The organism is Serratia sp. JSRIV002 (genome assembly GCF_019968725.1).
Classification (GTDB): domain Bacteria; phylum Pseudomonadota; class Gammaproteobacteria; order Enterobacterales; family Enterobacteriaceae; genus Chania; species Chania fonticola_B.
In genome coordinates this window covers 4,368,594-4,426,264 of record NZ_CP074143.1, presented here as the reverse complement: position 1 = coordinate 4,426,264, position 57,671 = coordinate 4,368,594, and the positions used below count along the sequence as shown (strand labels likewise).

General features: G+C 53.9%; 45 protein-coding genes (2 of these 45 cut by a window edge). 13 read left to right on the top strand and 32 right to left on the bottom strand.

Annotated elements, in window-relative coordinates:
- The 3 genes from yegS to KGP26_RS20830 form a co-directional block, all read right to left on the bottom strand.
- Nucleotides 1-413, bottom strand: the 5' end (the start) of a protein-coding gene (gene yegS / locus KGP26_RS20840; RefSeq protein WP_021807144.1) for a lipid kinase YegS. Its footprint begins 487 nt before the window's first position; the window shows 413 of its 900 coding nt (coding positions 1-413); it begins with the start codon at nt 411-413; the stop codon falls past the left edge of the window.
- A 536-nt stretch (nt 414-949) separates the two neighbouring features.
- Nucleotides 950-2,302, bottom strand: a complete 1,353-nt coding sequence (gene yegQ / locus KGP26_RS20835; protein ID WP_021178794.1) for a tRNA 5-hydroxyuridine modification protein YegQ — start codon at nt 2,300-2,302, stop codon at nt 950-952.
- A 180-nt stretch (nt 2,303-2,482) separates the two neighbouring features.
- Complete coding sequence (locus KGP26_RS20830) at nt 2,483-2,821, bottom strand: YegP family protein (RefSeq protein ID WP_021178793.1); 339 nt, start codon at nt 2,819-2,821, stop codon at nt 2,483-2,485.
- A gap of 347 nt (nt 2,822-3,168) precedes the next feature.
- Between KGP26_RS20830 and KGP26_RS20825 the strand changes: the two genes are divergently transcribed.
- Nucleotides 3,169-3,432, top strand: a complete 264-nt coding sequence (locus KGP26_RS20825; RefSeq protein WP_021178792.1) for an antitoxin — start codon at nt 3,169-3,171, stop codon at nt 3,430-3,432.
- A gap of 3 nt (nt 3,433-3,435) precedes the next feature.
- Nucleotides 3,436-3,825, top strand: a complete 390-nt coding sequence (locus tag KGP26_RS20820) for a type II toxin-antitoxin system VapC family toxin (RefSeq protein WP_021807143.1) — start codon at nt 3,436-3,438, stop codon at nt 3,823-3,825.
- Between the two features lie 3 nt (nt 3,826-3,828).
- On the opposite strand, the gene baeR is transcribed toward KGP26_RS20820, so the two are convergent.
- Genes baeR through KGP26_RS20790 form a run of 6 tightly spaced genes read right to left on the bottom strand, consistent with a single transcriptional unit; the run spans nt 3,829 to nt 14,862 of the window.
- Entirely contained in the window at nt 3,829-4,545 is a 717-nt protein-coding gene (gene baeR / locus KGP26_RS20815) for a two-component system response regulator BaeR (protein ID WP_021807142.1), read from the bottom strand.
- A 12-nt stretch (nt 4,546-4,557) separates the two neighbouring features.
- Nucleotides 4,558-5,928: a two-component system sensor histidine kinase BaeS gene (gene baeS / locus KGP26_RS20810; RefSeq protein WP_179247664.1), complete on the bottom strand. Its 1,371-nt coding sequence runs from the start codon at nt 5,926-5,928 to the stop codon at nt 4,558-4,560.
- Nucleotides 5,925-7,370: an MFS transporter gene (locus KGP26_RS20805; protein WP_021807140.1), complete on the bottom strand. Its 1,446-nt coding sequence runs from the start codon at nt 7,368-7,370 to the stop codon at nt 5,925-5,927. The genes baeS and KGP26_RS20805 overlap by 4 nt, the downstream gene beginning before the upstream one ends.
- A 33-nt stretch (nt 7,371-7,403) precedes the next feature.
- Complete coding sequence (gene mdtC, locus KGP26_RS20800) at nt 7,404-10,484, bottom strand: multidrug efflux RND transporter permease subunit MdtC (protein ID WP_223664564.1); 3,081 nt, start codon at nt 10,482-10,484, stop codon at nt 7,404-7,406.
- Nucleotides 10,481-13,600: an MdtB/MuxB family multidrug efflux RND transporter permease subunit gene (locus tag KGP26_RS20795; RefSeq protein ID WP_021807138.1), complete on the bottom strand. Its 3,120-nt coding sequence runs from the start codon at nt 13,598-13,600 to the stop codon at nt 10,481-10,483. Before KGP26_RS20795 ends, mdtC begins: the two co-directional genes overlap by 4 nt.
- A complete protein-coding gene (locus KGP26_RS20790) occupies nt 13,600-14,862 on the bottom strand; it encodes an MdtA/MuxA family multidrug efflux RND transporter periplasmic adaptor subunit (RefSeq protein ID WP_094982800.1) in 1,263 nt (420 codons plus the stop codon). Before KGP26_RS20790 ends, KGP26_RS20795 begins: the two co-directional genes overlap by 1 nt.
- A gap of 272 nt (nt 14,863-15,134) precedes the next feature.
- On the opposite strand from KGP26_RS20790, the gene KGP26_RS20785 reads away from it, so the two are divergent.
- Nucleotides 15,135-16,088 carry an aldo/keto reductase gene (locus KGP26_RS20785; protein ID WP_223664563.1) on the top strand — a complete coding sequence of 318 codons (954 nt, stop codon included), beginning with the start codon at nt 15,135-15,137 and terminating at the stop codon, nt 16,086-16,088.
- Between the two features lie 42 nt (nt 16,089-16,130).
- Here KGP26_RS20785 and KGP26_RS20780 read toward each other — a convergent pair whose 3' ends face one another.
- Both KGP26_RS20780 and yegD read right to left on the bottom strand, forming a co-directional pair.
- A complete protein-coding gene (locus KGP26_RS20780) occupies nt 16,131-16,676 on the bottom strand; it encodes a GNAT family N-acetyltransferase (protein WP_021807135.1) in 546 nt (181 codons plus the stop codon).
- A gap of 40 nt (nt 16,677-16,716) precedes the next feature.
- Nucleotides 16,717-18,069 carry a molecular chaperone gene (yegD, locus tag KGP26_RS20775; protein WP_094982764.1) on the bottom strand — a complete coding sequence of 451 codons (1,353 nt, stop codon included), beginning with the start codon at nt 18,067-18,069 and terminating at the stop codon, nt 16,717-16,719.
- Nucleotides 18,070-18,254: 185 nt separating this feature from the next.
- Between yegD and alkA the strand changes: the two genes are divergently transcribed.
- Nucleotides 18,255-19,763: a DNA-3-methyladenine glycosylase 2 gene (gene alkA, locus KGP26_RS20770; RefSeq protein ID WP_021807133.1), complete on the top strand. Its 1,509-nt coding sequence runs from the start codon at nt 18,255-18,257 to the stop codon at nt 19,761-19,763.
- Here alkA and KGP26_RS20765 read toward each other — a convergent pair.
- From KGP26_RS20765 to KGP26_RS20755, 3 genes are all read right to left on the bottom strand, one after another.
- A complete protein-coding gene (locus tag KGP26_RS20765) occupies nt 19,731-23,072 on the bottom strand; it encodes a diguanylate cyclase (RefSeq protein ID WP_223664562.1) in 3,342 nt (1,113 codons plus the stop codon). The two genes, alkA and KGP26_RS20765, sit on opposite strands and share 33 nt — an antisense overlap.
- A 179-nt stretch (nt 23,073-23,251) precedes the next feature.
- Nucleotides 23,252-24,685 carry a magnesium transporter gene (gene mgtE, locus KGP26_RS20760; RefSeq protein ID WP_021178779.1) on the bottom strand — a complete coding sequence of 478 codons (1,434 nt, stop codon included), beginning with the start codon at nt 24,683-24,685 and terminating at the stop codon, nt 23,252-23,254.
- Between the two features lie 165 nt (nt 24,686-24,850).
- Nucleotides 24,851-25,018 (bottom strand): YfgG family protein, encoded by a 168-nt coding sequence (locus tag KGP26_RS20755; protein WP_065686557.1) that lies wholly within the window; start codon nt 25,016-25,018, stop codon nt 24,851-24,853.
- Nucleotides 25,019-25,545: 527 nt separating this feature from the next.
- Between KGP26_RS20755 and KGP26_RS20750 the strand changes: the two genes are divergently transcribed.
- Nucleotides 25,546-27,792, top strand: a complete 2,247-nt coding sequence (locus KGP26_RS20750; protein ID WP_021807131.1) for an EAL domain-containing protein — start codon at nt 25,546-25,548, stop codon at nt 27,790-27,792.
- A 252-nt stretch (nt 27,793-28,044) separates the two neighbouring features.
- The gene (locus KGP26_RS20745; protein WP_059199085.1) at nt 28,045-29,004 is read left to right on the top strand and encodes an IS110 family transposase; all 960 of its coding nucleotides are present in this window, start codon (nt 28,045-28,047) and stop codon (nt 29,002-29,004) included.
- Between the two features lie 51 nt (nt 29,005-29,055).
- On the opposite strand, the gene KGP26_RS20740 is transcribed toward KGP26_RS20745, so the two are convergent.
- From KGP26_RS20740 to ppk1, 4 genes are all read right to left on the bottom strand, one after another.
- Nucleotides 29,056-30,231, bottom strand: coding sequence for an IS4 family transposase (locus KGP26_RS20740; protein ID WP_223664515.1), 1,176 nt, complete (start codon nt 30,229-30,231; stop codon nt 29,056-29,058).
- 559 nt (nt 30,232-30,790) lie between these two features.
- The gene (locus tag KGP26_RS20735; protein WP_223664561.1) at nt 30,791-31,882 is read right to left on the bottom strand and encodes an IS4 family transposase; all 1,092 of its coding nucleotides are present in this window, start codon (nt 31,880-31,882) and stop codon (nt 30,791-30,793) included.
- Nucleotides 31,883-32,076: 194 nt separating this feature from the next.
- Nucleotides 32,077-33,636, bottom strand: coding sequence for an exopolyphosphatase (gene ppx, locus KGP26_RS20730; RefSeq protein ID WP_223664560.1), 1,560 nt, complete (start codon nt 33,634-33,636; stop codon nt 32,077-32,079).
- A gap of 10 nt (nt 33,637-33,646) precedes the next feature.
- On the bottom strand, nt 33,647-35,710 hold the full coding sequence (ppk1, locus tag KGP26_RS20725; protein WP_021807129.1) for a polyphosphate kinase 1: 2,064 nt from the start codon (nt 35,708-35,710) through the stop codon (nt 33,647-33,649).
- A gap of 255 nt (nt 35,711-35,965) precedes the next feature.
- On the opposite strand from ppk1, the gene KGP26_RS20720 reads away from it, so the two are divergent.
- From KGP26_RS20720 to pstB, 3 genes are read left to right on the top strand one after another with little or no spacing between them, the layout of a single operon-like run.
- Nucleotides 35,966-38,125, top strand: coding sequence for an ABC transporter permease subunit (locus KGP26_RS20720; protein WP_223536168.1), 2,160 nt, complete (start codon nt 35,966-35,968; stop codon nt 38,123-38,125).
- Nucleotides 38,122-39,774: a phosphate ABC transporter permease PstA gene (gene pstA, locus KGP26_RS20715; protein ID WP_223664559.1), complete on the top strand. Its 1,653-nt coding sequence runs from the start codon at nt 38,122-38,124 to the stop codon at nt 39,772-39,774. The genes KGP26_RS20720 and pstA overlap by 4 nt, the downstream gene beginning before the upstream one ends.
- Nucleotides 39,775-39,802: 28 nt before the next feature.
- Nucleotides 39,803-40,615 carry a phosphate ABC transporter ATP-binding protein PstB gene (gene pstB / locus KGP26_RS20710; RefSeq protein ID WP_021178772.1) on the top strand — a complete coding sequence of 271 codons (813 nt, stop codon included), beginning with the start codon at nt 39,803-39,805 and terminating at the stop codon, nt 40,613-40,615.
- Nucleotides 40,616-40,627: 12 nt separating this feature from the next.
- On the opposite strand, the gene KGP26_RS20705 is transcribed toward pstB, so the two are convergent.
- Nucleotides 40,628-41,323, bottom strand: a complete 696-nt coding sequence (locus KGP26_RS20705; RefSeq protein WP_223664558.1) for a polymer-forming cytoskeletal protein — start codon at nt 41,321-41,323, stop codon at nt 40,628-40,630.
- Nucleotides 41,324-41,678: 355 nt separating this feature from the next.
- On the opposite strand from KGP26_RS20705, the gene KGP26_RS20700 reads away from it, so the two are divergent.
- A complete protein-coding gene (locus KGP26_RS20700) occupies nt 41,679-42,185 on the top strand; it encodes a DUF1993 family protein (RefSeq protein ID WP_209554887.1) in 507 nt (168 codons plus the stop codon).
- 42 nt (nt 42,186-42,227) lie between these two features.
- Here KGP26_RS20700 and speG read toward each other — a convergent pair whose 3' ends face one another.
- The 3 genes from speG to purM form a co-directional block, all read right to left on the bottom strand.
- Nucleotides 42,228-42,785 (bottom strand): spermidine N1-acetyltransferase, encoded by a 558-nt coding sequence (gene speG, locus KGP26_RS20695; RefSeq protein ID WP_037376386.1) that lies wholly within the window; start codon nt 42,783-42,785, stop codon nt 42,228-42,230.
- Between the two features lie 112 nt (nt 42,786-42,897).
- Nucleotides 42,898-43,536: a phosphoribosylglycinamide formyltransferase gene (gene purN, locus KGP26_RS20690; RefSeq protein WP_094982757.1), complete on the bottom strand. Its 639-nt coding sequence runs from the start codon at nt 43,534-43,536 to the stop codon at nt 42,898-42,900.
- Nucleotides 43,536-44,573 carry a phosphoribosylformylglycinamidine cyclo-ligase gene (gene purM / locus KGP26_RS20685; protein ID WP_021807122.1) on the bottom strand — a complete coding sequence of 346 codons (1,038 nt, stop codon included), beginning with the start codon at nt 44,571-44,573 and terminating at the stop codon, nt 43,536-43,538. Before purM ends, purN begins: the two co-directional genes overlap by 1 nt.
- 255 nt (nt 44,574-44,828) lie before the next feature.
- Between purM and upp the strand changes: the two genes are divergently transcribed.
- Nucleotides 44,829-45,455, top strand: coding sequence for a uracil phosphoribosyltransferase (gene upp / locus KGP26_RS20680; RefSeq protein WP_024484908.1), 627 nt, complete (start codon nt 44,829-44,831; stop codon nt 45,453-45,455).
- Nucleotides 45,456-45,575: 120 nt separating this feature from the next.
- Nucleotides 45,576-46,865 carry a uracil permease gene (gene uraA / locus KGP26_RS20675; RefSeq protein WP_021178765.1) on the top strand — a complete coding sequence of 430 codons (1,290 nt, stop codon included), beginning with the start codon at nt 45,576-45,578 and terminating at the stop codon, nt 46,863-46,865.
- A gap of 122 nt (nt 46,866-46,987) precedes the next feature.
- Here uraA and KGP26_RS20670 read toward each other — a convergent pair whose 3' ends face one another.
- From KGP26_RS20670 to KGP26_RS20625, 10 genes are all read right to left on the bottom strand, one after another.
- A complete protein-coding gene (locus tag KGP26_RS20670; protein ID WP_094982756.1) occupies nt 46,988-47,488 on the bottom strand; it encodes a hypothetical protein in 501 nt (166 codons plus the stop codon).
- The gene (locus KGP26_RS20665; RefSeq protein WP_094982755.1) at nt 47,478-48,272 is read right to left on the bottom strand and encodes a winged helix-turn-helix domain-containing protein; all 795 of its coding nucleotides are present in this window, start codon (nt 48,270-48,272) and stop codon (nt 47,478-47,480) included. The genes KGP26_RS20670 and KGP26_RS20665 overlap by 11 nt, the downstream gene beginning before the upstream one ends.
- A gap of 203 nt (nt 48,273-48,475) precedes the next feature.
- Nucleotides 48,476-49,186, bottom strand: a complete 711-nt coding sequence (locus KGP26_RS20660) for a winged helix-turn-helix domain-containing protein (protein WP_172413984.1) — start codon at nt 49,184-49,186, stop codon at nt 48,476-48,478.
- 243 nt (nt 49,187-49,429) lie between these two features.
- Entirely contained in the window at nt 49,430-50,581 is a 1,152-nt protein-coding gene (locus tag KGP26_RS20655; RefSeq protein ID WP_094982753.1) for a fimbrial protein, read from the bottom strand.
- 2 nt (nt 50,582-50,583) lie between these two features.
- A complete protein-coding gene (locus KGP26_RS20650) occupies nt 50,584-53,142 on the bottom strand; it encodes a fimbria/pilus outer membrane usher protein (protein ID WP_223500203.1) in 2,559 nt (852 codons plus the stop codon).
- A 47-nt stretch (nt 53,143-53,189) separates the two neighbouring features.
- Nucleotides 53,190-53,918: a molecular chaperone gene (locus KGP26_RS20645; protein ID WP_094982751.1), complete on the bottom strand. Its 729-nt coding sequence runs from the start codon at nt 53,916-53,918 to the stop codon at nt 53,190-53,192.
- Nucleotides 53,919-53,976: 58 nt separating this feature from the next.
- Nucleotides 53,977-54,537: a fimbrial protein gene (locus KGP26_RS20640; RefSeq protein ID WP_021178761.1), complete on the bottom strand. Its 561-nt coding sequence runs from the start codon at nt 54,535-54,537 to the stop codon at nt 53,977-53,979.
- Between the two features lie 212 nt (nt 54,538-54,749).
- Complete coding sequence (locus KGP26_RS20635; RefSeq protein ID WP_094982750.1) at nt 54,750-55,316, bottom strand: LuxR C-terminal-related transcriptional regulator; 567 nt, start codon at nt 55,314-55,316, stop codon at nt 54,750-54,752.
- Between the two features lie 131 nt (nt 55,317-55,447).
- Nucleotides 55,448-55,828 (bottom strand): helix-turn-helix domain-containing protein, encoded by a 381-nt coding sequence (locus KGP26_RS20630; protein WP_094982749.1) that lies wholly within the window; start codon nt 55,826-55,828, stop codon nt 55,448-55,450.
- 821 nt (nt 55,829-56,649) lie between these two features.
- A complete protein-coding gene (locus KGP26_RS20625) occupies nt 56,650-57,147 on the bottom strand; it encodes a hypothetical protein (protein ID WP_021807118.1) in 498 nt (165 codons plus the stop codon).
- Between the two features lie 172 nt (nt 57,148-57,319).
- On the opposite strand from KGP26_RS20625, the gene hda reads away from it, so the two are divergent.
- Nucleotides 57,320-57,671, top strand: partial view of a DnaA inactivator Hda gene (gene hda / locus KGP26_RS20620; protein ID WP_024484905.1) — the 5' portion only. It continues 350 nt past the right edge of the window; only the first 352 of its 702 coding nucleotides appear in the window; its start codon is at nt 57,320-57,322; its stop codon lies beyond the right edge, outside the window.

Here is a 57,671-nt window from a genome sequence, read left to right as displayed (position 1 = left end):
ATATTGATGAAATAGCGCTCGTCATTGACCTTGGCCAGATCGATCGGCACCGCTCGGCCCTTGATGGCTAACTGCAAAGCCAAATCTGGTTGTAAGGGAATAGAGCAGGCGGTAGCAAAGTCGTTGGCGGTGCCCAGCGGCAGTATGCCGAGTATTGGGCGAAACTCTGCGGGCAGTTGTGCCAATGCGGCAGCGACCTCGTTGATGGTACCGTCGCCACCCCCGGCGATCACGGTTTCAACCCTCAGTTGGCTAGCCTCTTTGACGTAACGAGCGGCATCCCCCAGTTCCCAGGTGACGCGGACATGCAGGGTCTGGCCCTCATGGCGCAGCAGGTTCACCGCTGCGCGAACTTCCTCGTTGCCGGAGCTTTTACCATTGATGATAAGCAGTGCTGGTGCATATTGGTGCATTCCTGATCCTTATGGCGAAAAACGAATCGGCTGTCAAACGGTGGCCAGGTGGGGCTTCCCAGTAGTTTGAACCCTAAACCAAGCCATTAACGATAAACCACAATCCGGTAGCGGGCCATAAGAATATTCAGGTAATGCCGCGTTTGGCTGCTACAGGGTATTTATATAATCAATGCCCAATGGGGGGAAATACCTTTCTTTCACGCAAGTTAAGCGTTGGTATTAACGACCTTATTAATCGCTATAGAATAATTTATATATTGCAGGGAAAATGATAAGCCGCTTGGCGCAATGCAAGAAATATCCTAAAAAAACCAATGAAATTTTCAGCTGATTGAAATTTAAGGGGATAAAAAAGAAAAGGCCAACCCAAGGGAGATTGGGCTGGCTAAGGAGGTGGTTCCTAGTATTGCTATGCAAATATTTTCGTTATTAGTTTTAAGCAGCCTGATAATAACCAAGCTGCGCGCTAATTGATGTGATCTGATTCTAATATTTGCCAAAAATTGCCACCCAGGTGGGTGGCGATAAACATCTTAACCGTTCTGGCTATCGTCCTGCGGCAAATTGCGGATCAACAACGCATAATTGAGGTCGATATCCTCGGGGATCGGCAAATAAACGATATGGCCGTTGCCCGGAGCGACATCGATCGTCTCGCCCTTCTTGTTCTGCAGGCTTTCCAGGGTAAACAACACGTTACCTCCTGGCGTCATCATCTCTACGCTGTCACCGACCAGGAATTTATTTTTTACATCCACTTCTGCCCAGCCGTTACGGCGCACCCCGGTAAATTCCCCGACAAACTGCTGCAGTTCGGAAATGGAGGAACCGTAATCATAGTTCTGGTGGGCATCATGCGTATGACGGCGCAGGAAACCTTCGGTATAGCCACGATGAGCCAGGCCTTCCAGCGTGGTTAGCAGGCTTGGGTCGAAGGGCTTACCGGCAACGGCGTCGTCAATGGCACGGCGATAAACCTGTGCGGTACGGGCGCAGTAATAAAACGACTTGGTACGGCCTTCAATCTTCAGCGAATGTACGCCCAACTGGGTGAGTCGCTCTACGTGCTGGATGGCACGCAGATCTTTTGAGTTCATGATGTAGGTGCCGTGCTCGTCCTCAAACGCGCTCATGTACTCGCCGGGTTTCTGCGCTTCGGAAAGCATAAAGACTTTATCGGTTGGTGCGCCAATGCCCAGCGTCGGCTCAACGTTTTGCACCGCGATAGGCTCATGCAGATGCACGATGCTGCCGGTATCGTCTTCCTTGCCTTCTTCTGCCTTGTACTGCCAGCGGCAGGCATTGGTGCAGGTGCCTTGGTTGGGATCGCGTTTGTTGATGTAACCGGAAAGCAGGCAGCGGCCGGAATAGGCCATGCACAGTGCGCCATGCACGAAGATCTCCAGCTCCATTTCTGGTACCTGGCTACGGATTTCCGCCACTTCATCCAGCGACAGCTCGCGGGAAAGGATCACCCGCGTCAAGCCCATCTGCTGCCAGAACTTCACCGTTGCCCAGTTGACCGCGTTAGCCTGCACCGAGAGGTGAATGTCCATCTGCGGGAAGGCTTCGCGCACCATCATGATCAAACCGGGGTCGGACATGATTAGCGCGTCCGGGCCCATGTCGATCACCGGTTTCAGGTCACGCAGGAAGGTTTTCAGTTTGGCGTTGTGTGGCGCGATGTTAACCACCACGTAGAACCTTTTGCCTAGCGCATGGGCTTCGTTAATCCCGAGCTGCAGGTTCTCGTGGTTAAATTCGTTATTACGTACCCGCAGGCTGTAACGCGGCTGGCCAGCGTAAACCGCATCGGCCCCATAGGCAAAGGCGTAACGCATGTTTTTCAGCGTTCCCGCCGGGGAGAGGAGTTCTGGTGTAAACATAGTGATTCTCGGTCTGATTTCAGGTCAGCACCGCGCCACCCAATGGCGCAGTGAAAGCGGGGGATTGTAGCGGCAGCCCGCCAAGAAATCAGCAATTAACCGGAAATTTTCAAGGGAGATTGATCTTCATCATCAGAAAAACCGCGCGGTAGTGGATACCGCGCGCAGGCCGGATGAGATTTATACGCTTAAATCACGCACGTCTGTGGTTGGGCCATTCTTGATCACCGACTGAATCCCGCCTTTCGCTGCGCTATCCGAGCTGTACATCTGGCTGGTGCCAATCACCTGATGGTTTTTGGCTTTCAGCACGAAATAGGGTTTGTTGTTGCTGCTGATTTTCACTTCAAACTGCGCCTCATGAGGCGAATTGGTTTGCACGGACGCAATCCCGTTTTCCGCCGAGGCTTTGCTGGCATACATCTCGCTGGAGAGAATGATCTCGCCATTGCTGGCCTTCAGGTTGAAGTGATACTGCCCGTTGCTCGATTTTGTCAGCTCATAATGTCCGCTTGCCATGGTCCTGCTCCTGATTAGTGCCAATAAGTGAGATAAGTGTAGCTAATGTCTCAGCAAGCGCTTTTTTTAACGGTGAAGTAATGCGTACCAGTGCACAGAAATGGGTGGCTTGTTGTATTCGTTGCCAGGTTGGGCTGGAGGGAGGTTGCCCCTGGTTACATTGGTGATTGCGTAGCGGTTCGCATCGTTGGCATAAAACGTTAGGAGGCAGATGATTTTGCTACGTTGAGAGGATAGGGTGGCTGATATCCGCATTCCTTATGCGAACAAAAAACAGGCAGCTTGGCCTTGGCATCCACTCAAAATAGGCATATGCTTTGGCCTATGCCAGCGTGAGGAGGTGCAATATGGAAAGAGTCGCCAAGCTTTTTAAAAACGGTAGAAATCAGGCGGTGAGATTGCCAGTGGAATTCGAATTCGATGTCGATCAGGTTTATATTCGCCGGGATGAACAGGGTAACGTTATCTTGTCGAAGCATCCAATGAAATTGGACTCCTGGCAACCGCTACTGACCATGCTGCAAAACGTGGCGGTTCCTGCTGACTTCCTGACTGCTGACGATCGCCAGCAAGGGGTTGCAGAACGGGATCCGTTCAAGGAGGAACAGTAAGTCATGTATATGTTCGACACTAACACGGTGAGCCAGCTTTTTCGTCAACATCCCCGGCTGCTTGCGGCTATGGGCCGGGTACCGCCATCGTCGGTGTGTATTTCCAGCATAACCCAGGCGGAACTGCTTTATGGTGTCGCCAAGCGGCAGAACAAGGCGCTAAAACAGACGGTGATGATGTTCCTGGACGCCGTCACCGTTTACTCCTGGGACTCTGCGGCGGCGCATTGCTATGGTGTCATGCGCGCAAGTATGGAAAAACAAGGCAGACCGATGGGGGCGTTGGATCAGCTTATTGCCGCACATGCGGTAAGCCGTGGCGCAACCATAGTGACCAGCGATCGGGCTTTCACTATGGTCGCGGAGCTTGAGGTGGAAGACTGGACGCTGTAAGCGTCACAGCCCATTGACCAGCCTACACTGTTCGGCTTCCCAGCGGTAGCCCACCCCGTAGACCGAACGGATAAACGCCTTGTCGCCGTCGATCAGCTCCAGCTTGCGGCGCAGGTTCTTGATATGGCTATCGATGGTACGGTCTGTCACCACCCGGTAATCGTCGTACAGATTGTTCAGCAGCTGTTCGCGTGAAAACACGTTGCCCGGCTGGCAGGCCAGGGTTTTCAGCAGGCGGAATTCCGCCGGAGTCAGATCCAGGATATGGCCCTGATAGCTGGCCTGAAAGCGTGGCTCATCAATCTGCAACAGTGAATCATCATCGCTATGTTCCTGGGGCCGATAGCAACGGCGCAGGATGGTTTTCACCCTGGCAACCACTTCGCGCGGGCTGTAAGGCTTGCAGATGTAGTCATCCGCCCCGATCTCCAGCCCCAGCAGGCGGTCGATCTCCTCGATTTTGGCGGTCACCATGATGACGGGGATATCGGTAAAACGGCGTAGCTCGCGGCAAACGGTTAAGCCATCGCAGCCTGGCAGCATCAAATCCAGCAAAATAAGCGCCGGTGGATGTTCATGCACCGCCGGGATCACCTCGCTGCCGTTGCTCAGCCAGCGGGTGGCGTAGCCAGCAGCCTGCAGATAATCTACCAACAGTTGGCCCAGCTTGGGTTCATCTTCCACAATCAAGATTTGTAGTGGCTGATTTTGGTTTTCCATCAAACAACCTTATTATTCACCAGAGATGGGGAAATCTACTGTAATGCGCACGCCGCCTAAAGGCGAGTGTTGTGCGCGGATCTCGCCGCCATGTGCCTCCACAATGTTCTGACAGATGGAGAGCCCCAGCCCCGAACCGCCGCTGGCGCGGTTACGCGATCCTTCAGTGCGATAAAAGCGTTCGAAGATGAGAGCCAACTGCTCGTCATTCACTCCTGGGGCGCTGTCCTGCCAGTAAATCCGCACCATTCCCGGCAGGCGTTCGATACCAATCTCCAGCCGACCACCGGCATCGGTATAGCGTTGGCTGTTTTCCAACAGGTTGTTGAATAACTGGAGCAGTCGGTCAGGATCGCCAAACAGTGGCATCTGTTCCGGTAGATAGGTGACGATTTCCAACTGTTTGGTATGAAAACGTTCACGGAAGGCCGCCACTGCGATCTGCACCAGATGCACACAATCTACTGGCAATTTACGGTAGGCGAGGGCGCCGAGATCGGAGAGTGACAGCTGGTGCAGATCGTCCACCAATTTGGTGAGGGTTGAGACTTCCGCCTGTAGCGAACTGAGCGAAGCCGGTGTGGGTTGGCGAACGCCGTCTTGCAGCGCCTCTAACTCACCACGCAGTACCGCCAGTGGGGTACGCAGCTCGTGGGAAACATCCGCCATTAGCGCCCGCCGCATCTGTTCGTTCTTTTCCAGCGAGGTGGCAAGCTGGTTGAAATCCTGTGCCAGCCGACCCAGCTCATCTTGGCTGCTGACCGCCACTCGAGCGCTGAAATCACCCGCCGCTAGCCGATGGGTACCAGCAACCAGGCGTTTAACCGGTGCCAGCAGGCCGCGCGACATCAGCCAGGTGACTGCCGCCGCCAACAAGGTAGATAGCCCAACGATCATCCAGCTGGTGCGCTTCTGTTGGCGATCGAAGTTGATGTCCGCATTGCGCGTCAGCTTTTCCGGTGGAGTAGCCACTACCCAACCGACGATCTGATTGTTGTAATGAATCGGGTGTCGGGTGCTTTCTTTCGGGATCGGGCCGGAATGGCCTACCAACCGGTTATATTGACTGTCCACCACCCAGAATTGGGTGCGCCAGCCCTTGGGGGGCAGATTGTGGCTACTGTCGCTGTTCTGCTCAAACGAACGCATAATCTGATACACCACCTGATCGTTGTTACGCAGAAATTCCCAGTTGCCGTGGCGGCGATACTGATCTTCCAACGCGTCACCGAGCATGCTGATGCGCTGCTCATTGCTGTGCTTGATGTAATCGATAAAACCCCGTTCAAAGCTGACGCGTACGCCCCAGTGCATGGTGATCAACACCAACATGCAGGTGGCGAAGATCGCCATGAACAGCTTGCCGGTTATGCCAATTCTCATTGTTTCCTCGTGGAGCCGGTGCCCGGCTCTTTGGTCAACGTGCGGTTGGGGGCGATGTCGGTCGGTACGCGGGCGAAAGCCAGCGCCGGCAGGGCAATAATCAGCGCCATGCAGCCATAGCTGTAGATAAAGGCGTTGTGGATAGCCGGGCTATCGGCCACCACCTGATGATGCGCGAAGCTGCCAATCAGGATCCCGGCAATGCTGACGCCCAGGCTCATGGATAGCTGCATCACCATCGACAGCAGGCTGTTGCCGCTGCTGGCGAGCCGATCGGGCAGATCTTTCAGCGTCAGGGTATTCATGGCGGAAAAACGCAGGGAGTTAACCATGCCTTGGAAGAAGAGTATCACCGGCAGCAGATAAACCCAGCCCAGTATCGCCACCAGCGGAAAACTCAGGGTAACCAGCGCCAGCATCAGGGTGGCGGCCACCAGTACATTGCGATAACCGAAGCGGTTAACCACCTGCACCACGATGCGCTTCATGCCCATGCTGCCGATGATCATCGGGATCATCATCAACCCAGCGTGGAACGGGGAAAACCCCATACCCACTTGCAAAAACAACGGGGTCATAAAGGGCAACATCCCGCTGCCGATCCGCCCCAACAGGCTGCCGGTTAGCCCGATGCGGTAGGTTGCCGTCTTGAATAGTCGTAGTGAGAACAGCGCCCGGCTGTTACCTCGGGCATGCAACCAGTAGCCAGCCAGCGCAGCGCAACCCATAACCACCAGCCCGGCGATGGTGGCAGAGGAAAGCCCCATGCCTTTATGCCCGTCGAGCGCCAGCGTCAGCGTCGCCATGCCAATTGCCAACATGATAAAGCCGCTGATATCGAAACGCCGGGTCTGCATGGTGTAATTGGGCATCAGCAGCGCGGTGGCAATCGCTCCGGCGATCCCCACGGGAATGTTGATCAGGAAGATCCAGTGCCAACTGGCGTATTGCACCAGAAAGCCCCCCAAGGCGGGTCCCATCAGCGGGCCGATCTGGCCGGGCAGGGTGACGAAGGTCATCGCCGCCATATACTGTTCACGCGGGACGATTTTCATCACCGTCAGCCTGCCGACCGGCACCATCATCGCGCCGCCGATGCCCTGTATCACGCGGGAGGCCACCAGCTCATTCAGGGTTTCCGAACGGGCGCACAGGATCGACCCAAGCGTGAACAGCACGATGGCGCTGAAGAACACCCGTTTGACACCTACCCGATCCGCCAGCCATCCGCTGGCAGGTAGCATCACTGCGACCGTCAGCACATAGGAAACAATCACCGACTGCATGCGCAGCGGATTTTCCCCCAGGCTGGCTGCCATGGAGGGCAGCGCGGTATTGACGATGGTGGTATCCAGCGTCTGCATAAAGAAGCCGAAAGCCACGATCCACAGCTGCCATCGCACCGAGGTGGACCCTGGTGGGGCGCTGGGTTTGATGTTCATCTCATAGGCCCTTATCTCCCGCGTTGCTGCCGATCAGTGAGGCAGCGGCGTCAGTTTTTTACCGCGACGGAACTTCATCTGCAAGCGGTCAAAGTACAGATAGATCACCGGCGTGGTATACAGCGTCAACAATTGGCTCATCAGCAGCCCCCCGGCGATGGTGATCCCCAGCGGCTGCCTCAGCTCCGCCCCGTCCCCGCTGGTCAGAACCAGCGGCAAGGCGCCAAACAGGGCCGCCAACGTCGTCATCATGATGGGGCGAAAACGCAGTAAGCAGGCCTGGAAGATGGCCTCACGGGCGCTGATCCCGCCGTTGCGTTGCGCATCCAGGGCAAAGTCGACCATCATGATGGCGTTCTTTTTAACGATACCAATCAACAGCATAATCCCGATTAGCGCAATCAGGCTAAACGGCGCGTCAAACAGTTCCAGTGCCAGCAATGCCCCGACTCCGGCAGAAGGTAGCGTGGACAGTATGGTCAGCGGATGGATATAGCTCTCATACAAAATACCTAGCACGATATATACCGTGGCTATGGCCGCCGCGATCAGGAACAGCTGTGATTTCAGCGTTTCCTGAAACACCTGTGCGGTACCGGCAAACGAGCCTCGCACGGTGGAGGGAACTCCCAGCTGCGTCATGGTCCGTTCGATGGCTGCCGTCGCCTCGGACAGGCTGCCACCGTCTGGCAGGTTGAACGAGATGGTAGAGGCTGCCGACAGCCCCTGATGGTTCACCGCCAGCGGTGCGTTGGCTGGCCGCCATTGGGCAAAGTAAGACAGCGGGATCGGCTGGCCGCTGCTGTTGATCACAAACATTTTGTCCAGCGAGCTCACGTCCTGGGTATAGGGCGGAGCTACCTCCATCACCACTTTGTATTGGTTCAGCGGCTGATAGATGGTGGAAATCTGGCGTTGTCCGAAAGCGTTGTTGAGCAGGTTGTTGGCGTCGTTGACCGAAATGCCCAGCCGCGACATGGTTTCGCGATCGTAGGTCAGATCCATTTCCGAGCCTTTGTCCTGCTGATCGGAGTTGACGTCCGCCAGCTCCGGCAACGCTGCCAGTGCGGTGCGGATCTTCGGTTCCCATTCGCGTAGTGCGCCAAGATCGTCGGCAAGCAGCGTGTATTGGTAACTGGCGTTGGCCTGCCGCCCACCAACGCGAATGTCTTGTACAGCCATCAGGAACAGGCTGGCCCCCGGCTCTTTCGCCAGTTTGGCACGCAGGCGGGCGATCACCTTCTGAGCATCATCGGTGCGTTCCGACAGCGGTTTGAGGGAGATAAACATCGAGCCGCTATTGGTGCGCGAACCGCCGGTGAAACCGGTGACGTTATCCACGTCCTTGTCTTCCCGCACGATCTTCATAAATTCTTGCAGCTTACCGCGCATTGCCTGAAACGAAATGCTCTGGTCGGCCTGGATAAAGCCCATCAGGCGGCCGGTATCCTGCTCGGGGAAGAAGGTTTTTGGAATACTGATGTACAGCCAGACGTTGAGGGCAATTGTGGCCAGGAACACTGCCATTACCCAGCGAGAATGGCCCAATACCCAGTTGAGTGAGCGGCCATAGCCCTGCTGCAAAGCCAGCAACATTCGGCCAAAACCCCGAATACGCCGCTGTTCGCGCGGTGGCTGGTAACGCAGCAGATAGGCGCACATCATCGGCGTCAGCGTCAGTGAAATCAGTAACGAAAGCCCGATTGACACCGAAAGCGTCACGGCAAATTCGCGGAACAGCCTGCCTGGCAAGCCGGCCATAAACAGCAAGGGAATAAACACCGCCACCAGCGATACGCTCATGGAAAGCACGGTGAAACCGACCTCTCGTACCCCTAGCAGTGCGGCCTTGATTGGTTTCATCCCGGCCTCGACGTGGCGCGAAATGTTTTCCAGTACCACGATGGCGTCATCCACCACAAAGCCGGTGGCGATGGTGAGCGCCATCAGCGACAAGTTGTTCAGGCTGAAGCCGCACAGGTACATGGCGGCGAAGGAACCGATCAGGGAAACCGGTACGGCCACTGCCGGGATCAGCGTTGCTCGGCCAGAGCGCAGGAAGATGAAGACCACCAGGATCACCAGCCCGATGGCGATCACCAGTGATTGCTCTACTTCGGCCAGTGAGGCACGGATCGTCGGTGAGCGATCCTGGGCAATACTCAGTTCGATCGAGGCGGGGATGTTCTCCCGCAACGCGGGCAACTCGGCGCGGATACGATCCACGGTTTGAATGATATTGGCGCCGGGAGCACGGCTGATGGTCAGAATGATGGCTGGTTTGGCGTTGGTCATCCCGGCGTTGCGTACGTCCTGGACCGAATCGATGACGTTGGCCACGTCGCTCAGCCGTACCGCCGCGCCGTTGTTATAGTGAATCACCAACGGCTGGTAGGCCGCCGCAGTTTTCAATTCGTCGTTGGCCTGGATCTGCCAGCGCTGCTGTGGGTCATCCACCGCGCCTTGCGGGCGGCGTACGTTGGCGTTGGCGATGGTTTGCCTTACCGCATCCAGTGAAATCCCCTGGTTGAATAAGGCACCGGGATTAAGCTCCACGCGTACCGCAGGTAAGGAACTGCCGCCGACCGAGACATCGCCTACGCCTTCCGTCTGGGCAATCTTTTGCGCCAGCTGCGTTGACGCGAAGTCATACAGCTGCCCTTGGTTGTAGGTATCCGAAGTCAGCGTCAGGATCATGATTGGCGCGTCGGACGGGTTGATCTTGCGATAGGTGGGTCGGCTTGGCATCCCGGTAGGCAATAAGCTTTGGGCGGCATTAATCGCAGCCTGTACGTCACGTGCAGCCCCGTTGATATCGCGATCGAGATCGAACTGCAGGATCACCCTGGTGCTGCCAAGTGAACTCGTCGAGGTCATTTCATTCACCCCGGCGATCCGGCCCAGGGCCCGTTCCAGCGGTGTAGCTACCGAGGAGGCCATGGTTTCCGGATCGGCGCCAGGTAACGAAGCGCTCACCAGAATGACGGGGAAATCCACCTGCGGCAGCGGCGATACCGGCAGCAGCCGAAAGCCAATCACCCCGGCGATGGTGATCGCCAGCGTCAACAGCGTTGTGGCAACCGGCCGGTAGATAAACAGGGCAAAGAATTTCACGGCAGCTCCTGCGGTTCTGGCTGGCGGTGGGTATTGCGAGCCAATTTATCAAACAGCAGGTAAATCACCGGCGTGGTGAACAGCGTCAGGATCTGGCTCATCACCAGACCACCGACCATACAGACGCCCAGCGGGCGGCGCAGTTCGGCCCCGACGCCGGTACTCAGCATCAGCGGCAATGCCCCCAGCAGCGCGGCCAGCGTGGTCATCAGGATCGGGCGAAAACGCAGCAGGCAGGCCTGATAGATGGCGTCGTACGGCGTCATCCCTTGCTCACGCTCGGCAGCCAATGCAAAGTCGATCATCATGATGGCGTTCTTTTTCACGATGCCGATCAGCAAGATGATGCCGATAATGGCGATCACATCCAGCTCATGGCCGGAGAGCATCAGCGCCAGCAGGGCCCCGACACCGGCGGTGGGCAGGGTCGAAAGAATGGTCACCGGGTGGATAAAGCTCTCATACAGCACGCCCAGCACGATATACATCGCGACCACCGCCGCCAGGATCAGCCACAGCGTGCTACCAAGGGCAGCCTGAAATGCTAGCGTGGCGCCCTGGAACTGGGTGGTGATGTCTTTGGGCATGTTGAGGTCTTTCTCAGCCTGAGTAATGGCCTCTACCGCTTCCCCGAGCGAGTAATTACCGGCCACGTTAAACGACACGGTGGCCGACGGGAACTGATCGAGATGGTTGATCGACAGCGGGCCAAAGCGCTCCTCTATTTTGGCGATGGTGCTTAATGGCACGATGGTGCCGTTGCTGCTGATCAGGCGGATATCGTTTAACGCTGAAAGCCCTGGTGTGCTGGAGACATCATGCTCCAGTACCACCCGATATTGGTTTGCCTGGGTGTAAATGGTTGAGATCAGGCGCTGGCCGAAGGCGTTATACAGCGCGCTGTCGACATCGCTCATGGTGATGCCAAGGCGCGAGGCCGAGTCTCGGTCGACATTCACATAGGCCACCAGCCCCTGATCCTGCCAGTTGCTGGTCACTTCGGCCAGTTGCGGGGCCTGCTGCAATTCGGCCATCAACTTCGGCACCCACAGGCTGAGGTCATCCAATGACATCGCCTGAAGGGTGAACTGGTACTGCGTGCGGCTCACCTGGGTGTCGATGGTCAGATCCTGCACCGGTTGCAGATACAGCTTCAAGCCGGGGAACTGCGCCGTCTGTTGCTGCAGGCGGGTAATGATCGCCGGGATGCGATCGCTACGTTCGCTCAGCGGTTTAAGGTTGATCTGCAAACGGCCGCTGTTGAGCGTGGCGTTGCTGCCGTCCACGCCAACAAAGGACGTCAGGCTTTCTACCGCCGGATCCTTGAGGATTTCGGCAGCAACCTGCTGCTGGCGCTCGGCCATGTTACTGAATGAAACGCTCTGTGGCGCTTCCAGCGTACCCTGAATAATGCCGTTATCCTGCACCGGGAAGAAGCCTTTCGGCATCAGCAGATACAGCAACACGGTCAGCGCCATGGTGCCGAAGACGACGCCTAACGTCAGCCACTGATGGTTCAGCACCACTTTCAGCCACACGCCGTATTGGGCGATCACCCGGTCAAAGAAACGCTCGCAAGCACGAGAGAAACGGTTTTGCTTACGCAGCGATTCGTGGCTAAGCATCCGGGCGCACATCATCGGCGTCAGCGTCAGCGACACCAGTGCGGAAATCAGGATCGCCACTGCCAGCGTCACCGCAAACTCGCGGAACAGACGGCCAACGATATCACCCATAAACAGCAGTGGGATCAGCACCGCTACCAGCGAGAAGGTCAGCGAGATAATGGTAAAGCCGATCTCTCCTGCCCCTTTCAGCGCCGCGTCGAGCGGTTTTTCACCTTTTTCGATATAGCGCGAGATATTCTCGATCACCACGATGGCGTCATCCACCACAAAGCCGGTGGCGATGGTCAGCGCCATCAGCGTCAGGTTGTTGATGGAGAAGTCGAGGAAATACATGACGGCAAAGGTGCCCACCAGGGAAAGCGGCACCGCCACGCTCGGGATAATGGTGGCGGGAACGTTACGCAGGAAGACGTAGATCACCATGATGACCAGGGCGATCGCCAGCAGCAGCTCAAACTGTACGTCACTGACCGAGGCCCGGATGGTGGTGGTGCGGTCGGTCAGCACCTTCACATCTACCGACTTTGGCAGGCTCTTGATCAGCTCTGGTAGCATCTCGCGAATACTGTCGGCGGTGGTGATCACGTTGGCACCCGGTTGGCGCTGAATATTCAGCACGATGGCCTGTTCTTTATTGGCCCATGCCGCCAGGCGGTTGTTCTCTGCGCCTTGCTCAATGGTGGCGATATCTTGCAGGCGGATGGCTGCTCCGTTCTGATAGGCGATAATCAGCTGACGGTAATCCTCAGCGGTTTTCATCTGATCGTTGGCAGAGAGTGTGACCGAACGCGTCGGGCCGTCCAGGCTACCTTTGGCCGAGTTGACGTTGGCGTTACTGATGGCGGTGCGAATGGTTTCGCTATCCAGCCCATAGGCGGCGACCGCCGTAGCATTGAGTTTCACCCGTACGGCCGGGCGCTGGCCGCCGGAGATGGTGACCAGACCGACCCCGGTAACCTGCGAAATCTTTTGCGCCACCCGGGTTTCCACCATGTCTTCTACCTGGGTCATCGGCATGGCGGTCGAGGTGACGGCCAGCGTCAGGATCGGTGGATCGGCCGGGTTAACCTTGCTGTAAATCGGCGGGTAGGGCAGATCGTTGGGCAGCAGGTTGGTGGCGGCATTGATGGCCGCCTGCACTTCCTGCTCGGCAACGTCCAGCGGCAGTTCAAGCTGGAATTGTAGGGTGATCACCGAGGCGCCACCGGAGCTCTGCGAGGCCATCTGCTTAAGGCCGGACATCTGGCCAAACTGGCGCTCCAACGGCGCGGTGATCGCCGAGGTGACCACATCCGGGCTGGCGCCAGGGTAGAGTGTGACGATCTGGATGGTTGGGTAATCCACTTCCGGCAGGGCAGAAACGGGCAGTGAGCGATAGCCAATGATCCCGGCCAGCATGATAGCCAGCATAAACAGCGTGGTGGCTACTGGGCGAAGAATAAACAGGCGGGAAGGCCCACCTCCGCTATGTGGGGACATCGACTGCATCAGGAGTTCCCCTGAGGTTTAGCGCGGTGCTTCGGTTGTTCTGCATTCGGGGTGGCCGTCGATGTATGAGGGGCCACCACTTCAACCTGCATGCCTTCGGTCAGGCGGTCGATCCCGTCGGTGACGACGCGGTCGCCCGCATTGACCCCGGCACTAATGACCACCTGCTGGCTATCCTGAATACCGGCGGTCACCAGATGTTTGCTGACCTTATTGTCTGCGCTCAGCAGCCAGACGAAGTTACCTTCGTTGCCCATTTGCAGCGCGGCGGTGGGGATCACCACCGCATTTTGCAGGGTGGCAACCTTCAGCCGGGCGTTAACGAACTGATTCGGGAACAGCGCATCGTCCTGATTGTCGAAGCGAGCCTTCAGTTTGATGGTACCCGTCGCGGTATCGATCTGGTTATCCAGGCTCAATAACTCACCGGTGGTTAACAACTGCTGGTTGGTGCGGTCCCATGCCTCGACGCTCACGGGGCCAGCTTTCTGTGCTTTGACCAGATCGGCGATATTGCTCTCCGGTAGGGTAAAGACTACATCGATCGGATGCGTTTGGGTGATCACCACGATGCCGGTAGTGCTGCCGCTGGCGATGTAATTGCCCACGTCAACCAGCTTAAGGCCCACGCGGCCATCAATCGGTGCGGTGATCTTACTGTAGGTTATTTGCAGTTTGGCGCTGTCCACCGCCCCTAGATCGGCCTTGATAGCCCCTTCGGTCTGGCGAACCAATGACTCCTGGGTATCCAGTTCCTGGCGCGATACCAGATTGGTTTTTGCCAACTGTTGGTAACGGGCGAGGTCGCGTTTGGCATTGGCCAGCGTCGCCTGATCTTTGGCTAACTGCCCCAGAGCCTGAGTTAATTGTACTTCGTAAGGGCGCGGGTCGATCTCAACCAGCAGGTCTCCCGCCTTGACCTGTTGGCCTTCGGTAAAGTGTATCGCCATCAATTGACCATCGACGCGGCTGGTGACGGTCACGGTGTTGGCCGCGGTGGCGGTGCCCAATCCCGAGAGGAAACGCGGCACGCTCTGCACTGTGGCGGTGGCGGCCTGCACTGGAGACATGGGAGCCCCTCGTCTACCACCGGCTCTGCCTGCGGCTCCTGCTGGGCCTGAACCTGCCTGCTGCGCACCCGGCGCTGCACCGGTAGCCTGTGGCGCGCTAAAGTGACGCCAGATCAGAATGGCGCCAAGCACCACGATAACTATGGCTAGCAGGCGCAAGAGCAGTGTGCGGCGTTTGGGTTTTGTATTCATGGCGTTGGGCATTCTCTCCAGAGACAGTCGTGCGGGCAATCAGTTGCCAAAAGTGATACTCCTTACAGGATACTAGTTTAGCGAGCCGTCACGGTGTAAAAATGAAGGAAATATGGAGGAAGCGTCAGGTTTGTCGGCAGAGAATGTCTATTTTACCCAAACCACGCTTAGCTAGACATTTTCTGACATATAACCGATTCGTTTTAGCGTTCCAGCCGTTTTCGCGCTAATAATTTAGGGCGAATATTTCCTTTTCCCTCAGGAGCCACATCATGAGCAAGAAACCGTTGGGCCGTTCCGGCATTCAGGTCCCGCAACTGACCTTTGGCGGCAACGTGTTTGGTTGGACTGCAGACGAGGCCACGTCTTTCAGCCTGTTGGATGCGCTGGTAGCCAATCAGTTGAATTTTATTGATACCGCCGACGTTTATTCGAGCTGGGCGCCGGGCAACCAAGGTGGCGAGTCAGAAACGGTGATTGGTAACTGGCTGAAGAAAAGCGGCAAGCGCGACCAGGTGATCATCGCTACCAAGGTGGGAAAACCGATGGGCGAGGGCAAACAAGGCTTGTCGCCACGCTATATTCGTCAGGCCGTAGAGGCTTCGTTGCGCCGCCTGCAAACCGATTATATCGATCTTTATCAGTCCCATGATGATGACCAGGACACTCCGCTGGCAGAAACTCTGTCTGCACTTGATGAATTGATCAAAGCCGGGAAAGTGCGTGCTATTGGCGCTTCCAACTATCAGGCAGACCGGCTGGTGGAAGCACTGAAAGTCAGCGAGCAAAACGGACTGGCGCGCTATGAAACCCTGCAGCCGGAATATAATCTGTATGCCCGTGAAGGTTATGAGCAGGCGCTGGAAGCGGTGGCGCAGCAACAGGGGCTGGGGGTGATCAACTTCTTCTCACTGGCCAGTGGTTTCCTCACCGGCAAATATCGTAGCGCACAGGACGTGGGTAAGAGCCAGCGCGGAGATACCATTGTGTCGCGTTATCTGAACCCGCGCGGTTTCCGCATTCTGGCAGCCCTCGATCTGCTGGCAGAGAAGCACCAGACTACACCCGCACAGATCTCGTTGGCCTGGCTGATTGCTCGCCCAAGCATCACCGCGCCCATCGTCAGCGCCACCTCGTTAACCCAGTTGGATGAGTTGGTGAGTGCCACTCGGCTCCAATTGGCCGCCGAGGATATCAAGGCGCTGGATGAGGCAAGTGCCTGGTAAGGCCCATAACATCAATTATTATTCAATGAGTTATTATCACCATTACTTGTTTGGCGACAGCTTACGATACAACACATGCTTGCGTAGTGGATGGCCCAGCGGTAAACGGGGATGCTCGAAGGTTTCACCGCTGAAGGTCATCCCGATGCGCTCCATCACCCGGCGGGAAGGGAGATTAATTTCAGCGGTAAAGGACACCACCTCTGGCAGTTGCAGCCTATTGAAAGCGATATCCAGTGCGCAACGTGCCGCTTCGCTGGCATAGCCTTGGCCCCAATGCTCCTTCGCCAACCGCCAGCCAATTTCCACGCAGGGCGAGCAGGGCAGATCGTCGCCAGGAATGGCTAGCCCGACAAAGCCGATAAAGGCAGCCTGATGCTTCACCTCGACGGCCCATAGCCCCCAGCCGTGTTGTTGCATAAATTGGCGGATACGATTGGCCTGGGCGTCGCTTTCAGCTCTGCTTAGCGTTGCCGGGAAGTATTTCATCACCTCAGGAGCGCTATTGAGCGCGGCAAAGGCGGGCAGATCGCTATCTTGCCAACCGCGCAGCAGCAATCTAGGTGTTTCACCAGTGATGATAGCCATAATGCTCCATTGTCAGGGGCGTTAGCCGCCCCTGCGTTAATCAACGAAACAGCGTCTGCGCCCAGCGTGCCAACCCGGCGGTGACCGAGCCAAAATCGTTGCCACCGACGATCGGGATCCCCGGCAACTGCTGTTGCAGTGCAGTTCTCAGCAGTGGTGAGCGCGCGCTACCACCGGTCAGGTAAATGACCTGCGGCTTACTTTGGCTGGTAGCCAGAGCGGCGCTAACCTGTTCCTGGATACGTAGCAGAGGTTGGGCAATGGCATCGGCCAACTGCTCCTGGCTGATCGTTTCTGCCAGCTCCGGCTGCACAAAATCCAGTTGAGCGCTGATGCTTGCCTGACCCGATAGCGCGATTTTACTCTCTTCCGCCGCACGTACCAGCCGATAGCTCAGGCGCTGCTGATGGACTTTCAACAGACGTTTCACCTTCTCGGGTTCGGCAGCGTCGCGGATCAGATCGCGCAGCATACGGCCATTGGCCGTGCTGTAGAAATCGATTTGGGCTGGGACGTCGTTGGTCGCTACCGCGTTCCAGTAAGGCAATGCAGGCATGGCAATGCCTTTCTCGGTTTCACCGCCCATACCGAACAGCGGCATCAGCTGTTTGAACGCCAGCATGATATCCAGATCGTTACCGCCTACGCGGCAACCGCTGTGCCCCAACAGGCTCTGTTGGCGATCGGCACGATCGCGCCATTGTGGCCCCATCAACAGCACCGAGCAGTCGGTGGTGCCGCCGCCGATATCGACCACCAGCACGGTTTTCTCTTCGCTTAGCGTCGCTTCAAAGTCCAGCCCGGCGGCAACCGGTTCGAACTGGAACTCGATCTCTTTGAAACCGGCCCGCTGTGCGGCGCGGTGCAAAATCCCCTGCGCCTGCTGGTTAGCCTCTTCACCGCCGGTGCCCTGGAAGTTGATCGGGCGGCCAATGACGGCCTGAGCGATGCTGGTTTGTAATACGCTTTCCGCCTGGCGCTTGATGTGGAACATCATGGCGCACACCAGATCTTCAAATAGCGCAATCTGCTGTGGCTTAAGGCCGTTAGCCCCGAGGAAGGATTTCGGCGAGCGGACAAAATACACTTCTTCCGGATCTTCGATGTAGTGGGCCAGCGCCTGCAGGCCGAACAGCACGCTGTCGCCGTTGACCGGAATATCTTCTTCGCGGTTGAAAGTGATGGCGCGGCGCAGCAGCTGCTGGTTTTCCTCGCTGCCGGTTGGCACCTGCCAGTGGCGATGCAGGCACTCACTCACCGCCTCACGCGTCGGTGCGCACAGCATCGAAGGGAGATACGGTTCGTTGTTTTCCAACGTCAGTAATTCAGGGCCCTGGTCGCGCATAACGGCGACAGAACAGTTGGCAGTGCCATAATCGAAGCCAATAAACATTTTTCGTTCCCCATGCCGATGAAGGGGGGCGACTTTACCCGAGACTGGTCTGCCGAGCAACGAGTGGGCCGCTAACTGGCGAAAAATTTAGCGGCAATCGCGGCGGCATGGTTAACTTGATGGCAGCGATATCAAACAGGTTAATGTCCGATTCCCGCACGTCAGCCACAGGTCCGAGCGCCATAATGAACAAAAAACTGACTCCGAGCGATGCCATGAAGAATCAACAACAGGCGCTGTATAGCGCGCTGAGTGCGCGTGACCGTAAGTTTGACGGACGATTTTTTGTCGGTGTCTCCTCCACCGGTATCTATTGCAGGCCGGTATGTAGTGCCCGCACGCCGAAAATCGAAAATTGTACCTTTTATCCCAGCGCCGCCGCCGCCGAACTGGCCGGTTTTCGCCCCTGCCTGAAATGCCGCCCCGAATTGGCTCCAGGGCTGGCGCTGATCGATCTGGGCAATCGCTATGCTCAGGTTGCGGTTCAGCTGATTGAGCAGGGCTATCTTTCAGAGCATAGCTGTGAACAGCTGGCTACCCGTCTGGGGATTTCCGATCGCCATCTGCGGCGCATTTTTGCCGAGCAGTTCGGCGCTTCCCCCATTGATTACGCCCAGTCGCACCGTCTGTTGCAGGCCAAACGGCTGCTGGCGGATACCGATTTGCCCCTGAGCGAGGTGGCGTTTGCCGCCGGGTTTGGCAGCCTGCGGCGTTTTAATGAGCTGTTTAAGGCCCGTTATCGCCTGATCCCTTCGGTATTGCGCAGCACTGCTGGCCGAAGTGAGCGGGCCGCCACCAGTGGACTGGTATTTCATCTGGGGTATCGGCCACCTTACGATTGGCCGCGTATGCTGGGATTCTTACAGACCCGTGCGGTCAGCGGCGTGGAAAGCGTTGTCGGTCAACAATACTGCCGTTCGATCGCGGTGGATCAGGGCGGTGTCGAATATTGCGGTTGGGTGAGCGTCCAGCCGCAAGAGGCGCGTAACCGGGTACGGGTGGAAATAGCCCCATCGCTCAGCCGAGTGACGACCGAAGTCCTGCGGCGCATTCGCCAACTGTTCGATCTGGATGCCGCGCCGGACCGCATTTGCGAGGCGTTAGGTACGTTAGCGGCGGATGCGCCCGGCTTACGTTTGCCAGGCTGCGTCAACAGCTTTGAGCAGGCTACGCGTGCGGTGTTGGGGCAGTTGGTCAGCGTCAAGATGGCGGCTACCTTTGCCGGACGGATGGCCGAACGCTGGGGAACGGCGCTGGAGCAGCCGTATGGCGATATCACTCATGTTTTTCCGCAGGCGGTGCGGATCGCCCAGTTGCAACCGGAAGATCTGCGTCCATTGGGCGTACAGCTGAAGCGCGCCGCGGCGCTGATTGAAATTGCACGCAGGGTAACAGAAGGGCGTTTGCAGCTGGATAACGTGCTGGATATCGAACAGGGTATCAAGGAGTTAACTTCATTACCGGGGATAGGCAGTTGGACCGCCAGCTATATCGCGATGCGGGCCTGGTCATGGCCGGACGTTTTTCTGGCGGGGGACTATCTGATCAAACAGCGTTTCCCCGGCATGACGCCGCGCCAGATTGAGCGCTATGCCGAACGCTGGCGGCCTTGGCGTTCCTACGCCACCTTGCATCTGTGGCATAACGATCGTTGGGCTCCTTCAGTGAATACCGAAGTAGCCGCCGCTGAGTAACTCGCTCAGCGGTAACTCCAGCGCAACGGTGTCACCGTCTACCAGATCGACCCCGATGGCTGTCAGCGCACTTAGCGTAACCTGTTGATGTGCAGGCCCGGCTAGAGTTTGAGTATTAATACGTTGCGCGGCACCATGGATCATCGTCACCATCAGCTCATCCATTTGGTTACAGTGGACGTCGGTGATAAAACGCTCGTCGATGCGGATGTAATCGATAGTCTGGCCGTTTAATTGATTGAAGGCGTTCAGGTTGCGGCCAAAACCATTGACGATCAGCTTGCAGCCCATCTGCTGCAAACGGCGCATAAAGTCACCGCCGTCCTCTGGGTGATCGAGCACGATGGTCTCGTCCACCATCAGATACAGCGCGCTGGCTGGCAGCACTGAAGCCGCCAGTAACTCCAGCAAATAACTTTGAAAATCAATATCCAGCACGCTATCCGTGGCTAATGGCAGCGCAATGGCCAGCCCCTTGCGGTGTAGAGCCTCTGCGTGTCTTTCCAGTACCTGACTTACCAACCAGCGATCGACATCCGGCAGCAGGCCGTAGAGCTGGGCGGCGGCGAGGAAGGATTCAGCGGCTAGCAGGCGTTCGTCGGGTGGGGTAACGTACAGCTTTAGCTGATAGAAACAGACCGCCTGCGGCGTTTTAGGCGGCGAGGCTGCCCTGACGCGTAACAGCAATTGCTGATTATCGATAATATCTAGTACTTCCTGGCGCGTTAGCAGCTCATGCTGGCGCTCCATCTGCTGTTTTTGCCGAGCTTCATAAATATAAACCTGGCCACGGCCGTGGTGCTTGGCGGTATAACAGGCGATATCGGCCTGTGCCAATAGCTCGCTGCTCTTGCCGCTGGTGGCACCGATTGGTGTAATACCGGCGCTGGCGCCAACATGATAAATCTTGCCTGCCCAGCAGAATGAGTACTCGCCGATCTGCTCGATCATCTGTTGCATCAGCAACTTGGCCTGCTCCAACGAACAGTCGAACAGGATCAGACCAAATTCGTCGCCACCGAGCCGTGCCAGGCAGTCGCTGTTACGCAGCTGGCGCTGCATCAGTTGGCCAATCTCCCTGAGTAAGGCGTCGCCTGCCGCGTGTCCGGCACTATCGTTAACCGCCTTGAACCTGTCGAGATCGAGGAACACCAGCGAGTGCTGTTGCTGGTTTTCGGCCACGCTGGCAATAGCGCCCTTCAGCCGCTTTTCGAAGCTGGTACGGTTTTTCAGGTCGGTCAGCGCATCGTGTGAGGCGTTATAGCTGAGCTTTTTCATCAGTTCCCGCGAGGCGCTGACGTCCTGCAACACCATCACCGCCCCCATCACCTCGCCCTCGATGGTTTTTAGCGGCGACACCGATTCCTGTACGTCGAAGTGGCGTCCGTCACGGCTATGCAGTACCAGAGCGTATTCTGCTGGCAGGGGGGGCCCCTCATGCAGACAGTTTTGCACCGGATTTTCTATCTCTGGGCCATCCTGGCCGTTGGTCATCCGCACCACGCCGTTGATCGGCATACCGAGCGCCATCTCCAGCGGCCATCCGCACATTTGTTCAGCTACCGGGTTCATAAAGGTGATACGCATGTCGCGGTCGGTGGAAATCACCCCTTCGCCAATGGCGTCGAGCGTAATGTGCAAACGTTCCTTCTCTTCATGCAGCGCTTCGGCCAGCGTTTTGATTTCCGTCATGTCGATATTGGTACCGATCATCCGCTTCGGTACGCCGTGCTCATCGAGGATGGTGTTACCCTGGCCGCGAATATGGCGAACGCCCGCTAACCGGGTCTTGATGCGGAACTCCATCACAAACGGTTGGTTCCGGTCTGTGAGTGTCGCCATTTGCCGCTCGATGCGTTCGCGATCTTCTTCCAACAGCAAAGAGCTCCACAGTGCCAGTGTGGGGATTTGATCCGGCGTCAGTTCGTACAGCTCAAACATCCGCTTGTCCCAGGTGAGCTTATCTCCGTTCAACATCCATTCCCACACGCCGATCCCGCCGGCCTGATTGGCTAGCGTTATCCGTTCCACCAGGCTGCGGTTCTCCGCTTCGGTACGTTTTAGTTCGTTGATATCTTCTACTTGAGAAATAAAGTACAGCGGTTGGCCCTGCGGATCGCGCACCAAGGATACCGCCAGCAGTGTCCAGACGCTCTCACCGTCGCTACGAATATAGCGTTTTTCCATGGTGTAGCTGCTGATATGGCCATCAAGCAGGTCCTGTAACTGTGTCAGATCGGCATTTAAATCATCGGGATGGGTGATTTCTTGAAACGTCAGGCGGCGCAGGGTTTCTGGGGGATAGCGCAGCAGCTTGCACAGCGCCTGATTGACCTGTAACCATTTCCCTTCTGGTGAGACCAGCGCCATGCCGATGGCCGAATACTCCAACGCATTACGAAAACGCGTTTCGCTTTCCACGATATGCTCTTTTTCCACCCTGAAAGCATGCATCACCATCGCCATGGCGTGGGCCGGGATCAGGATCAACATCAGTGGCAGGTAGACTGTCACATCGCTTAAAAACGTCCCCCTATCCTGAAAATGCAACAGCCCGAGTGAGATCATCACCGTAATCATCAGGGTGGTGGTAAAACAGATGATAAAGGCTTCGAGCCGCGGCAGGCTGATCGCTGCCCACAGCAACGGCAGGATGATAAAGGTAAACGGGAAGGGCATGTTGAGCAGTGCCAGATAGCTGAAGGTCAGTGTTCCCAGCAATACCAACAGCAGTTCGAACAGGTTCAGCGTTCTCAACATTGAGCGGCGATAAACCAGCCCGATCGGCGCCAGAGCCAGTACGCCAATCGCCTCGGAAATAAACCAGGTGCTGAAGGGTTGCCAAAAGGTTTCCCCAGGTGCAGGTGCCACGGCGGCTGCCAACAGTGCGCTGAACATAGGCGTGAAGATCACGGCACAGAACACAAATTTCAGCCAGCTTGCCAAGCTGTTTAACGGATCGTTTGGCTGCAGTATTCGCCGTAACAGCAGGGTACAAACGGTGGCTTCCAGCAGGTTGATCAGCGTGAGTTTGACCGGGAACCAACTGAGGCCGAACAGCAGGAAACTGGCAATACACATGCCGATCCCGCAGAGGATCAAGTGCAATGGCCAAGTACGCGGTGGCTGGTGGAACATCAGCATAATAACGGCGGCAGTCGGGAACCACAGCGGGGTAAAGTGGCTGGATTCTGCTGACAGCGTCAGGCACAGGTAGGCCAGCAGAAAAACAATCAGTGCGCTCAGCAACGAGTGGGTGAACAAGACACCTTTAGCTTTGAGTGGGTGCTGCGTTGCGCTGAGATCCATCGGTAACCTTCACTTATGCTATCGACCACGAAAACCTGCCGCCATAGGGAAGTACAGCGGACGAGGAATACCTATCCAAGTATATACCCAACCTCTATCAAGACACACCGTTGCGATTCGGCACTTTCTCCGCAAGGGAAACCAGCGATTTGCTCTGGTCGAGCTAGCGGTGACACTGACTAAAGCAGGAACACGGTCGCCAGCCCCAGGAAGATAAAGAAGCCGCCGGTATCGGTCAGGGCGGTGATCAGTACGCTGGAGCCCACGGCAGGATCGCGGCCCAGTTTGAGCATGGTCATCGGTATGATCACCCCCATCAGCGCGGCGACCAGCAGGTTCAGCATCATGGCCAGCGTCATCACGCCCCCCATCGCCAGGTCGCCATACAGCAGATAGGTGACCAGCCCCATGATGCCACCCCAGACGATCCCGTTGATGATGGCTACGCCCAGCTCTCTGAACAACAGGCGTGAAATATTGCCCTCTTCGATCTGATGCAGCGCCAGCGCGCGCACGATCATGGTAATGGTCTGGTTGCCGGTATTGCCGCCGATACCTGCGACGATAGGCATCAAGGCGGCCAGCGCCACCAATTGTGAAATGGTGTGTTCAAACAGGCCAATGACCCTGGAGGCGATAAAGGCGGTACAGAGGTTGATGGCCAGCCAGGCCCAACGGGTTTTCACTGCCTTGCTGACCGGGGCAAACACGTCTTCTTCCGGGCTTAACCCGCCCATGCGACGCAGAGTGGTGTCGCTTTCTTCGTTAACCACGTCAACGATCTCTTCGATGGTTAACCGCCCCATCAGTTTGCCTTTGGCATCGATCACCGGGGCGCTGATCAGGTCATAACGTTCGAACGCGCTGGCCGCCGCTTCGGCTTTGTCTTCCGGCTGGAAGGTGGTGGGATCGCTATCCATCACCTTAAACACCGGGGTTTGCGGATCGTTAAGCAGGATCGCGGTCAGCGGCAGCTCGCCTAACAGGGTATTTTTGCGGTCGGTGACGAACAGCTTATCGGTGGCGTCCGGGATGGTTTTGCGTTGACGCAGGAAGCGGTGTACGGCCCCCAAAGAGACATCAGGGCGTACCGAGACCAGTTCAAAGTCCATCATCCAGCCGACGGTATCCTTACCGTAATGGACCATCTCGCGCACCTGCTCACGCTGCTCTGGCTCCAGTGAGGTCAGCAGGCGGCCCATCAGGTTACGTGGCAGGTATTGCGCCAGATAGGCCTGTTCATCGACATCCAGGGTTTTGATCGCCTTGAGCAGGTCTTTATCGCTCATCTCTTCGATCAGGCTATCCCAGACGGGTTCGGCAACTTCTACCAGGGTTTGGCCGCGCTTGTTGTTATCCACCAGCCGCCACAGCGCCAGGCGTTCATCTTGTGGCAGCGCTTCTAGCAGGTCCGCCAGGTCAGCGGCGTGCATATCTTGCAGCAAGTGGGTGATTTCGGCGGTATGATTAAGCAGTTCGCCTTCGCTGAGTTGCTTTTCATCCCCTGAGCGGCCAAGAATGCCGTCAACCAAAGGGGTATTATTTAACAGTAGGCTTAGGATGCGCTGACGATACTCAGCGACTTTTTTGACGTTATGTGTTGCGGCGGACATGGAATTCCTTAACGCTGACTTGGCACACCGGGTTCCTTTTAGACTATCTTTAAAAGATAGAGCATAGCGGCAGTTGGCGTGATTTTTATCAATCTGATGGTGCAGGGTCAGCAGCTTTGGCGTGCCAGTGACTCAGGGTGATGGTCGCTTGGTAGGGCAAGATAATCACCGATTATCCACGCGGGCTTCCTGGGTCTGCGGTTCAGGCAGCGATCTTTTTTCCTGATGATGGGGAATAGCGGCAATGGCGGCATACAGCAGGCGACCGACTAGAATGATGAAACTGATCAGCAGCACGACTTTGGTCATGCGCCCGGTTGTGGTCTTTCTCATGGTTCATTGAGCCCGTCGGTTTTTCCCATTGGCATTGTTCAAGCACCCTGTTGGGGCTGCCGCTGGAAAATGATGGTGGCGATTACTGTTGTTTGACACATGCCTGCCATGACTAACATTGATTTAAATTGTAAATGGAATTCTAGGCTCTGATGACAAAAGATGTCCATTTATTTCCGTGCGTTTGATCGAGCAATTTAGCTGGGGTTTATGTCCACCACTTTTTAAGTGGTTACTCGAAATGCACGGGATATAGATTTTGTCTGATTTTTTGTTGTGTATTAATAGGTTATTATCGGCCTATGACGTGTCATATGGATTTTTATTAGCCTTTTCTCTATTAATTGATCGTGGTCAAATCTTAAGCTATCGCAGAGAATAGAATTCACAGCCATTCTTGATGCTGGAACCGTATGTCTCAGCTTGCTCCCCGAATGGTTCTGTGGTGGGATCGGATCCTGCTTTCTCTGCGATTTAAAACGCTTAAGCGACGAAGTGAATCACGCCTTAGCGGATACTGTGTCTTGATGGGTATTTTAAAGTTCTGGAATAATTTACGTGACCGTTGGTGGGGGCAGCCTATCGTGCTGAGCCTACTGCTGGTGCCGCTTGCAGGCTGGCTATCGCCGCGCCTGATGCTGCCTGATGGCAAAGTGTATCTGGTTTATCTACCGCTAGTGGTCTGCTTTTCTTTGCTGATGGTTTATGACTGGCGTGCCATGCCTGGCATCGCTTTGGCTATTCTTATCCGCTATTCCAACCGCGCCGGCGGCAGCGAAGTCGACGTGATCATGACGTTGCTGTATGTGGGATGTCTGAGCATTTGCTGGTGGGGCTATCGCTGCCAGTCGCAGCGCCACTGGTGTGTGGGACTCACCGAGTTGAAGCTGGGTAAACACCGGCTGATCTGGCTGGTGCTGATGCCGCCAGTGCTGTTTATTTTTGGTTTACAGCTGGTTATCGGCCTCGATTTGTTGCCGGACGAACTCGGCATGCTTTCCGGAAGCGGTAATCACCTGCATGCACTGATAAACTTTCAGGCCATTCTGATTGGCTGCCTGTCCTCCATGCAACTGTTCTATTTCGTCTTACGGATCATTAAGAACCCCAAGTTTGCTCGCGTACTGCTGGGAAGGATCCGTCGTGAGATGGCGCCATCGGTTAAAAAAAGTGAGCTGCAGCTGTGGGTCGTGGTGCTGCTTGCCTTGGTCGTGGTACTTGCCTACCACACGGCTGATACCAATGCCATGCAGGTGCCCGACTACAGCCTGACGCTGTTATTGCCAGTAATGCTGTATAGCGCCATGCGCTTTGGCTACCTGTTCAACTGTATTATCTGGGCGGCAACCCTTCTGGTGCTGTTCTTTAACTATCCGGGTTATGTGCAATGGGACAGCCTGCTGCATAACCTGACCATGATCTCGTCAATGATGCTGGCGTTCACCCTCAGTATTTTGCTGACATCTGCGGTGCATACTCGCCAGCGGATGGACCATGCGAAGGCGCAAAGCGCCTCGTTAAAAGATCCGGTCATCGGCTTACCCAACCTGCGTGCATTGAAGCGCGATCTGGCCAAGGTGCCGCGTTCGACGCTGTGTTTCCTGCGGATTTCCGAGCTGGATTTGCTCAGCCGTAACTATGGCATGCAGTTGCGCATCCGGTTCAAACAGAAGCTGGCGAGCAGCCTGCGCACGGTGCTGGAGGAAGGGGAGGACGTCTATCACCTGCCGGGGTACGATCTGGTGCTGCGGCTCAACGGTTCCGACGGTGAGGCCCGGGTGGCCAAAATCCACAGCACGCTGGAGAAGTTTCGTCTGGTGTGGAACGGTCTGCCAATCCATCCACCGCTGGGAATTAGCTACTGTGGAGTCTATTCGGAAGTGGAACACCTGCATCTGTTACTGGGGGAATTGAGCTCGTTGGCGGAAATGTCTCTGACCAGTGGCCGGCCTGAAAACGTGCAGAACGATCATCATGTGGTTCAGGATGAAATCAAGCGCAAGGTCGCCTTGTTACACTGGGTACAACGCTCGCTGGATAATGACGGTTTCATGTTGATGGCTCAACCGATTGTCGGGGTTCGCGGCGATTCTTACCATGAGATCCTGCTGCGTATGCTGGATGATGAAGGGAACGTTATTCCTCCCAACGAATTCCTGCCGGTGGTGCATGAATTCGGGTTGGCTTACCAGTTGGATATGTGGGTACTGCGCCAAACCTTGCAGTTTATGGAGCTCTATCGCGAAGGTATGCCTAGCGCGCGCTTTGCCGTGAATCTGTCACCGTCCTCGCTGTGTCGCCCAAGCCTGTGCCAAGACGTGCGCGATGCCTTGCGGCAATACCAGATTGAGCCTTATCAACTGGTGTTGGAAGTGACGGAGTCTCATCTGGTGCAGGATGTGAAATATGCCAAAAATTCGCTGAAAGAGCTGCGTCAGTTAGGTTGCCGTATTGCCCTGGATGATTTTGGCACCGGCTATGCCACCTACGATCGACTGAAGGAGCTGCATGTCGATATCTTGAAGATCGACGGCAGTTTTGTGCAGGATATGCTGACCAGCAAAGTGGATTACCAGATCATTGCGTCAATCTGCAAGGTGGCGCTGATGAGAAGGTTGTCGATTGTGGCGGAATATGTTGAGTCGCCCGAGCAGCGCGATGCGCTTAAAAGCCTCGGCGTGGATTATATGCAGGGCTACTTTATCGGCAAACCTCAATTGTTGGCGTCTCTAGTGCCGATGGAGGCACAACCGGAAGACGAAGAGTCTGACTGAGAACGTGGCCCCTCACCCTAACCCTTATGTCTTGATCTTCTCCGCCTTAGCGGAGAAGATCCCCGACTGATCATCGGGAGATAGCCGGTGAGCTCCCCCTAACCCTAGTGCCTATGAGCCCGTGGGAGAGATTGTGCCCCGGCTGTCTATTTCCCTGTCGCCTTGTAGACCGAACGGTATCCTGTGCCTATGAGCACCTACATATAAGGATGGTCCGGCGATAAATTTCAGACATGGTTATGGAGTGCCATAATGCGTAGAACCCCTGTCGGCGTTGATATCGCTAAACACAAATTTGATGTCGCCGTACTGCTGGACAATCAGAAGTATAAAACCAAAAAGTTTGCCAATACCCCTTCTGGATGCCGCGAGTTCGCAGCCTGGTTGAGCCGCTTTGGCGACTGTCATGTCTGTATGGAAGCCACCGGGAGCTACAGCACGGAACTGGCCACTTATCTGGCAGACAACAACTACCACGTCAGTCTGATGAACCCGGCGTGTATCCATTCCTTCGGCAATACAGAACTGGCCCGGAACAAAACGGACAAAAGCGATGCAGCGATGATAGCCCGCTACTGCGCACTGCATCAGCCTGCCCCGTGGTTCCCAGCCCCGTTGAGCGAGCGCCAGTTGACCGCGTTGGTCAGGCATCTTAAGAACCTGGAAGAGATGCGTCAGATGGAAGAAAATCGCCTGGAGGTGGCCGAAGCAGTCATCGTCCCTTCACTCAATGAGCACATCGCCACGTTGGATGAACTGATACGAGAAACGAAAAAGAAAATCAGTCAGCACATCGATGATAACCCTGACCTGAAACGGGACAGCGAGTTGCTAAAAAGTATCCCTGGAGTGGGAGAGATGCTGAGCTCCAGCCTGCTGGCCTTCGCAGGAAACCTGCGTCGGTTCACCAGCAGCAAGGCCCTGGTAGCGTACGCAGGACTGAATCCACAGCGATGTGAGTCGGGGATGTTTAAAGGGAAAAGCCGGTTATCGAAAGTGGGGCACGGTGAGCTGCGAAGTGCGTTATACATGCCCGCGGTAGTGGCAGGCCAATACAATGTTGTGGTTAAAGACTTAACAGAAAGGCTAAAGTTGCGTGGGAAGTCGGGCAAAGAAAGAGTGTGTGCGGCGATGCGAAAGTTGCTGCAACTGGCCTATGGTGTGGTGAAATCAGGAAAGACATTTAATGCGGAAATACCGCTTGCCGGATAGCCGACAAGACGGTATCTCTCCCACAGGGCTGAGTGATCCCCAGTAATATGGTCAGCATCCCATGACCATATTACTGTACTCATTCCCTAACTTTTTCAGCATATTAACTATATTCATCCGTCTCACTATTCCCGCTCTGTCTCTCAGGACCTCACCAGCAAGCCTCAGATACGACAGGATCCGTCTCCCTTTCTCACTATTTGCCTGATAATGCCGATGAAGTTGTTTCTTTTCCGCCATATACCCCGTCAGCCACATCACCAGGCTGGCCATCGCTGCCACTACACTCAGAACCGCCAGGCGACCCCAGCCCTGGCTGCGGCTTAGTCTCAGCCCATATCCGAAGCGCGGACTTTTTTCGTCGCGGAAGTTCTGCTCTATCTGCATCCGACGACTGTAGAGGGTCATTATCTGATGAGGCTCCAGGCCTTCAACATTACTGAACAGCAACCACGGTTCCTGAGCGCTACTTCGATGCTCTTTCTCCGTTTTTGACCGTCTGCCTTTTCCGTGACGTCCCGCCGATGGGCGCTTTTGCAGATAAAAGCTACCGTAACAAGGCTCCCTCGGCTTACGAGCAAGTACACCGTAACCGACTTTTATGGGAGTGCTCTCCGCCTGCAAGTCACTGATTTTCATCCAGCGGGTGCTTCCTTCCAACTGGAAGCAGACGAGCCCTCTGACCCTGCCCGTAAAACACCAGCCCAGTTGGCTTATGTGCCTGAACCAGTCAGTTCTGAAGCCCGCATCCGTGATTATTGTGACGGGTTTTCCGTCGGGAATGGCCCCGTGGAGACGGTCAAGGAAGGCGCACTGAACCTGGCTGTTTTGTGCCAGCCAGGCGGGCACCACTTCGCTCATCAGAGGGAGGGAACGGCCATTACAGACTAGGCTTGCTCGCAACAGATGCCAGTTTTTGTCATGCCATCCGCTCCAGTCGACAGCAATAACGCAGAACGGCATCAGTGAGGTGATAGACCGCGTAATCATCTGTTGAATAAGGGGAAGCTCGTGATGAATAGCGGTATTACCGAGGGCCCGATCGACACGTTTAATTTTATTTTTGACGTGAGCTCTGCCTGGAAGCGAACGGCCGAGACTGGTTAGCGTCAAGTCAGCGCCGTTGCAAAGTGCAATGGCCATAGAGATAAGTACATTGATCCGAAAGGAATGAATACCACGTAAAGACGCGGAGAAAAATTTCTGGCAAACTGTTTGTAAAGGCACGATGAGGTCTCTTCTGTTTTGTTAGCGCAACCAGTAGATCACACTTCATCGTGCCTTTCATTTTTTTGTGGGGATTCCTCAGCCCACAGGGAGAGGGAACCGATCGAGCGTGGTTGAAATTGTAGTGATTCATCTTGGATGAGAGACGATCGAGTACGCTGATTTTTCTGCGCCGTACACCATCCTCGTTCTTCTTACTCCGTATTTACCGAAGCAGCACAGGCCAACCAAGCACTCCGGTCAGCTCCCTCTAGTACAGGGAGAGGGAACCGATCGAGCGTGGTTGAAATTGTAGTGATTCATCTTGGATGAGAGACGATCGAGTACGCTGATTTTTCTGCGCCATGCTCCATCTTTGTTCTTCTTACTCCGTATTTACAGCACTCCGGTCAGCTCCCTCTAGTACAGGGAGAGGGGGGACCGGGCGAGTACGCTGATTTTTCTGCGCCATGCTCCATCTTCGTTCTTCTTACTCCGTATTTACCGAAGCAGCACAGGCCAACCAAGCACTCCGGTCAGCTCCCTCTCCCTGTGGGCTGAGTGATCCCCAGTAATATGGTCAACATCCCATGACCATATTACTGTACTCCTTTCCTAATATTTTCAGCGCATTAACTATTTTTATCCTTCTCACTATTATGGGGCGGTCTCGTAATATCTCCCAGGCAAGCCTCAGATATGACAGGACTCTCCTGTCTTTCACCGTATTGGCCTGATAATGGCGATGGAGTTGTTTCTTTTCTGCCATATACCCCGTCAGCCACATCACCAGGCTCGCCATGGCCGCCACTACACTCAGCACCTCCAGGCGTCCTTTACCCTGACTCCGCCCATACCTCATCCCATACCCGAAGCGGTGACTCTTTTCATCGCGGAAGTTTTGCTCTATCTGCATCCGACGGCTATAGAGTGTCATTATCTGAGCGGGCTCCAGACCTTCCACGTTGCTGAACAGTAGCCACGGTTCCTGCGCGCTTTTTCTATGTTCTTTTTCTGTTTTTGACTCAGTCCCTTTTCCATGCCGCCCTGCCGATGGACGCTTTTGCAGATAAAGGCTGCCACCGCAAGGGAGTTTGGGTTTACGCGCAAGCACACCATTGCCGACTTTCCGGGGGCTGGCTTCTGCCTGAAGTTCACTGACTTTCATCCAGTGTTTGCTTCCTTCAGGACGGAAGCAGATAACACCTTTGACCCTGCCCGTAAAAAACCAACCCAGTTGGCTTATATGCCTGAACCAGTCAGTTCTGAAGCCTGCATCCGTGATTATCGTGACGGACTTTCCAGCGGGAATGGCCGCGTGCAGGCGGTCAAGGAAGGCGCACTGTACCTGACTGTTTTGTGCCAGTTTGGCAGGCACGACTTCGCTCATCAGCGGCAGTGAACGGCCATTACAGATCAAGCTGGCTCGCAACAAGTGCCAGTTTTTGTCGTGCCATCCAGTCCAGTCGACAGCAATAACGCAGAACGGCATCAATGATGTGATAGCACCGGTAAGCAGTTGCTGGATGCGAGGCAGGTCGCGATGAAGAGCGGTATTACCGAGGGTTCGATCGGCTCGCTTGATTTTATTTTTGACGTGGGCCTTACCTGGAAGCATGCGGCCGATGCTGGTTAGCGTCAGGTCAGCGCCGTTGCAGAGTGCAGCGGCCATATCTGTAAGTCCCTTAATACGAAAGGAATGGATACCACGTAAAGACGCGGAGAAAAATTTCTGGCAAACTGTTTGTAAAGGCACGATGAGGTCTCTTCTGTTTTGTTAGCGCAACCAGTAGATCACACTTCATCGTGCCTTTCATTTTTTTCTGGGGATACCTCAGCCCTGTGGGAGAGGGTTGGGGTGAGGGGTTACGCGGCAGGTTTTGCGTCTGCGTCCTGCTCGCCTTCTTCTTCTATCACCAGTTTCCAGCCAACCACGTCATTCCAGTATTCCTGCTCACGCTCAAAATCGAGCTGTACCAGGTTGTTCTGCGACAGATAGCCCGCCGGGAAGCGCAGCGTCCAGTGATTGTCATCCGTGACCAGGCGCAGGGTTTCCGGCGTGGTGGTGGCCTGACGCTGATTGTTAAGCAGGGTGCTCAGGCGTAACAGCTGGATCAGCGGCAGATAGTACTTCTTCTTGAACAGGTTCAAGCGGGGTAACTCTTCGAGCTTGATCGCTTTACGCTGGAAACGCACCAGCGCCGACAGCAGCAACTGCTGCTCCTGGTTGAAGCCTGGCAGGTTGGTATTTTGCAGAATATAGGCGGAGTGGCGGTGCATACCGCTGTGGTTGATGCTCAGCCCCACCTCATGCAGCATGGCGGCCCATTTCAGCAGCGCTTCCAACTGTGGCTGCACCAGCTTGGTGTTTTGCGCCATCCACTGAGCGTACAACAGCTCGGTGGTTTCGAGCACGCGCTTGGCCTGCTCGCGGTCAATATTATAGTGATCGGCCAGACTTTTGGCCGTGCGGCTGCGAATATCCTGGTGGCGGAAGCGGCCCTCCATTTCATACAACACGCCTTCGCGCAGGGCACCGTCGGACAGACGCAGATCGCGGATTGCCAGCGCATCAAATACCCCACACAGGATCGCCAGCCCCGGCACAAATACCGATTGGCGATCTTCCGACAGGCCCGGCAGGCTCAGGGCGCTGAAGTTTTTAAACTGCACCACTTGCTCAACCAGCAACTCCAGCCGTTCAAGGGTAATCAAACCGTCTTTTTCACCCATGGCCACCAAAACTTCGTGAGCGGCCTTGATGGTGCCAGATGCCCCCAAGGCATATTGCCAGCCCTGGATGCGGTATTGCCAGGCCAGGGTTTCCAATTTTTGTGCGGCGGCCAGGCGTGCTCGTTTAAAGTTGGTTTTGCTGATCTCCCCTTCAGGGAAGAACAGGTGGGCAAAGCTCACGCAGCCCATGCGGCGGCTCTCTGCCAGCAGAGGCTCGAAATCCTCCCCGATCACCAGTTCGGTAGAGCCACCGCCGATGTCGATCACCAGCTTGCGGCCTTTTTCCGGCTGAGTATGCTCGACCCCCATAAAAATCAGACGGGCCTCTTCCTGCCCGGCGATGATTTCGATCGGATAAGGGATCACTTTTTCCGCCCGCTTGAGGAACACTTCGGCATTCACCGCCTGACGCAGGGTGTGGGTACCCACGATGGTGACGTTATCCGCTGGGAACCCCTGTAATCGCTCGGCGAACAGCGCCAGGCAGGCCAAGCCCCGCTCCATGGCTTCTTCACTGAGCACGTTGTTGCTATCCAATCCATCGGCAAGGTGTACCCGCTGTTTTAAACGGCCTAACACCTGTAAGGCGCCGTTAACGACGCGGGCGATCACCATATGGAAACTGTTCGAGCCAAGATCGATGGCAGCGATTTCCTGTGGCTTATTATTGGTTACAGTGCTTTTTAGCGGCATAGTGGCTGGCCTAGTTGTCCGGTTGTTCCAGAGCTTTTAAATACTCATAAATGGCCACCTGTGCACGGACCTTACGGCGATTGCCACGCGGTACATACTGGTTGCTCAGTTCTTTATCGATATAGCGGGCCTTGACCGTATCGCTAAACAGCAGCTCCAGAATGTCCAGAACGCGCTGTTTGAGCGCCGGATCCAGCAGCGATACAGCCACTTCGATACGGTAATCTATGTTACGGGTCATCCAGTCGGCGGAAGAGAGGTAAACCCGTTTGTCACCTTTGTTTTCGAAAACGTATACCCGATCGTGTTCCAGATAACGGTCGACGATGCTGATAACCTGAATATTGTCACTAATTCCCGGCAGGTTGGGGATCAGCGAACACATGCCGCGCACCAACAGACGGATTTTCACGCCGGCGGCAGCAGCGGTATATAACCGATCTACCAGCCCTTTATCCACCAGATTATTTATTTTCAACATAATAGCGGCGTTTTCACCGGCTAATGCGTTGGCAATTTCCCGATCGATCAGATCGTACAGCATGCGGCGGGAGTTCTGCGGCGAAACCATCAGGTTGTCGAAGGAGACCGGCCGGTACGGATTTTCAATAAAATTGAATACCCGGCGTACTTCGTTAGTGATGCGCGAATCGGCGGTCAGCAGCGAGTAGTCGGTGTAGATACGGGCGGTTTTTTCGTTAAAGTTGCCGGTACCAATATGAGCATAGCGCACAATATCGTCGCCTTCACGGCGCGAGATCAGGAATAGTTTGGCGTGAATTTTCAGCCCCGGAGCGGAGAAGATCACGTGCACCCCGGCCTCGGTCAAGCGTTTGGCCCAGTGGATGTTGGCCTCTTCGTCGAAGCGTGCCTGTAGCTCGACTACCACGGTCACTTTCTTGCCGTTATGCGCCGCATGGATCATCGATTCGATAATGCGTGAGTCTTTGGCTACCCGATAGATATTGATTTTTATCGCCAGCACGCTGGGATCGAACGATGCCTGACGCAGCAGCTCCAGCACGTGTTCGAAGGTGTGGTACGGGTAGTACAGCAGCACGTCTTTTTCGCGGATGGCATCGAAGCCGTTGCGGAATTTATCGAACCAGATATGCCGCAGACGCGGTAGCGGGCGGTTGACCAGATTGGCCTTGCCGACGTTCGGGAAACTGATGAAGTCTTTAAAATTGTGGTAGCGGCCACCGGCGATCACCGAGTCGTAGTTGGATATCCCCAGCTTGTTACGCAGCAACTCCACCATCTCGTTGGGCATATCGCGCTGATACACAAAGCGTACCGGCTCAGCGGTCAGGCGTTGTTTCAGGCTCGACGACATGAGTTCCAACAGGCTGGATTCCATTTCGGTCACCAGATCGTATTCTGCATCGCGCGTCATTTTCATCGAATAGGCGTTGAGCGCGTCATAGTCGAAGAAGCCCTTGAAGATGTCGTCCAGGCAATAGCGCAGGATGTTGTCCAGCAGGATCATCGGCTTGCGTCTGCGGGGGGCTTCCGGCGGCAGATTGACGAAGCGGGGCACTTTGTCGGAAGGAATTTCCAGTAACGCATAATCGATGCGCGTACCGCGAATGATCTCCACCGCCAGATAGGTGTAATCGTCCTTCAGGAACTGCACCAGATTGGTGTCGTGATTGATCAGGATCGGCGTGATGTGCTGGCGCAAATGATGCTTGAAGTATTGCCGCAGCCAGATTTGCTGGTTCTCCGACACCTGACGCTCGTTGATCAGGAAGATCTGGTTGCGCGCCATCTCCAGCAGCAGATCGTTGTACAGGCTGTCGAACTCCTGATCGGTCTTCAGCACCTTGGCCTGAATTTTTTTCAGCAAATGACGTGACGCGCCACCTGAACCCTGTTCTTCGCTGATCAAGATGCGCCGTTTCAGATCGGCAAAGCGGACTTTATAGAATTCATCCAGGTTATTGGAGTAAATGCCCAGAAATCGCATGCGCTCAATCAAGGGATTGCTCTTATCTGCGGCTTCCTGCAACACGCGCTCATTAAAGGATAACCAGCTTAATTCTTTATCGATGTAGAGCTTTTCCTGACCCATTGCTACTCCAGTTCAATTTTAGAAAAGGATCGGACTTATCGCCGAATACCGCTCTAGTGTCCTTCTTCATTATTGCGAGAGATTGACAACAATGTCCAACATATCTGAGGAGTTATCCCGCCGTATTGCCCGCCGCAAATTGTTATTCCTCCAGCATGGCTCCCGGCAACTTTGTCATGCAAACGTCACAAAACTGACATAAGATGCCCGGTTATCTTTGGGTGCAAGCCCGACAACGGAACCGACGACAGGCAAATGGCACAGACAACGCTTAACCAACATCCCCGGGATCGCCTGCGTGCGCACGTTGATCGTGGCGTACAAGGAGCCGTGACCGTCAGCGGGCTGCTGGTATTGATGACGCTGATGCTGATCTTTGTCTATCTATTGCTTTCGGTTTTACCGCTGTTCAAACCGGCCTCGCTAGGCACTTCACGCGTATTGCCAATGAGCTACAGCTCCCCGGCGCTGGCTATCGGGATGGACGTACAGCAGCGTATTGGTTATCGCATCGATCGCCAGGGGGAAGGGCATTTTTATCCGTTGCAGGCACCGAACAATACTCCTATACAGCAAACGCTATTGAGCCAGCCAACATTATTGGCTCATGCGGTTGGAGAGCGTGACCTGTTTGCCCTGGCACGGGCGGATGGCCGATTGATAGTTGCCCAGGCCGATTTTGCACCGTCGGGCGGTGGTGAACCGCAGTGGCGTTTTCCGCTGGGGCAGGAGCCTTTGGCGTTTGATCCCCATGGGCAAGCACTGACATTGCTAAGCCTGGCGCAAGTCCGCCGGGGCAACTTCCTGCTGGCGGCGGTAACGGACGATAACCGGCTGCTGTTTGGGCGTTTCAGCCCGACGCTTCAGGGCCAACCCACGGAAATCCCTTTGACCGACGTGCCACAACAACTGTTGCTAACGCCGGATGGCCGCCAGCTCTATCTGTTAACCGGCAACCAACTGGCCCGTTATCAGATTGAAGGGGCACAGCCGCAGCTGCGAGAGACGCGAACCCTGGGTGAACATCCTCCCTACCGTCTGACGGCGTTGCCGGGGGGGAGCGCATTATTGATCCAGGCTGGCGACGGTAGCCTGCGTGAATGGTTTGACGTGGAGAAAAACCAGCGCTATCAGTTAGCACCGATACAGCAATTTGCCCATCAGACTACCACGCAGGAGTTGTTGGTCGCCGAGCCATATCGGCGGGTATTCGCAACCTTGCAGCCGCAGGGCGAGTTCGCCTTGTTTTCCAGTATCCAGTCCAAGCCGTTGCTGAAGGACAAGCTCCCCGTCAACGTACAACAGATGGCGTTTGCCCCACGTGGCGACGGTCTGTTGCTGGAAACTGCCCAGGGTTGGCAGCATTACGCCGTGGATAATCTCTATCCAGACGTCACCTGGCGTTCCCTGTGGCAGCGGCTGTGGTATGAGAACTACCCTGAACCGGCGTATGTGTGGCAATCCACTTCGGGTGAAGATAGCTACCAGGCTAAATTCAGCCTGATGCCGGTGATCTTTGGCACCTTCAAGGCGGCAGCGTACTCCATGTTATTCGCCATCCCGCTGGCGCTGGCCGGGGCGATCTATACCGCCTGCTTTATGTCGGCAGGGTTAAGGCGGGTCGTCAAACCGGCGGTCGAGGTGATGGGCGCGTTACCAACGGTGGTGATTGGGCTGGTGGCCGGTATCTGGCTGGCGCCGATGATCGAGCGTTATCTGCTGGCCGTGTTGGCCTTGCCGTTCCTGTTGGCCGGGGTCGTGCTGTTATGCAGTTGGCTGGTTAACCGATTTACGACGCGGCCTTGGTCACCGGGTTGGGATTTACTGTTGCTGTTACCTGTAGTGGTGCTAACGGTTTGGCTGGCGCTTGCCGTAGGGCCTTGGCTGGAGCTTAAGCTGTTTGGTGAGCCGCTGCATTTCTGGTTGGGCGAGGACTTCGACCAGCGCAATACGTTGGTGGTGGGCGTGGCGATGGGCTTCGCACTGGTGCCGATTATCTTTTCGCTGGCAGAGGATGCGTTGTTCAGCGTGCCTGCCTCGCTTAGCCGGGGGTCATTGGCCCTGGGGGCTACCCAGTGGCAAACCGTGTTGCGCGTAGTGTTGCCTTCCGCCAGCGCCGGTATTTTCTCTGCGCTGATGATCGGTTTTGGCCGTGCGGTGGGGGAAACCATGATCGTGCTGATGGCCACCGGCAACACGCCGCTGATCGACGGCAGCCTGTTCCAGGGCTTACGGGCGATGGCGGCCAATATCGCGATCGAAATGCCAGAGGCCGTCACGGGCAGTAGCCATTATCGGGTGCTGTTCCTGACTGCGCTGGTGCTGTTTATCTTTACCTTTGTGTTTAACACGCTGGCGGAGGCGGTACGCTTACGCTTGCGTAAGCGCTATACGCTGAACCAGGAGACACCATGAGAAGCTGGGTGAAAAGCGGCTCCCCGTGGATTTGGCTGACGGCGGCATCGGTGGCCATCAGCCTGCTGGCGCTGATCGGCATTTTACTGCTGCTGGCCGGGCAGGGGACGCGTTATTTCTGGCCTAGCCCGGTCTATCAGTTCGAGCTGAATCAGACGGCCGCAGGCCCGGTAACGATCGTGGGGGAGCTGTATCAACGGCAGACGATCTCGCGCCAGCAATTGCAAGACGCCGGTGTTGCGTTGCCACCAGGGGAAGCGCATAGCTTTATCCGCTACCTGATCAAAGTGGGAAACCGGGAAAGCGAAGGGCAGGATTTCCGTACTTTGCTGGCCAGTGACGTCGGTAGAATGACCACCCCACGCGATTTATTAGTGTTGGAGCGTAACAGCAACGGCACCGCCTACGGCTACCTGGCTGGTTTACTGGAGGATGGCCAACCGTTGACCGGCAGCGATCTGAGCCAGGCGTTGCAACAGCGCTTGCCGCAGATTGCGGCGCTGACGCGACAGGCGCGTGATATTCAGTTCCGCGACATGGCGCGGATTAACGAACAGTTTGAACATTTGCGCCTGCATGAAAAGAGCCTGCAGCGTGAGAATAAGCTGGATGCACGTTGGCAAGCCTCTATCCGTGCCGAACGGCAGGAGTTGCAACGCCAATACCGCCAGCTTGCAGGCAAACTGCAAGGGTTGGAACGCGATCGCCAGCGTGATGCCTTGCTGCTGCGCGACATGCACGGGCAGGTTCACACCATTGCCCTGAGCCAGGTGCGCGATGCCTGGTATCCCAATGACATGAGCAGCGGGCAGAAGCTGGCGCATTGGACCAAGCAAGTACAAAAATTCCTGACCGACAGCCCACGAGAAGCCAATACCGAAGGGGGCGTGTTCCCGGCGATCTTTGGTACCGTGTTGATGGTGATCCTGATGTCGATCGTGGTGATGCCTTTTGGCGTGATTGCCGCCGTCTATCTGCACGAGTATGCCGGTAATAATTTGCTGACGCGGCTGATCCGCATCTCGGTAGTGAATCTGGCGGGGGTGCCGTCGATCGTCTACGGGGTATTTGGTCTGGGGTTCTTTGTCTATATGGTGGGGGGCTCGCTCGATCGGCTGTTTTACGCCGATTCCTTGCCGAACCCGACGTTCGGCACACCGGGCGTGCTGTGGGCCGCCTTGACCCTGGCATTGCTGACCTTGCCGGTGGTGATTGTTGCCACTGAAGAAGGGTTGTCGCGTATTCCCGTTTCGTTGCGCCAGGGGTCTTTGGCTCTGGGAGCCACCCGGGCGGAAACGCTCTGGCGGATCGTGCTGCCGATGGCGGCACCGGCGATGATGACCGGCCTGATCCTGGCCGTAGCACGAGCGGCGGGGGAAACGGCACCGCTTATGCTGGTTGGCGTGGTGAAATCGGTACCGGTGCTGCCGGTGGACGATATTTTCCCCTATTTGCACCTGGAACGTAAATTCATGCACCTGAGCTTCCAGATTTACGATATGGCGTTTCAGAGCCCTAGCGTAGAAGCGGCGCGGCCACTGGTGTTTGCCACGGCATTCCTGCTGGTGTTAATTGTTGTTGGGTTGAATCTGACGGCAATGGGCATCCGGCATTCGCTAAGGGAACGGTATAAAGCATGGTCGCAGTAACTAGGTTGAATCTTTTGGGGAGCGCCAAATGAGTCTGATAACGCCGGGCAGCCTACCCCGGTTGGATGTCCAGCAGTTGGCCGATGAGCATACCGCGCTGGCGGTCAACGGTCTGGATCTGTTTTATGGTGACAAGCAGGTGCTGCACAATATTTCCCTGCGCATTCCCAAACACCGGGTGACGGCGCTGATCGGCCCTTCTGGCTGCGGCAAGTCGACGCTGTTGCGCTGCTTTAACCGGATGAACGATCTGGTGGATCGCTGCCGGATTGACGGCGAACTGCAGCTTAATGGCGAAACCATTTCCGGCCCGCAGATTGACGTTGCCGCATTGCGGCGGCGCGTGGGCATGGTATTCCAGCGGCCCAACCCGTTCCCGAAATCGATCTACGAAAACGTGGTTTACGGCCTGCGCTTACAGGGCGTCCGCGACAGGCGTATTCTGGATGAAGCCGTAGAGCGATCCTTGCGTGCCGCCGCGCTGTGGCACGAGGTGAAAGATCGGCTACGGGAAAATGCGTTCCGCCTGTCCAGCGGCCAACAACAACGGTTGGTGATTGCACGGGCGATCGCGGTTGAACCGGAAGTGTTGCTGCTTGATGAGCCGACCTCTGCGCTGGATCCGATTTCCACCTTAACCATCGAGGAGTTGATTTCGGTGCTGAAACAGCGCTACAGCGTGGTGCTGGTGACTCACAACATGCAGCAGGCCGCGCGGGTTTCCGACTATACGGCGTTTATCCACCAGGGGACGCTGGTGGAATATAACGATACCGACGCGATTTTCACTTCGCCACGCCAACGCCGCACAGAGGATTACATCACTGGCCGCTATGGTTGACGGGCGAGGAGCTTAATTGGCCTGCTTGCTCGGCTGCGGGGTCGGTTGTTCCTGCTGTTCAGGTTCAACCTTTTTCAGCGCGGTCACTTTTGCCTGAGAGGGCTGGGCCTGAGGAGGCGTTTTTTGCATCAGCTGCGACTGGCCAATAAACAGGCCGCCTTTCTCGATGGAGATTTCGTCGGCGAAAATATCCCCGCGCATGCTGCCCTTGGGCTGGATTGACAGCGAGTCGGCGAAGCAACGGCCTTCAACCGGGCCATTGATCATGATCTGCTGGGCGCGGATCTCGCCTTTGACATGGCCGCTGGTTTCAATACGCACCATGTGGCTGCAAATGATGTTTCCCTCAACCCGACCTTCGACAATGATATTGCCATCGCCTTCGATCACGCCGGTGAACAGTGCACCATTGGAGATAAAGGTGTCTTTCTTGGCACGGATTGGCTTAATGGCGTCGGCAACTTCAGGCAGGGTGTTTGGCTCAGAGTGAGCAACCGGCTGAGGCACGGGCTGATCGATCAGCTCCTGCGCTTTTTCTTCATTAACGGCTTTATTTTTCTTATTGAATGACAGCATTTGATTCGTCCTTGTTATTTTGTAGATAAACGCCAGCGTTGCCAACAGTGCCAGGACCAAGGCGGCCAGCAGCGCGCGTTTTATGTAGATACCGGTGAAGCTGATCCCTGTCAGCCAGAGAACGATGGACAACGTCCATAATCCCCATATACACCATAATAAGTTGTAATTACGCATGTTTTTCAGGCCGTTTGAAGTCCATTCGCCGCGAAAGTGCGGGATGCCAGGCGGCAGCCAGCGTGACGGTTCCTGTTAGGCTATCCGTAGTAGCGAGTGATGATACCTAATATTGTCGCCTAATTCACCACTCGCTTGACCAACCAAGGATAATCTGAAGTGGCCACGCAAATTGTTTATTTGTGTGATTATTAAGGCTAAATTGATTTTGTGCATGAATATTGGGCGCGGACACAACCTGTCAAACAACTCAACGACAATACTCTGGCAACCGGCGTAAGATGGCTGGTCACTCACATCTGGAGGTTGTATGTCTTTATCGATTTATGCCCATTCCCCAATGCAGTTTGTCCGTGGTTTGCAGATCCTGTCGGCGTTACTGAAAAAAGGTGAGCAGTTCTTGCAGCAGAAGCAGCAGGCTGAAAGCGTGCTGTTAGAAGCCCGACTGGCGCCAGATATGTTTCCACTGCTGCGGCAGGTACAGATTGCCAGCGATGCTGCCAAAGGCGCAGTGGCCAGATTAGCCGGGCAGGAAGTACCGTCCATGCCGGATAACGAAGCCAGCTTTGCCGAGCTGCACCAGCGTATCGAAAAAACTATCGCCTATGTGCAGGGCTTCCAGGCAGCCGATTTCGCCGAGGCCGATGGCCGCAATATTGAAATAAAAAGCAAAACGCGTGATTTTCACTTCACTGCGCAAGATTTCCTGCTGACTTTCGCCCTCCCCAACTTTTATTTCCACCTGACCACCGCCTACAACATCCTGCGTAATCAGGGGGTGGAAGTGGGGAAATGGGATTATCTGGGCGCGAAGTAATTCTGGATCTTTCGGGGAGAGGAATATCTCCCCGGTTTACTGCTATTTAACCAATGGCCTATCGCCAGGCTGGGCAGTCTTGAACTTCGCCAAATACTGCGGCTGGAAGATGCACATGCGCAGCACGGTGCGGTATGCGCCGCTAACGAAGAATTCGTCAATCAGTTCGCCTTCCACCTCAAAGCCCAGCTTGCTGTAAATATGGATCGCCTTCGGGTTTTCTTTATCGACGATCAAATACAGCTTATACAGGTTAAGTACCGAGAAGCCGTAGTCCATCGCCAGTTTGGCGGCGGTGCTGGCGTAGCCTTTGCCCTGATGCGCCGGATCGATGATGATCTGGAATTCGGCGCGGCGGTGAATATGGTCGATCTCTACCAGTTCAACCAGCCCGACTTTGGCCCCTTCATGCTCGATGATAAAACGCCGTTCGCTCTGGTCGTGAATGTGTTTATCGTACAGATCGGAAAGCTCGACAAAGGCTTCATAGGGTTCTTCGAACCAGTAGCGCATGACGCTGGCGTTGTTATCCATCTGGTGAACAAACGCCAGATCTTCCCGCTCCAGCGGGCGTAGCCTGACGTTGGTGGTACTCGACATACATTCTCCTCGGTATTATTAATCTGGCAAAAGTATAACCTCAGGAGCTGATTGAAGGCGAAAAAAAACGGCACCGTGAAAGGCACCGTTTAGCTTGCGGTTAAATTGCGGGTCAGTCGGCGGCATAGCCTTGTGCTGGCAGGCGTTCACCATCCAGCCAGGCAGCGTTGTCGCGCATTGCCAGCCGCCCTTCGATAAACCAGCTCACCACCAGAGGGTATATGGTGTGTTCCTGGGTTTGCACCCGCTCAATGACCTCATCTTCCTCGTCACCGGGGAAGATCGGCACCTTGGCTTGCAGGATCACCGGGCCACCGTCGAGCTGCTCCGTGACGAAATGTATCGAAGTGCCATGCTCGGCATCGCCGTTGTCGATAGCTTGGCGATGGGTATGCAACCCGGGGTATTTCGGCAGCAGGGAAGGGTGGATATTCAGCATGCGCCCGGCATAGCGCTGCACAAACGCGTTGCTGAGAATGCGCATATAACCGGCCAGCACCACCAGATCGGGTTGGTATTGGTCGATAGCTTGCGCCAGCGCGGCGTCAAAGGCTTCGCGATCGGCAAAGGATTTGGCATCCAGCGCTTGAGCGGCAATGCCAGCCTCTTCGGCACGCTGCAGGCCATAAGCCTGTGCGTTGTTGCTGAGTACCGCCACGATAGTGGCGGCGATCCGGCCCTGTTGGCAGGCGTCGATCAGTGCCTGGAGATTACTCCCCTGGCCGGAGACCAACACCACAATCTTTTTCATCACTGGATGACCACTTGTTGTTCGTCAGAAGAAGCCGTCAGTTTACCAATCTGCCAGGCTTTTTCACCCGCGGCGGTCAATATGGCGATGGCTTTTTCTACCGACTCCTGTGGCAGCGCGATCACCATACCGACACCGCAGTTAAAGGTACGGTACATTTCATGGCGGCTCACGTTGCCCGCCTGCTGCAACCAACTAAACACGGCAGGCCACTGCCAGCTAGATTCGTCGATCACCGCCTGCATCCCTTCTGGCAGCACGCGTGGGATGTTTTCCCAGAAGCCGCCACCGGTCAGGTGAGCAATCGCATGCACTTCCACTTTCTCGATCAATTCCAGTACCGATTTGACGTAAATCTTGGTCGGCTCGAGCAGATGATCTGCCAGCGGTTTGCCTGCCAGGTCGGTAGTAGTGGGATCGGTCTTGCTCACTTCCAGGATCTTGCGCACCAGCGAATAACCGTTGGAGTGCGGGCCTGAAGCGCCCAGAGCGATCAGCGCATCGCCAGACTGTACTTTGCTGCCGTCGATGATTTCGGATTTCTCAACCACGCCCACGCAGAAACCGGCGACGTCATAGTCTTCACCGTGGTACATGCCAGGCATTTCGGCAGTTTCACCACCCACTAACGCACAGCCGGATTGTTTACAGCCTTCGGCAATCCCGGTGATCACGCTGGCGGCGGTATCCACATCCAGCTTGCCGGTGGCGAAGTAATCGAGGAAGAACAGCGGCTCAGCGCCCTGAACCACCAGATCGTTAACACACATCGCCACCAGATCGATACCGATGGTGTCGTGGCGTTTTAAATCCATTGCCAGACGCAGCTTGGTGCCCACGCCGTCGGTGCCGGAAACCAGTATCGGCTCGCGGTATTTCTGCGGCAACGCGCACAGGGCGCCAAAACCGCCCAGCCCACCCATGACTTCCGGGCGGCGGGTCTGTTTCACTACACCTTTGATGCGGTCTACCAATGCGTTGCCAGCATCGATATCGACACCTGCGTCTTTATAGCTGAGAGAGGTTTTGTCGGTCACTGCGCGATCCCCACGACGGTTTGCGGTTTGAGAACGGTGCTTCCGGCGGTGATGCCGGAACCAGGCGCGGCAATTCTAACAGCGCAAGCAAACGTTTGCGAGAACCATGTGAGCCCGCTCGAACTTTTCGTCTTCTATACTGTTGATCACTCTTTTGTTGATCTCGATCCGGCTATTGGTAGTGGCGTCGGGAGCAAAAGGCGGTATAATCCGGCGATTTTTTTGGCCGTCAACCACCTTAATAGGAGAAAAATGATGAAGATCGTTGAGGTGAAACACCCGCTGGTTAAGCACAAGCTTGGTCTGATGCGCGAACACGATATCAGCACCAAACGCTTCCGTGAGCTGGCTTCTGAAGTGGGTAGTTTGCTGACCTATGAAGCGACCGCCGATCTGGTGACAGAGAAAGTTACCATCGAAGGCTGGTGTGGGCCGGTTGAAGTTGAGCAGATTAAAGGGAAAAAAATTACCGTAGTGCCAATCCTGCGTGCCGGTCTGGGCATGATGGAAGGGGTGCTGGAGCACGTACCGAGTGCTCGTATCAGCGTGGTTGGGGTTTATCGTGATGAAGAAACCCTGGAGCCGGTCCCTTATTTCCAGAAACTGGTTTCCAACATTGACGAGCGCATGGCGCTGGTGGTTGACCCAATGCTGGCTACCGGTGGTTCGATGATCGCCACTATCGACCTGCTGAAGAAAGCCGGTTGCAGCAGCATCAAGGTGTTGGTGCTGGTCGCCGCTCCTGAAGGGATCGCCGCGCTGGAGAAAGCGCATCCAGATGTTGAGCTGTATACCGCGTCGATCGATCAATGTCTGAATGACAAAGGGTACATCGTGCCTGGCCTGGGTGATGCAGGCGATAAGATATTTGGTACCAAATAATAAATAAGCCGACCTGAGAGTCGGCTTTTTAATGCCCTTTGGATTGCTAACACTGGCAATCCATTGGGTATTAATCACCAAGCTAACACAACTGATACTAACTCAGAGGAAAAACACCCCATGACCCGTCGCGCCATCGGCGTTAGTGAACGCCCGCCGTTGTTCCAGACCATCCCACTCAGCTTCCAGCATCTGTTTGCCATGTTCGGGGCCACCGTGCTGGTGCCGATCCTGTTCAAGATCAACCCGGCGACGGTGCTGTTGTTCAACGGCGTGGGGACATTGCTGTATCTGTTTATCTGTAAAGGCAAGATACCTGCCTATCTGGGGTCCAGCTTTGCGTTTATTTCACCGGTGTTGCTGCTGTTGCCGCTGGGGTATGAGGTTGCACTGGGTGGTTTTATCATGTGTGGCGTGCTGTTCTGCCTGGTGGCGCTGATCGTCAAGAAGGCCGGAACCGGCTGGCTGGACGTGATGTTCCCGCCTGCGGCGATGGGCGCAATCGTTGCGGTCATCGGTTTGGAACTGGCGGGGGTGGCGGCCAATATGGCCGGGCTATTACCGGCGGAAGGCACCTCCGCAGATAGCACAACCATCACGATTTCACTGGTGACGCTGGGTGTTACCGTACTGGGCTCGGTGCTGTTCCGCGGCTTCCTGGCGATTATCCCGATCCTGATCGGGGTGTTGGTAGGCTATGCGCTGTCGTTCTTTATGGGCGTGGTGGATCTGACGCCAATCCGTGACGCGCACTGGTTTGCCCTGCCGACCTTCTACACGCCACGCTTTGAGTGGTTTGCTATCTTCACCATTCTGCCTGCGGCTTTGGTAGTGATTGCCGAGCACGTTGGTCACCTGGTCGTCACGGCGAACATCGTCAAGAAAGACCTGTTGCGCGATCCGGGCCTGCACCGCTCAATGTTTGCCAACGGGATTTCTACCGTGATCTCCGGCTTCTTCGGCTCTACGCCTAACACCACCTATGGTGAGAACATCGGTGTCATGGCCATCACCAAGGTTTATAGCACCTGGGTGATCGGCGGCGCGGCTATTCTGGCCATTCTGCTTTCCTGCGTAGGCAAGCTGGCGGCGGCGATCCAGGTGGTACCGGTGCCGGTAATGGGCGGTGTTTCCCTGTTGCTGTATGGTGTAATTGGCGCTTCGGGTATCCGCGTATTGATCGAATCCAAGGTGGATTACAACAAGGCGCAGAACCTGATCCTGACTTCGGTGATCCTGATTATTGGCGTTAGCGGCGCGAAAGTGCATATCGGTGCAGCGGAGCTGAAAGGTATGGCGCTGGCGACCATCGTTGGCGTCGGCCTGAGCCTGCTGTTCAAACTGATCAGCCTGTACCGCAAGGAAGAAGAAGTGATCGATGTGCCAGAAGAACGACTGGATCAAAAATAACCCATAAAGGCCTATTAGCCTGCTGGCCATTGATTATGCCAATATTACTCACCTTAACGGTGAGAATATTGGCTTCATGGACAGGCGATGTATCTCGAGTGCATCTGCAAAAGGGTGTCCGGTTATAACCGATTACAGTACAAGATCGGAATATCGGGGTCATAGATAAAATACCCTTGCTTACCTGCCAGGCGTATGGCGTAGCTTGACAAACTGTTTACTTTCGAATAAACATCTGGCACAAGGCGTTTTTCAATATTTTCAGGAATAGTGTCTCGGGCATATTTGTTGATATAAAGGGTTTTAAAAAAATACAACCCATTATCGTCAACTTGGTAGCTGACAATGATATCACGCCTGATATAGTACGTTTTCTCCCCATCATTATAGTTTGCGGTTACTGAAAATTTACCTCTGCCATCATCTTTGTTGCTATCGCCTTTTAAGTCTATTGAAATATTATAATTGGCGACTAATCCAGGTTTTGGGACGTCAAATTTCAAATAAAGATTAGATTCGCAAGAGATACTTTCTGTTTTGTTTTTTGAGTAAAAAAAATAATACGCTATGGCCAGGATGGCACATGTTAGCATTACTAATGAAATGATGGATTTAGTTTTCATAGCCAGACCAATGATATGATTTACAATTACTTCTAGCATCACCATCAATGCGATTATCACATATGAAAATAGATTCCCTTTTAATTTCGGGATTTCCAAAATAATACAAAGACTGGTTCCCTACTTTATCGCACTGTATGTTGTGCTTATCAATTTTTGATTTGATATATAATAATGTGAATTTTCCATCTTTCTGATAGATATTACAGTGTTGATATTTCCCCATTAATGAGTAATTTATTATTGGCGGGTTTTTAGTGTTGTAAACATAAAGTAATGAAACAATAATGAGGGTGGAGGCTATCACTAAATAATAGGTGCTACTTCTTTTTAATAAGCTGTTTTTTTGGGGGGGGAACGCATTGATTGCTAATGCCGGTTGTTCTTCTACCTGTTGCTGTTGTTCTTGATGATCTTCTTGTTTTACGTACTCGACTTCATCCTGAAATGGCTCAATAGTAAACTCTTGCGGAATATTAAACCCGGAGCGCGGAGTTGTTTTAATAATGTTTTTATCTAATCCCAGTGAGCAAAGGTGTTTTCTCAGGATATAGATATGCTGATATAGGGTATTAGTGCCTACAATGACACCTTTCTGTCCCCAAATGTCATCGATAAGCTCATCTGGAGAGACAATTTGATGATCTGCATCAATGAGTTTCTGTAAACATTTAGCCGCAGGGTTAGAAAGCTTTACTTTTACTTCTGGCTCATTAAGGTTGAAAACTTCCCCGTCAGTAATATTGTAAACTATCTTTTTATCTATCAAGTAGTAACCAACCATCTCAATCCTCTGAGCAATGAATGCCACCCATAATAATAGGATTATTCTCAGTGCATGTAAAGTCTTATCCGGATTTAATTTAACAACTATATAGTGGCTAAGCGTAAACCGACAACGTAGGATCGCCAGATACCAGTGCCTTGCTTTAGTAGAAAGTGCCGGAGGAGGGGGCCCTTACTCCGGCTCCGCATATTGCCTGCGTATCAGATGCGGGTGCAGTACAATAGTGTGGTATCGGCCTGGCCTACCAGATAGCCTTGTTTGCCAACCAGGCATATTGTGTCATCCGCCAAATCCTTCACTATATGTTTGCTTGGGCTTTGACAAGCGGGCTCTCTGTTATGCGCTTTTGAATTGATATAGCTCCAGGATAAATTATCAGAGGAGCTATAGAGGGGACAGTTTCCATTTTGATACGAAAGCGAGACATTATTTAACGGTTGGCGATCGCTATTAACCAACAAAATGATTAGGCTAATAATAAACGGAATGAAATAAAATAGCTTATGCCACCCGGATGAACTCTCAACCAGGGTCGGGATGCTAGCATTTTCTGCGCATCGCAATTCATCCTCCATCCGCTCAATAGTAAAGTTTGTGGATATATTAAATCCGAGCTGCGGCGTGGTTTTAATAATATCTCTATCTATGCCTAAAGCCCCAAAGTTTTTTCTTAACATATAAATATGTTGGTAAAGCGTATTCGGGCCGACAACCATTCCTTTTTGACCCCATATATCCTTAACAAGAGCATCTTGTGATATGATCTGATGCTTGGCATCAATCAGGATCCGTAGGCACTCTGCGCCAGGTTTTGACAGTTTTATTTTTAAATTCGGCTTACTCAGCTTAAAAATGACACCTTCTACGCTATTATAAACTATAGTTTTATTAATTAGGTAATCATTACTCATTTCAAGCTCCTTCATGTTAAGAATAGTCTGAAGGCGGTGAGTCTAGCATATAGAATATGCTAGACCACAGAAAGGATTACAGGGATATAAGTATCATAATCAGAAAGCAAGAGAGATAAGGGCTGAAGGTGTGTTTGCTGGCCGTCTTTTGTTAGTTAGGTTCAGAAAAATGCCGCCATGGTTGGCGGCATTGAAGGGGGATAATTATCATTCTTATTGCGTATGATACCATTGACTAGTTTGCTAATAATAATTGATGGTGAATACAACCTTGCTGTCTGCTTTACCGGGTGTCACTTTGTTTTCTGTCTTGATATACCTGGCTACCAATGGAATAGTCAGGTTGGTACTGGCACTATTGCTAACGGCGATCCGCTGCTCATTGCCGAGATTGAACAGGGTATTGCTAGCCTTGTTACCCGAAGCCAGCTGGATACCAACGCCGTTTGCCGTGTTGTTTGATGGCTCTAACTTGACGATGCCGTTGGCGGCGTTGATATTACCATATAATGCAGATAGCTTAAGTCCAATGGCATTACCGGTATATTTTAACCCGGAAATCGCGCCGGTTAAGTGCACCGTGTTAAAGGCATTATCGATATAACCATAGAACCTTGGGCAGTTGGTCATCTTGATTGAGGCATCACGCCATTCGCTTGAACCTTGTGCCATCATGTCAAAAATATCCCATGAGCCGAGATCGACAGTATAATCTGGTACGCTACAGGTTTGAGATATTACTTTTAAGCTACCACTAAATTTGACCGTATAGGGTTTCCATGTGAAAACCACGGCACTACCATTGGCTACGGTGTAATCATTACGAATAGTGACAGTAGGTAAGGAACTGCCGTTCACGCTGCCTGGGGTGATATTGCCGGTTTTTATCAATATCATCGTGATAGTTGTCCATACCTGTACATCAGGAATACTAGCCCTGGTATCACTGTACCACTGAAAGGCTGTGGCATTAACGCCGGTATTGCCCCTTGCGATAACCACGCCAATGCCAGGAATATTCGTGTTGTATATCTTTCCTGAGAAAGTCCCCCCCTGCCAACTGGACAGCGACTGCGGCATGTTGGTGAGATAAATATATTGCCTGTCCGTATAGGGGCCGCTACCATCACACTTGCCATGGGGTGCCTTGGCATAATCCTTGGTTGATGTGATATTTTGCCGATAGATGATGGAACCGACAGGCAGTTCATTACCCACGGTGATATTTCCTCCCTGTAATGGGAAGGCATCGGTTCTAACCGGTACATCGATCTTGCAGGTTAGCGCTAAACCAGCCGAACTGTAGGCAACCAGAACGACCAATAAGGCGTGCAAGCTATAGTTAGTTAAGGTCGATCGAATGCTTTCAAGCCACCCGTTAGTAAACCTGTTCATTGTTAATCCTCCCGGCAGATTGAATCAAAGCGGATAATGTTTTTAATGGTCGAGCCTGGTTGCTTAGGCGGTAAAATATAATTCAGCTGGCAGTATTGACCCGGTTGGCTACCCCACTTGACCGTAAGCTGGTCCCGTTGCTTTTCTACCCGCGCGTAGATTTGCCCCATCTGACCAACGCTGCCGATGTTGTTTTTCACACTGTCGAACACTTCGGCCCCAAACGGCACCGCTTCGCCATTAGCGCGTTGTGCCATGATCAACAGCGGTGTCCCTTGCTGGGTTTTAAACGTCACCTTGCTCACCGCACCTGCATGTGGGGCAACTTTGTCACTGGTATTTTCCAACTCGACCTCGTACGGCATGCCTTTTGGATCGATGGTGATTTCATTCATCTCATACGGGTTCAGATAAGGGACGGCGGCGTGTCCCCATGGATCGATGCGCACACCGGAATAGCCGCCGACCTTGGCGCCCGTCGCCCCCTTGGCTTCAACCACGGCGAAGGTATCGCCGGTATAAGGGGTCATGACAACACCTTGCGGCCAGGCGATCATCGTGCCACTCAGCCCAGCCGACGCATTCTGGTAATGTCTGCCCGCGCCGTAAGTGGCGGTCATATGGGTATAAGCTGAGCGGTAACCGCCGTTGAGCGCCATGCTGCTGCCCCCACCCTGGTTATAATGCATCGCGCTGGCACCGTAGTTGTATTGGTAGTCCTCCCCGGCACTGCCGGAAATCCCGACTTGTTGGCCACTTTGCCCCGTGGTGCTGTGATTCAGACTGGCACTCAGCGATGGTAGATTGGCATTTTCTTTACGCCCTAATGGCATGCTGAGGTTAAGCAGCCAGTTGGTTTCCATCCCGCCCCGCATGCCGCGAACGCGCCCGGCGCTCAGGCTGTAGCTGATATCGCGATACTCGTTGCTGTAGCCCAGTTGATATTGAAGATCGGTATTGCCTTGATTCCAGTAATCCTGGGTATAACCGGTGACATACATTTGCCCCCAACCGGCTGGCAGCCCCTGATTCATGGTGATATTAAAGCGGTTACGTGGCCGCCAGATATTGTCAGCCGACTGGCCGCGCTGCTCGGCATCGATCGCCCTCATGGCGGTCATATAGTCGTAATAGCCGGAGGTTGAATAGCGATAGGCGGCGATGGTCAGGTTGCTGTTGGTTGCCGGCAAGAACTTGCTGTAGCTCAACTGGAAGCTCTGCCCGCTGTTCATCCGCTCTTTGGTGCTATTCAGATGGACTCGAGCTTGGCTGATATCGGCGGAGAACGCGCCAATGGAGGTGCTCAATGCTGCCCCCAATTGCAGCGCATAGTAATCATTACTTGCCTGCAGGCCGCCGTAGCCGGTCAGGGTATTGGTCAACCCGCGCTGGTAAGTGGCCTGGACTAGAGTGGGGTTTGTGGACAGCGAGATATCATTGAGCTTACCCGCTACCACATCGTAGTGGTGGGTTCCTGGGCGTAACAACTGGGCGACTGATGCATAAGGAACCTGGAAGTTCTGCACACTGCCGTCTGCTTCCTTCACCGTTACGTCCAGATTGCCGCCAAAGCCGGTCGGGTACAGGTCGTCAATCACAAAGGCCCCCGGCGATACCGTGGTCTCATAAATAACCAGACTATTCTGGCGCACGGTTACCCGCGCATTGGTCCGTGCGATCCCACGGATATTGGGGGCATATCCGCGCAGGGAAGGGGCCAGCATGCGGTCGTCGTTGACTAGTTCAACCCCTCTGAATGGCAGAGTATCAAACACCTGTCCTTTGGTGCTGGTTTCCCCTAGGCGCACGCGACCCAAGATCGCCGGAATATCGCGTTCGACATAGTTGTTAATCGACTGGTATTGCCCGCCGATCCTCTGCTGCCAGTTATAATTCCCGTCGTGGCGGAAATACCAAGCGCCGATATTGATGCCTGCATTTATCCCGGTGTAGACCGAGTTACTGGTTTCTCCACGTGAGTGCGTGGTATAGACGTTGGTGTTGTATCCTAACAGCAGCGCAGGGATGCCCTTATCCCACAGCTCCGGGCTGACATAGCCGCGCGCGATATTTTGCATCATTGCTTGCGGGATGCTGATATCCAGGCGCTGTAATCCTGAGTCGAACGCCACCTGAGCCTGTGGGATCAGGTGGGTGAGTGGATAGCAACTTTGTTCATTGCGTAGTGCCTCGGTAAAAGAGGTTGGCAGTTGGCTGTAGTTAAAGTTGATTTTTTTCAGGATGGCTGGTGACAAGCAAGGTAAGACTTGCTTATCCGCCTGCTCGACAAACAACACCTTTTCGTGTGTCGCCAATTCGCCGTTAACAAAGATATCGGCCGGGTAGGTGCCTGGTGAAGCGGCCGCGCCGTGTTCAAAACGGGATAAATCAACCGCCTCTGCCTCAGACGAGCTTAGAAATATCGGGTCGAAACGCACGCTAGTTCCCGTAGGAGCATCGTTGCGCAAAATCGCTGGCGTATCTTCTGTGGCATGGGCCGCAGGCATGACGGCCAACATTACCATGGTAGCCAATAGAGAATAATGGAATGGATGACGCATAGTAGATAAACAACCCTGTTTATATTTATCCCAAATAAAACGACGGATTAAAGAACAGCCTTCACTGTTTTAACCGCCCCCCAGTCGTTAACGTATTCGTAGGAGATTGCAGTTCCCGCAGGTAAAGTGCGCGCGTCTTTCAGTGTGAAATGTTGAACGCCGCCAGGAGGAACCATCTCGCCTTCCGTAGAGAACGTATTTCCCCCTTGATGCACGACCACCGAGACTAACGAAACGTAATAGGCCGAGGAGTTGGCTGCCTGAAGTTTTCCGTTGCTAAATGACCAAACCAATTTTTCGGCGGCGTCGGCCGCTTTGGTGTTATCGGCAATGGCAGCCGGACGATAGAAGATTTTTATCCGGGTACGGAAGGCGACCTGCAGGCGATTGGGCGCGATATTTTCCTTCACTGGTGGAATTTCCAATACGTTCAGCCAATACACGGATTCTTTATTTTCAGGCAGCGCAGGAGATGCGGTATAACTCAGGCGCAGCGTCTGGCTTTTATTGGGATCGATGCGGTTAATGGGCGGCGTCAGAATAAAGGGTACGCGGATTTTTTCCGGTTTGGCATCGGAGTCGCCGGTATCAATCCAGCTTTGTACCAACATGGGAGCCTGTCCGACATTCGATAATTTAACGGTCACTTCCTTGTCATTCCCTGGATAAACCACGCGGGTCCCATTGACCACAATACTGGCCGAGCCAGGCAGCGGGGAAATCAGAAGAAAGCATAAAGCGGCCCAGAGTGTTAACGGGAATGATTTGCTGAACATAAATGCACTATCCTTGAACAATGAACAGGGAGGTTACCCTCCCTGATAAATCAAAACATTATTTGTATTGCAGGTTATAAACTACGCTACTGGTCACGGTACCCGGCGTGGTTTGGCCATTGGCATAATATTCAACGGCGTAAGGCAACAGCGCGGTACCCTTGGCCTGATCGATATCGATATAAGTCATATCGTTGACCTGGTTGGTGCTACCGATGTCGATGACTTTATAGTTGCCAGACACGTCCAGTAATTGCAGATCAACCTTGGTGGCGCTACCGCCAACGTTTTTCAGGCGCCCAGTGCCCAGGTCTACCGTATTGCCCGGCTGGAAGAACGCCGAAACCTTGGAATGGCCACCTGCAGTGCCGATCACACATTTGGAGATGTTCATCTTGAAAGAGGCACGGCCGGTGGTGTCACCAGCGCTGGTCAGTTCGGTTACGCTAACGGTGGGTAGAATGATGGTGGCATCTGCGCCCTGGCCTTCGATGTCCACGTCACAGGTGCTGTCAGTCAGCAGGCCATTAAACGTAATGGTACCGGTTGAGGCAGCCTGTACAGAAGTAGCCAAACCCAGTGCAGCCAGCAGAGAAAGACTAACAATTGTTTTTTTCATCTTTAAAATGTCCTTTATAGATCGAGTATCGTTACCATCATGGTAATACTTGGTGTGTAAGTAGGTTGTAGCGAACAATAAGTGGCTTATTAATTCGTCACGCCTCCTTTTTTAAACGTAAAGCTACGTTCAAACCTGTCGCCCATTAATACGGCTACCTTTAACGAGCGGTTAAATTATCTGACTTGGTTTAAATGACGGATTTACACGCTTCAGTGCAGTCCGAGGATTTTAACCTTCATCATCAATTCCTGATTGCTGAGTACGCCTAGTCGTTTCATTGAATTACGCTTGTGGGTACTAATCGTTTTAACGCTTTTGTGGGTCAACTGCGCCACCCGGTGTGGGCTATGGCCCATCGATAAATGCCGCACCGTTTCCCTCTCCATTTCAGACAAGTTCAACATTGGGGGGCTGTTTATATCAAACCGGCCCATTAAGAACAGCATCGATAATTTTTTTTGTAATTCTTGTTTTAATCTGGTGATGGTTATATCCAGATCGAACAGGCAAATGCTCCAGTCGGTAGGGGTACCTTGTAACAAACGCTGGCAGCGTTCAGAACAAAAAACGATGCTGGGTGTCTTCGGTTTTGGTCGGTTAACAAAAGGCAGCACGTCGGTCAGGCACTTCTGGCTGATTATCCATATGTCGATTTGAGGTATTGCCTGCCCTGGCTCCAAAGGCATGCGTAGCGGAATATCGGCCAAGACGCTTTCTACTCCATATTTAAAAAATGAGTCAACCCCATAAATATTGATTGCTGGCTTATACTTCATTTCTTCCTCAAAGATACAGTTCTGGCAGTGGGTACAATAGGGACCAGGGTTAATATTAACCTGGCTTACTGTTTTTAACTGCAAGTTGATAATCGGACTCTTGGCTGAGTGTATTGCTTGTTAGACCATTTTTAATAGTAAAGCGTTTTTATATCGGCCCTTGAAATACTGACGCCTTTGCTTCTGGATGTAATGATAATTTCTTCTGAAATACCCAATAACGCCAGTTTTGACTTAAGTTCTTTGAGTTCTTGCCACAGGAATTGGTTGGAAGATGAATAGTTCATCTTGCCAATGACCTCGCTTAGCAATTCCTGACGGCTGACATACTTGTCTCCGGCATGCTTGAGTAAATAGGTGAGTATGGCCATCGTCACTTCTTTTAACGAGACGATCGCGCAGGAGAAGTTGGCGCTAGGTTTGTCCGTGCTGAGACGAACTATCCTGTTATGCTTGACATCGATTTGCAGATCCGGCTCAACCCAGAAGCCAAATAGTTTTTTCCTATCCATTTCCTAAAACTCCTGTTATTAGGTAGAGAGCCTATCCGTTGGTAAGACAATTCTATGTTCATACTCATATAAAACAATACGTTTGATATCCTGATCTTAGGGTTTCCATTTTGTAACAAAATGGAGTTTTTGACTAAACAACTTCACTTTATTGGATATAAAAACCGCCAAATCAAGGAGGGCTAAATTTTGTGCTGCAACTGATCATGGTCTTTACCCTAGCATAAAATTTTAAAAATAAATTTAAATTGGTATAAAATGCTTTCTTGTTTTGTAAGTTTAATTTATTCAATTACTTATGTATAAATCTGCAATTGCGTTGATTCTTATTTTGTGGCCAATAATCTTGGAAGATTTATAGCCGTTTTAATTTCTGACTCATCAGAGAATACTGAACCTGTTCAAGCTGCGATTCCCGTTTGTCAGGCTCATATTACGGAGTATCCAGCGGTATAAAACTCAAAGTTTATCATTCTATCTCAATGAGATGGCCTAACTAACCTATAAGGTATTGGTGTAAACTAATTGTATTTATAATGTTGCTTTTTTGGTTTTTAGGCGGTTTTTTATTGGGGCATTTAACAGAGGCAGATTGCACCTCATTAACCAGAAAAATCTTAATGAGGTGTTAATCTTCACATTAATGATAACGCTTGGGCCATACGCCAAAAGTGGGTTTGGCCAAGTCTATTTGATGGAAGGTATATCAGACACTTTAACACCGGTTTTGGTAAATAGAGGGGTGGGAAGGCAGGAAAGAAATGACGGGCGGGTAGCCAAGCGGGCGCAGCACATGCCGCGCCCATACAGAGCAACTCTGTTTATTGATTGGCGGGTTGGGCCGGCTGTTCGGTTTTACCGTCGGCTTGTTGAGCCTTATTGTCCATGCTGTTCTTGAGCTGTTCGGTTTTTGCCTTGGCCTGTTGTGCCAGATCGTTAGCTCCGTTAATCGCATCGGCCTTGATGTTTTTGGCCTGATCGATCAGCTGCTGGCTTTGTTTGTCTGCATCCTGTTTGATCGCTGCAGCTTTGGCCTTGGCCTCATCAGTGAGGGCATCTGCCTGCTTGGCGGCGTCATCTTTAATGGCGGAAGCCTGATCCTTCAGCTGTTCCGTCTGGGCCGCTGCAGCCTGCTTGATTTCTTCCGCTTTGGCCTTGGCATCGTCGGTCAGTTGATCCGCTTTCTTTTCCGCCGCATCTTTCATTTGTTCGGCACTGTCTTTGGCCTTATCCAGGTGGGAATCGACCTTGGCATCATCGCAGCCCACCAGCAGTAAACCTACCATTGAGGCCAATAGCACTTTATTCCACGCTTTCACGGTCTAACTCCTTTCGGTGATCGTCAATTTGTACGACTTATCTTAGAACAGCTTTGTCGTATAAGACAAATTTGGCAACTAAATCGCGTTGTTCTCATGGCGGGTTCAACAGCGGTTGCTTTCTGTGGTAGACTCATTGCGTTTTCCTGCCAGTTTTGGTTGAGGTGCTTTTCTGAATACGCCGGCACAGCTGTCACTGCCACTTTATCTACCCGATGATGAAACTTTTGCCAGTTTTTATCCGGGTGAGAACCCATCCTTGTTAGCCGCGATCCAATCCGCAGTCCGTCAGGAGCATGGTAGCTACATCTATTTCTGGTCACGCGAAGGCGGGGGACGCAGCCATTTGTTGCATGCGGCCTGTGCCGAACTCTCGCAGCGTGGCGAAGCGGTAGGCTATGTGCCCCTGGATAAGCGCGCCTATTTTGTGCCCGAAGTGCTGGACGGCATGGAACAGCTGGCGTTGGTCTGCATCGATAACATCGAATGCATTGCCGGTGATGAGGAATGGGAAATGGCGATTT

Excerpts from the sequence above, each read along its gene's own strand:
- KGP26_RS20785 (WP_223664563.1), top strand. The coding sequence starts at position 15,135 with ATGAGCAAGAAACCGTTGGGCCGTTCCGGCATTCAGGTCCCGCAACTG.
- KGP26_RS20765 (WP_223664562.1), bottom strand. The coding sequence starts at position 23,072 with ATGGATCTCAGCGCAACGCAGCACCCACTCAAAGCTAAAGGTGTCTTG.
- KGP26_RS20820 (WP_021807143.1), top strand. The coding sequence starts at position 3,436 with ATGTATATGTTCGACACTAACACGGTGAGCCAGCTTTTTCGTCAACAT.
- alkA (WP_021807133.1), top strand. The coding sequence starts at position 18,255 with ATGAACAAAAAACTGACTCCGAGCGATGCCATGAAGAATCAACAACAG.
- ppx (WP_223664560.1), bottom strand. The coding sequence starts at position 33,636 with ATGCCGCTAAAAAGCACTGTAACCAATAATAAGCCACAGGAAATCGCT.
- KGP26_RS20700 (WP_209554887.1), top strand. The coding sequence starts at position 41,679 with ATGTCTTTATCGATTTATGCCCATTCCCCAATGCAGTTTGTCCGTGGT.
- KGP26_RS20790 (WP_094982800.1), bottom strand. The coding sequence starts at position 14,862 with ATGAATACAAAACCCAAACGCCGCACACTGCTCTTGCGCCTGCTAGCC.
- speG (WP_037376386.1), bottom strand. The coding sequence starts at position 42,785 with ATGTCGAGTACCACCAACGTCAGGCTACGCCCGCTGGAGCGGGAAGAT.
- KGP26_RS20670 (WP_094982756.1), bottom strand. The coding sequence starts at position 47,488 with ATGAAAACTAAATCCATCATTTCATTAGTAATGCTAACATGTGCCATC.
- KGP26_RS20735 (WP_223664561.1), bottom strand. The coding sequence starts at position 31,882 with ATGGCCGCTGCACTCTGCAACGGCGCTGACCTGACGCTAACCAGCATC.
- KGP26_RS20825 (WP_021178792.1), top strand. The coding sequence starts at position 3,169 with ATGGAAAGAGTCGCCAAGCTTTTTAAAAACGGTAGAAATCAGGCGGTG.
- KGP26_RS20755 (WP_065686557.1), bottom strand. The coding sequence starts at position 25,018 with ATGAGAAAGACCACAACCGGGCGCATGACCAAAGTCGTGCTGCTGATC.
- KGP26_RS20665 (WP_094982755.1), bottom strand. The coding sequence starts at position 48,272 with ATGGTTGGTTACTACTTGATAGATAAAAAGATAGTTTACAATATTACT.
- upp (WP_024484908.1), top strand. The coding sequence starts at position 44,829 with ATGAAGATCGTTGAGGTGAAACACCCGCTGGTTAAGCACAAGCTTGGT.
- yegQ (WP_021178794.1), bottom strand. The coding sequence starts at position 2,302 with ATGTTTACACCAGAACTCCTCTCCCCGGCGGGAACGCTGAAAAACATG.
- KGP26_RS20720 (WP_223536168.1), top strand. The coding sequence starts at position 35,966 with ATGGCACAGACAACGCTTAACCAACATCCCCGGGATCGCCTGCGTGCG.
- ppk1 (WP_021807129.1), bottom strand. The coding sequence starts at position 35,710 with ATGGGTCAGGAAAAGCTCTACATCGATAAAGAATTAAGCTGGTTATCC.
- KGP26_RS20780 (WP_021807135.1), bottom strand. The coding sequence starts at position 16,676 with ATGGCTATCATCACTGGTGAAACACCTAGATTGCTGCTGCGCGGTTGG.
- KGP26_RS20750 (WP_021807131.1), top strand. The coding sequence starts at position 25,546 with ATGGGTATTTTAAAGTTCTGGAATAATTTACGTGACCGTTGGTGGGGG.
- baeS (WP_179247664.1), bottom strand. The coding sequence starts at position 5,928 with ATGAGAATTGGCATAACCGGCAAGCTGTTCATGGCGATCTTCGCCACC.
- mgtE (WP_021178779.1), bottom strand. The coding sequence starts at position 24,685 with ATGTCCGCCGCAACACATAACGTCAAAAAAGTCGCTGAGTATCGTCAG.
- KGP26_RS20645 (WP_094982751.1), bottom strand. The coding sequence starts at position 53,918 with ATGTTCAGCAAATCATTCCCGTTAACACTCTGGGCCGCTTTATGCTTT.
- KGP26_RS20805 (WP_021807140.1), bottom strand. The coding sequence starts at position 7,370 with ATGAACATCAAACCCAGCGCCCCACCAGGGTCCACCTCGGTGCGATGG.
- KGP26_RS20830 (WP_021178793.1), bottom strand. The coding sequence starts at position 2,821 with ATGGCAAGCGGACATTATGAGCTGACAAAATCGAGCAACGGGCAGTAT.
- pstA (WP_223664559.1), top strand. The coding sequence starts at position 38,122 with ATGAGAAGCTGGGTGAAAAGCGGCTCCCCGTGGATTTGGCTGACGGCG.
- KGP26_RS20660 (WP_172413984.1), bottom strand. The coding sequence starts at position 49,186 with ATGAGTAATGATTACCTAATTAATAAAACTATAGTTTATAATAGCGTA.
- KGP26_RS20640 (WP_021178761.1), bottom strand. The coding sequence starts at position 54,537 with ATGAAAAAAACAATTGTTAGTCTTTCTCTGCTGGCTGCACTGGGTTTG.
- KGP26_RS20650 (WP_223500203.1), bottom strand. The coding sequence starts at position 53,142 with ATGCGTCATCCATTCCATTATTCTCTATTGGCTACCATGGTAATGTTG.
- uraA (WP_021178765.1), top strand. The coding sequence starts at position 45,576 with ATGACCCGTCGCGCCATCGGCGTTAGTGAACGCCCGCCGTTGTTCCAG.
- KGP26_RS20655 (WP_094982753.1), bottom strand. The coding sequence starts at position 50,581 with ATGAACAGGTTTACTAACGGGTGGCTTGAAAGCATTCGATCGACCTTA.
- KGP26_RS20630 (WP_094982749.1), bottom strand. The coding sequence starts at position 55,828 with ATGGATAGGAAAAAACTATTTGGCTTCTGGGTTGAGCCGGATCTGCAA.
- yegD (WP_094982764.1), bottom strand. The coding sequence starts at position 18,069 with ATGTTTATTGGCTTCGATTATGGCACTGCCAACTGTTCTGTCGCCGTT.
- KGP26_RS20635 (WP_094982750.1), bottom strand. The coding sequence starts at position 55,316 with ATGAAGTATAAGCCAGCAATCAATATTTATGGGGTTGACTCATTTTTT.
- baeR (WP_021807142.1), bottom strand. The coding sequence starts at position 4,545 with ATGGAAAACCAAAATCAGCCACTACAAATCTTGATTGTGGAAGATGAA.
- pstB (WP_021178772.1), top strand. The coding sequence starts at position 39,803 with ATGAGTCTGATAACGCCGGGCAGCCTACCCCGGTTGGATGTCCAGCAG.
- KGP26_RS20745 (WP_059199085.1), top strand. The coding sequence starts at position 28,045 with ATGCGTAGAACCCCTGTCGGCGTTGATATCGCTAAACACAAATTTGAT.
- purN (WP_094982757.1), bottom strand. The coding sequence starts at position 43,536 with ATGAAAAAGATTGTGGTGTTGGTCTCCGGCCAGGGGAGTAATCTCCAG.
- KGP26_RS20795 (WP_021807138.1), bottom strand. The coding sequence starts at position 13,600 with ATGCAGTCGATGTCCCCACATAGCGGAGGTGGGCCTTCCCGCCTGTTT.